The 55715-nt window shown below is 59.2% G+C and carries 57 protein-coding genes (1 of these 57 running past the window's edge); 22 read left to right on the top strand and 35 right to left on the bottom strand.

Annotated elements, in window-relative coordinates; all coding sequences use genetic code 11:
• Nucleotides 1-3104: SbcC/MukB-like Walker B domain-containing protein (locus FT726_RS07545; RefSeq protein WP_346302635.1), on the top strand; the 3104-nt coding region annotated here is incomplete at its 5' end.
• A gap of 45 nt (nucleotides 3105-3149) precedes the next feature.
• Here the strand turns inward: FT726_RS07545 and FT726_RS07550 are convergent.
• Genes FT726_RS07550 through FT726_RS07560 form a run of 3 tightly spaced genes read right to left on the bottom strand, consistent with a single transcriptional unit; the run spans nucleotide 3150 to nucleotide 4848 of the window.
• A complete protein-coding gene (locus FT726_RS07550; protein ID WP_262264350.1) occupies nucleotides 3150-3806 on the bottom strand; it encodes a DUF799 domain-containing protein in 657 nt (218 codons plus the stop codon).
• Nucleotides 3803-4159, bottom strand: coding sequence for a DUF4810 domain-containing protein (locus FT726_RS07555; RefSeq protein ID WP_021507139.1), 357 nt, complete (start codon nucleotides 4157-4159; stop codon nucleotides 3803-3805). The genes FT726_RS07550 and FT726_RS07555 overlap by 4 nt, the downstream gene beginning before the upstream one ends.
• Nucleotides 4160-4170: 11 nt before the next feature.
• Nucleotides 4171-4848 (bottom strand): CsgG/HfaB family protein, encoded by a 678-nt coding sequence (locus FT726_RS07560; RefSeq protein WP_021507138.1) that lies wholly within the window; start codon nucleotides 4846-4848, stop codon nucleotides 4171-4173.
• Nucleotides 4849-5048: 200 nt separating this feature from the next.
• Between FT726_RS07560 and FT726_RS07565 the strand changes: the two genes are divergently transcribed.
• Nucleotides 5049-5429: a cell envelope integrity TolA C-terminal domain-containing protein gene (locus FT726_RS07565; RefSeq protein WP_227746428.1), complete on the top strand. Its 381-nt coding sequence runs from the start codon at nucleotides 5049-5051 to the stop codon at nucleotides 5427-5429.
• On the opposite strand, the gene FT726_RS07570 is transcribed toward FT726_RS07565, so the two are convergent.
• Both FT726_RS07570 and FT726_RS07575 read right to left on the bottom strand, forming a co-directional pair.
• A complete protein-coding gene (locus tag FT726_RS07570) occupies nucleotides 5311-6450 on the bottom strand; it encodes an AraC family transcriptional regulator (protein ID WP_346302636.1) in 1140 nt (379 codons plus the stop codon). The two genes, FT726_RS07565 and FT726_RS07570, sit on opposite strands and share 119 nt — an antisense overlap.
• Nucleotides 6451-6614: 164 nt before the next feature.
• Entirely contained in the window at nucleotides 6615-7619 is a 1005-nt protein-coding gene (locus FT726_RS07575) for a phosphotransferase enzyme family protein (protein ID WP_058757981.1), read from the bottom strand.
• A gap of 267 nt (nucleotides 7620-7886) precedes the next feature.
• Between FT726_RS07575 and eat the strand changes: the two genes are divergently transcribed.
• The 3 genes from eat (at nucleotide 7887) to FT726_RS07590 (ending at nucleotide 11529) form a co-directional block, all read left to right on the top strand.
• Entirely contained in the window at nucleotides 7887-9251 is a 1365-nt protein-coding gene (gene eat, locus FT726_RS07580) for an ethanolamine permease (protein WP_058758051.1), read from the top strand.
• A 209-nt stretch (nucleotides 9252-9460) separates the two neighbouring features.
• Nucleotides 9461-10459, top strand: a complete 999-nt coding sequence (locus FT726_RS07585; RefSeq protein ID WP_346302637.1) for an aldo/keto reductase — start codon at nucleotides 9461-9463, stop codon at nucleotides 10457-10459.
• Between the two features lie 137 nt (nucleotides 10460-10596).
• The gene (locus FT726_RS07590) at nucleotides 10597-11529 is read left to right on the top strand and encodes a LysR family transcriptional regulator (protein WP_288421444.1); all 933 of its coding nucleotides are present in this window, start codon (nucleotides 10597-10599) and stop codon (nucleotides 11527-11529) included.
• A 60-nt stretch (nucleotides 11530-11589) separates the two neighbouring features.
• Here FT726_RS07590 and mak read toward each other — a convergent pair whose 3' ends face one another.
• Nucleotides 11590-12501 (bottom strand): fructokinase, encoded by a 912-nt coding sequence (gene mak, locus FT726_RS07595; protein ID WP_058781197.1) that lies wholly within the window; start codon nucleotides 12499-12501, stop codon nucleotides 11590-11592.
• Nucleotides 12502-12648: 147 nt separating this feature from the next.
• Here mak and rdgC point away from each other — a divergent pair, with 147 nt between their 5' ends.
• Nucleotides 12649-13560: a recombination-associated protein RdgC gene (gene rdgC, locus FT726_RS07600; RefSeq protein ID WP_021507129.1), complete on the top strand. Its 912-nt coding sequence runs from the start codon at nucleotides 12649-12651 to the stop codon at nucleotides 13558-13560.
• 198 nt (nucleotides 13561-13758) lie between these two features.
• Here rdgC and ppnP read toward each other — a convergent pair whose 3' ends face one another.
• The 5 genes from ppnP to FT726_RS07625 all read right to left on the bottom strand — a co-directional run bounded on the left by ppnP (nucleotide 13759) and on the right by FT726_RS07625 (nucleotide 18276).
• Complete coding sequence (ppnP, locus tag FT726_RS07605; protein ID WP_010616577.1) at nucleotides 13759-14043, bottom strand: pyrimidine/purine nucleoside phosphorylase; 285 nt, start codon at nucleotides 14041-14043, stop codon at nucleotides 13759-13761.
• Nucleotides 14044-14147: 104 nt separating this feature from the next.
• Nucleotides 14148-14825 (bottom strand): AroM family protein, encoded by a 678-nt coding sequence (locus FT726_RS07610; RefSeq protein ID WP_152391567.1) that lies wholly within the window; start codon nucleotides 14823-14825, stop codon nucleotides 14148-14150.
• A 2-nt stretch (nucleotides 14826-14827) separates the two neighbouring features.
• The gene (locus FT726_RS07615) at nucleotides 14828-15760 is read right to left on the bottom strand and encodes a DUF1177 domain-containing protein (protein ID WP_021507226.1); all 933 of its coding nucleotides are present in this window, start codon (nucleotides 15758-15760) and stop codon (nucleotides 14828-14830) included.
• Between the two features lie 15 nt (nucleotides 15761-15775).
• Complete coding sequence (locus FT726_RS07620; protein ID WP_288421439.1) at nucleotides 15776-17335, bottom strand: OPT/YSL family transporter; 1560 nt, start codon at nucleotides 17333-17335, stop codon at nucleotides 15776-15778.
• A 182-nt stretch (nucleotides 17336-17517) separates the two neighbouring features.
• Nucleotides 17518-18276 (bottom strand): IclR family transcriptional regulator, encoded by a 759-nt coding sequence (locus FT726_RS07625; protein ID WP_058757986.1) that lies wholly within the window; start codon nucleotides 18274-18276, stop codon nucleotides 17518-17520.
• A 17-nt stretch (nucleotides 18277-18293) separates the two neighbouring features.
• Between FT726_RS07625 and FT726_RS07630 the strand changes: the two genes are divergently transcribed.
• A complete protein-coding gene (locus FT726_RS07630) occupies nucleotides 18294-18488 on the top strand; it encodes a hypothetical protein (protein ID WP_346302638.1) in 195 nt (64 codons plus the stop codon).
• A gap of 76 nt (nucleotides 18489-18564) precedes the next feature.
• Here the strand turns inward: FT726_RS07630 and FT726_RS07635 are convergent, their stop codons facing one another.
• Nucleotides 18565-18756, bottom strand: coding sequence for a YaiA family protein (locus FT726_RS07635; RefSeq protein WP_021507229.1), 192 nt, complete (start codon nucleotides 18754-18756; stop codon nucleotides 18565-18567).
• Between the two features lie 110 nt (nucleotides 18757-18866).
• The gene (gene aroL / locus FT726_RS07640; RefSeq protein ID WP_346302639.1) at nucleotides 18867-19391 is read right to left on the bottom strand and encodes a shikimate kinase AroL; all 525 of its coding nucleotides are present in this window, start codon (nucleotides 19389-19391) and stop codon (nucleotides 18867-18869) included.
• A 332-nt stretch (nucleotides 19392-19723) separates the two neighbouring features.
• Here aroL and FT726_RS07645 point away from each other — a divergent pair, with 332 nt between their 5' ends.
• A complete protein-coding gene (locus tag FT726_RS07645) occupies nucleotides 19724-20410 on the top strand; it encodes a DUF2076 domain-containing protein (RefSeq protein ID WP_058775202.1) in 687 nt (228 codons plus the stop codon).
• Here FT726_RS07645 and FT726_RS07650 read toward each other — a convergent pair whose 3' ends face one another.
• The gene (locus FT726_RS07650; RefSeq protein WP_010616571.1) at nucleotides 20411-20854 is read right to left on the bottom strand and encodes a YaiI/YqxD family protein; all 444 of its coding nucleotides are present in this window, start codon (nucleotides 20852-20854) and stop codon (nucleotides 20411-20413) included.
• A gap of 144 nt (nucleotides 20855-20998) precedes the next feature.
• On the opposite strand from FT726_RS07650, the gene proC reads away from it, so the two are divergent.
• The gene (gene proC / locus FT726_RS07655) at nucleotides 20999-21811 is read left to right on the top strand and encodes a pyrroline-5-carboxylate reductase (protein WP_021507232.1); all 813 of its coding nucleotides are present in this window, start codon (nucleotides 20999-21001) and stop codon (nucleotides 21809-21811) included.
• A 73-nt stretch (nucleotides 21812-21884) separates the two neighbouring features.
• Here the strand turns inward: proC and FT726_RS07660 are convergent, their stop codons facing one another.
• The 4 genes from FT726_RS07660 to iraP form a co-directional block, all read right to left on the bottom strand.
• Nucleotides 21885-23411, bottom strand: a complete 1527-nt coding sequence (locus FT726_RS07660; protein WP_058757987.1) for an FAD-dependent oxidoreductase — start codon at nucleotides 23409-23411, stop codon at nucleotides 21885-21887.
• A gap of 146 nt (nucleotides 23412-23557) precedes the next feature.
• Nucleotides 23558-24469 (bottom strand): lipid A hydroxylase LpxO, encoded by a 912-nt coding sequence (lpxO, locus tag FT726_RS07665; protein ID WP_346302640.1) that lies wholly within the window; start codon nucleotides 24467-24469, stop codon nucleotides 23558-23560.
• A gap of 199 nt (nucleotides 24470-24668) precedes the next feature.
• Nucleotides 24669-24974, bottom strand: a complete 306-nt coding sequence (locus FT726_RS07670; RefSeq protein WP_058757988.1) for a PsiF family protein — start codon at nucleotides 24972-24974, stop codon at nucleotides 24669-24671.
• An 85-nt stretch (nucleotides 24975-25059) separates the two neighbouring features.
• Entirely contained in the window at nucleotides 25060-25314 is a 255-nt protein-coding gene (gene iraP, locus FT726_RS07675; RefSeq protein ID WP_021507236.1) for an anti-adapter protein IraP, read from the bottom strand.
• Nucleotides 25315-25332: 18 nt separating this feature from the next.
• Between iraP and FT726_RS07680 the strand changes: the two genes are divergently transcribed.
• Together FT726_RS07680 and FT726_RS07685 are read left to right on the top strand one after the other, a co-directional pair.
• Nucleotides 25333-25485 carry a hypothetical protein gene (locus FT726_RS07680; protein WP_193750246.1) on the top strand — a complete coding sequence of 51 codons (153 nt, stop codon included), beginning with the start codon at nucleotides 25333-25335 and terminating at the stop codon, nucleotides 25483-25485.
• 492 nt (nucleotides 25486-25977) lie between these two features.
• Nucleotides 25978-29064 (top strand): beta-galactosidase, encoded by a 3087-nt coding sequence (locus tag FT726_RS07685; protein WP_346302641.1) that lies wholly within the window; start codon nucleotides 25978-25980, stop codon nucleotides 29062-29064.
• Here the strand turns inward: FT726_RS07685 and FT726_RS07690 are convergent.
• Entirely contained in the window at nucleotides 28997-30295 is a 1299-nt protein-coding gene (locus FT726_RS07690; RefSeq protein WP_088516215.1) for a multidrug efflux MFS transporter, read from the bottom strand. The two genes, FT726_RS07685 and FT726_RS07690, sit on opposite strands and share 68 nt — an antisense overlap.
• 393 nt (nucleotides 30296-30688) lie before the next feature.
• On the opposite strand from FT726_RS07690, the gene FT726_RS07695 reads away from it, so the two are divergent.
• Nucleotides 30689-30940 (top strand): biofilm development regulator YmgB/AriR family protein, encoded by a 252-nt coding sequence (locus FT726_RS07695; protein ID WP_021313231.1) that lies wholly within the window; start codon nucleotides 30689-30691, stop codon nucleotides 30938-30940.
• 12 nt (nucleotides 30941-30952) lie between these two features.
• Here FT726_RS07695 and FT726_RS07700 read toward each other — a convergent pair whose 3' ends face one another.
• Nucleotides 30953-31270, bottom strand: a complete 318-nt coding sequence (locus tag FT726_RS07700; RefSeq protein WP_021507239.1) for a hypothetical protein — start codon at nucleotides 31268-31270, stop codon at nucleotides 30953-30955.
• A 250-nt stretch (nucleotides 31271-31520) separates the two neighbouring features.
• On the bottom strand, nucleotides 31521-31820 hold the full coding sequence (locus tag FT726_RS07705) for an I78 family peptidase inhibitor (protein WP_211726364.1): 300 nt from the start codon (nucleotides 31818-31820) through the stop codon (nucleotides 31521-31523).
• 532 nt (nucleotides 31821-32352) lie between these two features.
• On the opposite strand from FT726_RS07705, the gene FT726_RS07710 reads away from it, so the two are divergent.
• Both FT726_RS07710 and FT726_RS07715 read left to right on the top strand, forming a co-directional pair.
• On the top strand, nucleotides 32353-33000 hold the full coding sequence (locus FT726_RS07710) for a CPBP family intramembrane glutamic endopeptidase (RefSeq protein WP_021507241.1): 648 nt from the start codon (nucleotides 32353-32355) through the stop codon (nucleotides 32998-33000).
• A gap of 93 nt (nucleotides 33001-33093) precedes the next feature.
• Nucleotides 33094-34113, top strand: coding sequence for a LacI family DNA-binding transcriptional regulator (locus tag FT726_RS07715; protein ID WP_146068673.1), 1020 nt, complete (start codon nucleotides 33094-33096; stop codon nucleotides 34111-34113).
• Here the strand turns inward: FT726_RS07715 and FT726_RS07720 are convergent.
• Nucleotides 34108-34995 carry a LysR substrate-binding domain-containing protein gene (locus FT726_RS07720; RefSeq protein ID WP_288421415.1) on the bottom strand — a complete coding sequence of 296 codons (888 nt, stop codon included), beginning with the start codon at nucleotides 34993-34995 and terminating at the stop codon, nucleotides 34108-34110. The genes FT726_RS07715 and FT726_RS07720 overlap by 6 nt on opposite strands.
• Before the next feature lie 152 nt (nucleotides 34996-35147).
• Between FT726_RS07720 and FT726_RS07725 the strand changes: the two genes are divergently transcribed.
• Nucleotides 35148-36527, top strand: coding sequence for an NAD-dependent succinate-semialdehyde dehydrogenase (locus FT726_RS07725; protein ID WP_211726366.1), 1380 nt, complete (start codon nucleotides 35148-35150; stop codon nucleotides 36525-36527).
• Between the two features lie 56 nt (nucleotides 36528-36583).
• Here the strand turns inward: FT726_RS07725 and FT726_RS07730 are convergent, their stop codons facing one another.
• The 5 genes from FT726_RS07730 to FT726_RS07750 form a co-directional block, all read right to left on the bottom strand.
• Nucleotides 36584-38023: a glycoside hydrolase family 1 protein gene (locus FT726_RS07730; protein ID WP_346302642.1), complete on the bottom strand. Its 1440-nt coding sequence runs from the start codon at nucleotides 38021-38023 to the stop codon at nucleotides 36584-36586.
• 12 nt (nucleotides 38024-38035) lie between these two features.
• Nucleotides 38036-38350 (bottom strand): PTS lactose/cellobiose transporter subunit IIA, encoded by a 315-nt coding sequence (locus FT726_RS07735; protein ID WP_010618140.1) that lies wholly within the window; start codon nucleotides 38348-38350, stop codon nucleotides 38036-38038.
• Nucleotides 38350-39666, bottom strand: coding sequence for a PTS sugar transporter subunit IIC (locus FT726_RS07740; RefSeq protein WP_021507246.1), 1317 nt, complete (start codon nucleotides 39664-39666; stop codon nucleotides 38350-38352). The genes FT726_RS07735 and FT726_RS07740 overlap by 1 nt, the downstream gene beginning before the upstream one ends.
• Before the next feature lie 88 nt (nucleotides 39667-39754).
• Nucleotides 39755-40063 (bottom strand): PTS sugar transporter subunit IIB, encoded by a 309-nt coding sequence (locus tag FT726_RS07745; protein ID WP_031279665.1) that lies wholly within the window; start codon nucleotides 40061-40063, stop codon nucleotides 39755-39757.
• A gap of 207 nt (nucleotides 40064-40270) precedes the next feature.
• On the bottom strand, nucleotides 40271-40456 hold the full coding sequence (locus FT726_RS07750) for a hypothetical protein (protein WP_021507248.1): 186 nt from the start codon (nucleotides 40454-40456) through the stop codon (nucleotides 40271-40273).
• 58 nt (nucleotides 40457-40514) lie between these two features.
• Between FT726_RS07750 and FT726_RS07755 the strand changes: the two genes are divergently transcribed.
• Together FT726_RS07755 and FT726_RS07760 are read left to right on the top strand one after the other, a co-directional pair.
• Nucleotides 40515-40838 (top strand): hypothetical protein, encoded by a 324-nt coding sequence (locus FT726_RS07755; RefSeq protein WP_127833729.1) that lies wholly within the window; start codon nucleotides 40515-40517, stop codon nucleotides 40836-40838.
• A 111-nt stretch (nucleotides 40839-40949) separates the two neighbouring features.
• On the top strand, nucleotides 40950-41189 hold the full coding sequence (locus FT726_RS07760; RefSeq protein WP_021507249.1) for a hypothetical protein: 240 nt from the start codon (nucleotides 40950-40952) through the stop codon (nucleotides 41187-41189).
• Nucleotides 41190-41300: 111 nt separating this feature from the next.
• Here the strand turns inward: FT726_RS07760 and yniD are convergent, their stop codons facing one another.
• From yniD to FT726_RS07790, 6 genes are all read right to left on the bottom strand, one after another.
• Nucleotides 41301-41408, bottom strand: a complete 108-nt coding sequence (gene yniD / locus FT726_RS07765; protein WP_021507251.1) for a small membrane protein YniD — start codon at nucleotides 41406-41408, stop codon at nucleotides 41301-41303.
• Between the two features lie 79 nt (nucleotides 41409-41487).
• Complete coding sequence (locus tag FT726_RS07770) at nucleotides 41488-41916, bottom strand: OsmC family protein (RefSeq protein WP_141496676.1); 429 nt, start codon at nucleotides 41914-41916, stop codon at nucleotides 41488-41490.
• 62 nt (nucleotides 41917-41978) lie between these two features.
• Complete coding sequence (gene lldD, locus FT726_RS07775) at nucleotides 41979-43169, bottom strand: FMN-dependent L-lactate dehydrogenase LldD (protein ID WP_088516211.1); 1191 nt, start codon at nucleotides 43167-43169, stop codon at nucleotides 41979-41981.
• Entirely contained in the window at nucleotides 43169-43954 is a 786-nt protein-coding gene (gene lldR / locus FT726_RS07780; RefSeq protein WP_222951228.1) for a transcriptional regulator LldR, read from the bottom strand. The genes lldD and lldR overlap by 1 nt, the downstream gene beginning before the upstream one ends.
• On the bottom strand, nucleotides 43951-45600 hold the full coding sequence (gene lldP / locus FT726_RS07785) for an L-lactate permease (protein ID WP_288421400.1): 1650 nt from the start codon (nucleotides 45598-45600) through the stop codon (nucleotides 43951-43953). Before lldP ends, lldR begins: the two co-directional genes overlap by 4 nt.
• 227 nt (nucleotides 45601-45827) lie before the next feature.
• On the bottom strand, nucleotides 45828-47000 hold the full coding sequence (locus tag FT726_RS07790) for a cyanate transporter (RefSeq protein WP_346302643.1): 1173 nt from the start codon (nucleotides 46998-47000) through the stop codon (nucleotides 45828-45830).
• A gap of 87 nt (nucleotides 47001-47087) precedes the next feature.
• On the opposite strand from FT726_RS07790, the gene FT726_RS07795 reads away from it, so the two are divergent.
• Nucleotides 47088-47948, top strand: a complete 861-nt coding sequence (locus tag FT726_RS07795; RefSeq protein WP_241798726.1) for a LysR family transcriptional regulator — start codon at nucleotides 47088-47090, stop codon at nucleotides 47946-47948.
• An 89-nt stretch (nucleotides 47949-48037) separates the two neighbouring features.
• Nucleotides 48038-49399 carry an amidohydrolase family protein gene (locus FT726_RS07800; protein WP_166709656.1) on the top strand — a complete coding sequence of 454 codons (1362 nt, stop codon included), beginning with the start codon at nucleotides 48038-48040 and terminating at the stop codon, nucleotides 49397-49399.
• Between the two features lie 95 nt (nucleotides 49400-49494).
• On the opposite strand, the gene FT726_RS07805 is transcribed toward FT726_RS07800, so the two are convergent.
• Complete coding sequence (locus tag FT726_RS07805) at nucleotides 49495-49692, bottom strand: hypothetical protein (protein ID WP_010618157.1); 198 nt, start codon at nucleotides 49690-49692, stop codon at nucleotides 49495-49497.
• A 391-nt stretch (nucleotides 49693-50083) separates the two neighbouring features.
• Between FT726_RS07805 and dbpA the strand changes: the two genes are divergently transcribed.
• The 3 genes from dbpA (at nucleotide 50084) to FT726_RS07820 (ending at nucleotide 54841) form a co-directional block, all read left to right on the top strand.
• Complete coding sequence (gene dbpA / locus FT726_RS07810; protein WP_088516207.1) at nucleotides 50084-51463, top strand: ATP-dependent RNA helicase DbpA; 1380 nt, start codon at nucleotides 50084-50086, stop codon at nucleotides 51461-51463.
• 141 nt (nucleotides 51464-51604) lie between these two features.
• Entirely contained in the window at nucleotides 51605-52567 is a 963-nt protein-coding gene (locus FT726_RS07815) for a chemotaxis protein (protein WP_021507259.1), read from the top strand.
• 717 nt (nucleotides 52568-53284) lie between these two features.
• Nucleotides 53285-54841: a methyl-accepting chemotaxis protein gene (locus FT726_RS07820; protein WP_058758001.1), complete on the top strand. Its 1557-nt coding sequence runs from the start codon at nucleotides 53285-53287 to the stop codon at nucleotides 54839-54841.
• Between the two features lie 99 nt (nucleotides 54842-54940).
• Here the strand turns inward: FT726_RS07820 and FT726_RS07825 are convergent, their stop codons facing one another.
• Nucleotides 54941-55715, bottom strand: the 3' portion of a protein-coding gene (locus tag FT726_RS07825; protein ID WP_282995510.1) for an HAAAP family serine/threonine permease. Its footprint extends 515 nt past the window's final position; only the last 775 of its 1290 coding nucleotides appear in the window; its start codon lies off the right edge, out of view — the gene reads right to left on this strand; it ends in the stop codon at nucleotides 54941-54943.

Genomic DNA, 55715 nt, shown 5'->3' on the forward strand with positions numbered 1-55715 from the left:
GCTGGCGCACGGCGCGCGCGGCACTCGACACGCTGCGCGCCCGCGCCGGTGCGGTGCAGTTGCTCGACGACGCCCGCCGCGCCGAACTGGCGCAGCAGCTGGAGCAGCTGACCCGCACCGAACAGGATCTGAGCGAGCAGCTGGCGCAGGCCCAGCAGCAGCAGCAGTGGCTGACGCAGCAGCAGCAGCTCAACGCGGAGCAACAGCAGGCGCAGCAGGCGTTGCAGGCTGCCGCCACGGCCTGGCAGCAGGCGGAAGGCGATCGCCAGCGGCTGGCGCGTGCTGAACCGGCGGAGAAGCTGCGCGACAAACTGCAGCAGCGCGAACAGCTGCAGCGCGACCAGCAGACACTGAACCAGCAGGCGCAGCAGTTACAGCAGCAACAGCAACAGGCGCAAGCGGCGCTGCAGCAGGGTGAAAGCCACTATCAGGCCGCACAGCAGGCACGTGAACGCGCGCTGGCCGAACAGCAACAGCTGGAGACGCTGCTGAGCGAACAGGTGATCCCGCTCGATCAGCAGATCGCCAGCCGTGCACAGCAGCTTGAGCAGCAGCAGGCGCTGCTGAGCGAACAGCAAAAAACGCTGTTACTCAGCCAGCAGGCGCTGGATCAGCATCAGCAGGCAAGTGAACGCTTACAACAGCAGCTGGCGCAGCAGCAGGCGTTTCGCCTGAGTGAAGCCGCTGTCGCCCGCTGGGGCGGCGAACTGGCGCGCTGGCAGGCCGAACTCGCCCGGCTTGAAGAGCGTGAGCAAACGCTGACGCAGCTCAGCGCGCAGCAGCAACAACTGCAAAGCCAGCTGGAACAGCAGCAGCAGGCGCTACAGGCGCGCGAACAGGCGGCACAGCCGCTGCAACAGGCAGAAGCCGCGGCACAGCAGCAGCGCCAGCAGGCGGAGCAGGTGCTTACTTCGCTGGAAGCGGAGATCGCCAGCCCGGCGCTGCGGACGGCGCTGGCGCAGCATCAGCAGCAGCGCGGCGCACGTCAGCAGCTCAGCCTGCTGGCGGCACAGTGGCAAACGCTCCAGCCGCAGCGCCAGCAGCGTCAGCTTAAACTGCAGCAGTTACAGCAGCATGCTGAGCAGGAAGCGCTGGCGTTGCAGCAGCTGCGCGAGGAGTACAAGCGCGAGCATCAGACGCTGCTGGATGTGCGTCGCCTGTGCGAGCTGGAGCGCACCATTATTCAGCTGGCCGACGAGCGGGCCCGGCTGCAGCCGGAACAGCCCTGCCCGCTGTGCGGCTCCTGCCAGCATCCGGCCATCGACCGCTACCAGCAGTTACAGCCGGATGAAAGTCAGCAGCGCCTGGCCGCGCTGGAGAGCCGCGTGATGCAGCTCAGGGAAGCCGGCACCGCGCGGGGCGAGCAGCTCAAACTGTCGCAGCAGCAACAGCAGGCGCTGCAACAGGAAATCGCCGATCTCGACCAGCAGATCGCCGCCACCCGCGAGCGCTGGCAGGCGCTGTGCGGTGAGCTGGCGCTTACCTTCAGCGCTGAACAGCACGCAGAATTCAGCGCCTGGCAGCAGCAGCAGGACGCGCTCGAAGCCCGCCAGCAGCAGCAGTTGCAGGCGCGTGAACAGGCGGCCGTCGCGTTGCAGCAGGCCAAAGACGCGCATCTGCAACAGCAGCAGCGCTGGCAGCAACATCAGCAGCAGCAACAGCTGGCACAGCAGCAGCTGGCCAGCGCCCGGCAGCAGCGGGATGAGATCGATCAGCGCGTCAGCGGTGAACGGCAGGCATGGCAGCAGCAACAGCAGCAGCTGGAACAGCAGCTGGCTGCCCATCAACTTAGCCTGCCTGCAGCGCCCGAGCGCGCCGGCTGGCTGCAAACGCTGCAGCAGCGCTGGCAGCAGTGGCAGGAAAGTGAGCGGTTACTTGCTGAGCTACAGCCGCAGCTGGCGAAAAGCGAAACGGAAGGAAGCAGCCTGCAGCACGCTCTGGCGCGTGAACAGCAGCAGGTCGCCAGCCTGCAGCAAGCCCTTAACCACCTGCAACAGCAGCAGCAGGCCCAGCAGCAGCAGCGCCAGCAGCTGTTTGGCGACCGGCGCGTGGCGGACGCGCGTCAGCAGCAGCACGCCACGCTGCAACAGCATGACCAGGCGCTGGCGCAACAGCTGCAGCGCTGGCAGCAGGCGCAAAGCGAGCTGCACGGCCTGAAAGGTCAGTATGAACAGATTGTCAGCCAGCAGCAGACGCTGGCGCAGCGCACAGCGGACGCCGAAAGCGCCTTCCGGCAGGCATTGCTGCTCAGTGATTTCGCTGACGAAAGCGCCCTGCGCGCCGCGCTGCTGGCGGAAGATGAGGTGCAAACGCTGCGCCAGCGGCTGCAAACGCTGGAGCAGCAGCATCAGCAGCACGCCGCGCTGCATGCCAGACTGGCGCAGCGGCTGAGCGATCACCAGCAGCAGCGCCCGGCCGCGCTCAGCGATGCCGATGCTGGCACCATCGCCGCCCGGCTGGAGCAGCTGCGCGTGGCGCTGGGTGACAATGCACGCCAGCAGGGCGAAGCGCAGCAGCAGTTGCACAGCGATGCGCAGCAGCGTCAGCAGCAGCAAACGCTGCTGGCGCAGATCGCCGCTGACGAAGCGGAACTGGCACAGCTGAGCCGCCTCAACGATCTGATCGGGTCGGCCAAAGGCGACAAGTTCCGCCGCTTTGCTCAGGGCTTAACCCTCGATCATCTGGTGTGGCTGGCAAACCGCCAGCTCGATCGCCTGCACGGCCGCTATTTATTGCAGCGCCGCGTCAGCGATGAGCTGGAGCTGGAAGTGGTGGATACCTGGCAGGCCGATGCCACGCGCGACACGCGTACGCTGTCCGGCGGCGAGAGCTTCCTCGTCAGCCTCGCGCTGGCGCTGGCGCTGTCCGATTTGGTCAGCCATAAAACGCGCATTGAATCGCTGTTTCTCGACGAAGGCTTCGGCACGCTGGATGCCGAAACGCTGGACACCGCGCTGGATGCGCTCGATGCGCTTAACGCCAGCGGGAAAACCATCGGCGTGATCAGTCATGTGGAAGCGATGAAAGAGCGCATCCCGGTGCAGATCCGGGTGCGTAAAATGAACGGGCTCGGCTACAGTAAACTGGAGCTGCCGGGCGAGTGATGCGTGAAGTGGCGCGGCGATCAGCCGATCGCCGCGCCAGGTAGATTAACGCGTAACCGGCGCTTTGTAGCGCGGACCGGCCAGCAGACCACCCTGCTCGTTCTGCGCTAACAGACGTGCGCTGGTGACACCCGCAATGGTGTGCGCTTTGTCGCCCGCGTTGCTGGCAATCTGTTTGATCGCCGCCGACACCAGCATGCCAATGATGCCGCCGTTGCTGTTGTTGCTGTTCTCAGAATCATTGGCGGTGGCAATGCCCTGCCACAGCTCTTTACCGCTGCGCAGATCGACCAGACGGGCAGTGGCCGAGACCGTGGTCACCGAATCAACCACCAGATAGCTGCTGCCGTAATCGGTAATCGAAATGTACAGTGCGCTGTCTGCGTTGAAGATGTCATGCAAACGCTTCGTGCTCACCGCCTGAATTTCATGCCCGTTGCTCAGGCCGTTTTGCTGGAAGGTCTCTTCCACCACCGCCACCGGGAACACGTAGTAACCCGCTTCCGCCAGCGGCTGGGTCACCAGCGAGGTGAAGCTGTGCGACGCGTTGATATCCGGCGCACGGTTATCGGCAGGCAGCACCAGAATAGACGCAGGCTTACTGGCACGGAAGGCGCTGTAGTCATACGGTTTCTTATTCTGGGCACAGCCGGTCAGCAGCAGCGCCGCGAATACGCCGCACACGGCAATCAGTTTTTTCATTGGTTCACTCCTTTTTTCTTCATCAGAAAGTCCATGTACGGGGCCGATTCCGGAAACAGCTGCTTCTCAAGGGCGAACTGGCTGAAAGCTTTATCCGTATTGCCGTTTTTGGCGTACAGCAGGCCCAGCTGGGCGTGCAGACCCGGTGCTACCGGCTTGTTCACTGCTTTGGCCTTTTCGATATCCAGATTCAGCGCATCAATCTGCTTCTGCGGATCGCTGTCTTTCTGGTAATAGCTGTAGACCTGCTGCTGGTAATCACCCCAGTAGTAGATCGGCTCCGGTCCTTTTGGCGCACAGCCGGCCAGCACGCCTGCCGCGATCAGCGCGGCGCTCAGTTGCAGTAATTTCATCGTCAATATCCTTATTTCACCGGGCGCCATGCGCCGTTATTGATGCCATCCACCAGGTGGTCGACCGCTTCACGGATCGCCAGATCCATCACTTTGCCGTTCAGGGTAGAGTCATAGCTGGCGGTACCGCCAAAGCCGATCACCTCACGCGCTGACAGCTGGTATTCACCCGCGCCCTGCACGCTATACACCACTTCTGAAGTGGTCACATCCACCACATTCAGGTTCACTTTGGCGTAAGCGATCTGGCTTTTACCGCGGCCGAGGATGCCCCACAGCTGCTGGTCGCCCACTTCTTTGCGCCCGAACTCGGTGATGTCACCGGTGATGATGTAGTTAGCGCCCTTGATGTTCTGCTGGCTGTGTTTGAAGTCGGCTTCCTGCTGCAACTCTTTCAGGTTGCTGCGATCCAGCACGTTGAAGCGATTGGTCTGCTGCAGATGCGTAATCAGAATGGTTTTGGATTGGTTGCCCAGACGATCAACGCCGTCGGAGAAAATCCCATTCATGTATGACGAACGGTTATCAAACTGTCCCACCGCGATTGGGCTGCGCACGCCCTGATAAGCCGGCTGGCTTGCGGCGCGAACCTGAGGTGCGTCGATGGCGCGCGACGACTCGGTGGCACAGCCACTGAGCAGCGCGGCGCTTAACAAGGAGAGTGCCGCAAAGGCATATTTCTTCTGCATTTCTGGTCCATGAATAAAGGAAGGGATAACACCGCCACCAGGCGGCAAATTCTGGTTATGCCGACAGTCAGAGTAATGCCATAGCATTCCCTGCTGCGGTCTGTAGACTGTCGGCAGCAGCGCCAGGAATCTTTAGCGAAAATGCAGGCTTATTAATGAATTTAATTAATCGATTAGCGAGACTATCAGGTGGGTTAGTGATGATGGTGGGGCTCAGCGCCTGCCAGCAGGTGTCCGCGCCAGCCCCCAGCCTGGCCAATCAGTGCCAGCCGCAGGACAATGCTGACAGCGCCGCCTGCCACTGGAGTGAAGCACTGCAGCAGCAGCTCAATAAACAGTTTCACGATGCGGCGCGCTATGCCGGACAGCAGTGCTGGGTGCGCCTGGAGTGGCAGAACAGTGGGCGCTACGCGGTGACGCAAACCCAGGGCGACGAAGCGCTGTGTTTGCGTGCGTGGCAACTTATTGGTCAGTCGCGCGGCTTACCGCCTCCGCCGCAGCGCGACCAGCCAGCGTGGTTTGGCTTTGCGCCACACCGGCCTGACTTACCAGCCCATCCTGGCGCCACTGGCGCGGGCTGATGCCGAACCAGCGGCGGAAGGCGCGGGAAAACGCGCTGACCTCGGAATAACCGAGCAGCAGCGCCATCTCCGAGATGGGCAGCTGTCTTTGCTGCAGATAGTGCGTGGCCATTTCGCAGCGCACCTTATCCACCAGCGCGCTAAAGCTGATGCCCTCTTCGCGCAGGCGTCGCTGCAGCGACCAGCTCGACAACCCCATTTTGCCGGCGATCTCCTCCAGTACCGGTTCGCCCTGAATCAGCGTCAGGCTGACCTGTGAACGCGCCTGTTCGACCATGCTCTGCACGCTGGCGCTGCTGTTGAGGCGGCGAATGGCATCCTGCATCACCATCAGCAGCATCGCATCCTGCTCCGGCATGGCGCGCTGCAGGTCGCGTTTGGCGATCAGCAGCGAGTTAAACGGCTGATCGAACCAGACCGGCGCATCAAACACTTTGCAGTGCTCGTGCCACTGCTCCGGACGCGGATGTTCAAAGTGCACCTCGCGCGGCGCCCAGTTTTTGCCCGCCACGTGGCGAATCAGGTTGAGGAACATGCCGAGCGTCAGCTCCGCATCCTGACGGCGTGCCAGGATCGCCCCGTGGCGCACCTGATAATCGAGCCGCCAGCAGTCGCCCTTGTCCACCAGCCGCGTCAGCGTATCGTGCTGGTGCCAGGGAAACGCGTTCACCACATTGTGCAGCGCCTGCTCCAGCGTCGGCGAGCACAGTCCGATGTAGCCAATTAACCCTAATGACTGCGGTTTGAACTGCCTGCCGTAATGCAAACCGAAGTTATCAAAGCCGGAGTGGCGCGCCGCTTCTTCCATCACGCGGCAATAGTTCACCAGCCCGAGGCTCAGTGTCGGGCTGGCCAGCAGTTCGGAATCGATACCGCTGATGCCAAAGATGCGATCGACATCGCCGCCTTTATCCGTGATGAAGGCGCTCAGACCGGTCGCCGCCGCGGCCAGAACGCCACGGTTGCTGGCGGGTGTGGCAAACGCGCTGAAGGCATCAGCAGCAGAGATGAGTGATTGCATGGGAACCTCTCAGGGATCGCGCGGATAACAGAATGAAGGGATCCAGCAATTTTCATACCAGCGTCACCGCGCCTGCGTCAGCGCGCCTGTAAACGCCAGCGCGCGCTATCCGCAGGCACCCGATCAGCACATCAGCGCGCGCCGCTGCCCTCTGCTGGTGCAGGTCACGCGCCTACCGGCAGCTGGCTGCTCTCAAGATAGCGACGGCACAGCCGCACCGAATGGCTGGCCCAGTGCGGCCCGAGGCTGAGCGCCATCTCGGTATCGGCGTGCGTGCCCATCCACGCCGTCATCTGAATACGACGCTGAATCAGCAGCGTCGGCACCAGCGCCATCTCAGCATCACTGATGTGCGCCACGCGTTCATAGCCGAGGATCCAGTTATCCACCCACTCCGCCGCACGCGGATGGTGCTCGACGAAACTGATCGCGGCCGCCAGATCGTGCAGATACCAGCCCATGCCGCAGTCGTCGAAGTCGATCACGCGGGTTTCGCCTTTGTGCAGCAGCAGATTGGTCAGACGCAGATCGGCGTGGATCAGGCCGTAGCGATCGCGCTCTTTACCAAATTCCGCCAGCGCCTGCCCGGCGCGCTCCACCGCCGCTGCGATAATGCCGTGATCGGCCGGATCGAGATGCGGCGCATCCTGCCAGCGCCCCCAGTGGCTGTGCTCGCTGACCATGGTGTGATGATCCCAGATAATGCGCTGAAAACCTTCGGGTTTCTGCCAGCTGCGGCTGTGCTGATGCAGGCGCGCGGTGATGGTACCGAGCTGCTGAAAGGCTTTGGGATCGACGTCGGTGGTCGGCATCTCGCCGTCAATCCAGTGGAACAGCACCGCATGACGCGTGCTGCCGTCCGCCAGCGTCAGCGTCAGCACGCTTTCACCGTCGCGCGCCGGAATCGCCTGCGGCACCATGATGCCGGTCTCGCGCAGCGCATCAAGCCACATCAGTTCACTGAGAATATCCGCTTTGCTGTGGTAATCCGGCCGGTGCAGGCGCAGCGCGTAGCGTTTGCCGCCGGCACGCAGCAAAAAGGTGGCGTTCTCCGAACGGCACAGTAATTGCAGCTCACCGTGCAGCGCGGCGGGATAGCAGGCCAGCGCACGTTGCGCCAGCAGGGTGATCTCGGCATCGGTCAGGGATTCGGCTTGTTTGGCGCTCATTCATCACTCTCCAGCATCAGTCTCTATAAACCAGTGTTATCAGCATGGGATGAGGTCGTCCTGACTGCCTGACCGCAGAACAGCAAAAGTTGACCGCAGCGTACAGCCCGCGCTTTTTCTGGCAGCGAGTTGACCGCAGAGGACAAAACTCACTGCGCCGGCGTCAAGTTTTCCCGTCCCGGGCAGCGGCATTATCACTTCACTGTAGCGCAAACCCACAATAGCGCGGTGCCAACGCCGCACAACAAGCATGACGGGGAGATGAAGATGACAGGCAAACTAAAACCCACGCTGGGCACCCTGCATTTATGGGGTATTGCGGTTGGACTGGTGATTTCCGGTGAGTATTTCGGCTGGAGCTATGGCTGGGGCGTGGCCGGGACGCTGGGATTCCTGATCACCACCGCGCTGATCGCCACACTTTATACCTGCTTTATTTTTAGCTTTACCGAACTGACCACGGCGATTCCGCACGCTGGCGGGCCGTTCGCTTACAGCCGTCGGGCATTTGGCGAAACCGGTGGTCTGATTGCCGGTCTGGCGACGCTGATTGAGTTCGTGTTCGCCCCGCCGGCCATCGCCATGGCGATTGGCGCCTACCTCAACGTGCAGTATCCCGATCTCAACCCCAAAACGGCGGCAGTCGGGGCTTATTTATTGTTTATGGCACTGAATATTCTCGGCGTGAAGCTGGCCGCGATGTTCGAACTGGTGGTGACGGTGCTGGCAGTGCTGGAGCTGCTGGTGTTCATGGGCGTGGTATCGCCGGGTTTCAGCGTCGCTAACTTCGCCGCCAACGGCTGGGCTGGCAGCGATCATTTTGGCATGCCAGCGCTGTCCGGCATCTTTGCCGCCATCCCGTTCGCTATCTGGTTTTTCCTCGCCATTGAAGGCGCGGCCATGGCGGCCGAAGAAGCCAAAGATCCGAAGCGCACTATCCCGAAAGCCTACATCAGCGGCATTCTTACCCTGGTGGTGCTGGCGATTGGCGTGATGCTGCTGGCCGGCGGCGCGGGCGACTGGCGCAAGCTGTCGGACATCAACGATCCGCTGCCGCAGGCGATGAAGATGATCGTCGGGGAGCACTCTAACTGGATGCATATGCTGGTGTGGATCGGCCTGTTTGGCCTGGTCGCCAGTTTCCACGGCATTATCCTTGGCTACTCGCGTCAGTTCTTTGCCCTGGCGCGCGCGGGCTATCTGCCGCCCAGCCTGGCGAAGCTGTCGCGCTTCCAGACGCCGCACCGTGCCATCATCGCCGGCGGTGTCATCGGTATCGCCGCCATTTACAGCGACGGACTGATCAATCTGCAGGGCATGACGCTGACGGCGGCGATGATCACCATGGCAGTGTTCGGCGCGATCGTGATGTACCTGATGAGTATGCTGAGCCTGTTTAAGCTGCGCCGCAGCGCACCGGACCTGGAGCGCAGCTTCCGTGCGCCGGGCTATCCGTTGGTTCCGGGCATCGCACTGGTGCTGTCGCTGGTGTGTCTGGTGGCGATGCTGTGGTTTAACCCGGTAATCGGCGGATTGTTTGTGGCGATTATGGTGCTCGGCTACCTTTACTTCCTCGCCACCAAAGCCCAGCGCGAGCGCGCACCGCAGGATTCCATGCTGGTCGGCGAGTAAGCAACGCATTGCCCCTGCCCTTCAGGCAACGGAGACGGGTACACAGAGCCCTTTGTGTACCCGTCTCTTTCTGCCCCACGTGATAAATCCATCCCACCACAGCACCGCTCCGGTCTTGCTGCTGTGATACCTTTTTTGCATGACGAAAATGACAATTCATTACGCGTAATCGGGGTGCAACAATCAAAAAAACCACAAAAGGAGCCACTATGCACACCCGACATTTATCGCAAACCCTGACTGTCAGTTCGATCAGCTATGGTGCCATGGGACTGAGCGAATTTTATGGCCAGACAGACGACCACGCTTCACTGCAGCTGTTACACACGCTTATCGACCTGAATATCACGTTTATCGACACCGCGGATATGTACGGGCGGGGCCATAATGAGCGGCTGATTGGCCACTTTCTTGCCGGTCTGGATAACGCGACGCGTGAGCAGTTTAACATTGCCACCAAGTGCGGAATCGTTCGCCCTGCGGACCAGGCTTATGCCCGGACGATTAACAACCAACCTGACTACATCACCCGCTGCTGTAATGAATCGCTTAAAAGGCTTGGCGTTGAGCGCATCGATCTGTTCTATCTTCACCGCGTGAGCCAGGTTACGCCGATTGAAGAGAGCATGGAATGCCTGAGCCGCCTCGTTAAAGCGGGTAAGATCAACCACATTGGCCTGTGTGAAGTTTCTGCTTCAACCCTGCGCCGGGCCCATGCCATTCACCCGCTCACTGCCCTGCAAACCGAATATTCACTGTGGACGCGCGATATCGAAGCTGAGATTCTGCCGGTGGTGAAAGAGCTGGGTATAGGTTTAGTTCCCTACTCTCCGCTGGGCAGAGGGTTTCTGACCGGAAAGTATCGTCATAACAGCGACTTCGCTGAGGGTGATTTCCGCAAAAATAATGAACGCTTCAGCCAGTCCAGCCTCGACCATAATGCCCAGCTTCTTGACGCGGTGCACCCGCTTGCTGAAAAGTACAGCTGCACGCCAGGGCAGATTGCGCTGGCCTGGCTGCTGGCGCAGTACGACAAGCTGATCCCCATTCCGGGAACGAAACAGACCCGCTATCTGGCGGAAAATGCGCAGGCCGCCGATATCGTGCTGGAGCAGGCAGATATCGCCTTACTGAACGCTATCCACCAGCATATTGAGATCAGGGGCGAGCGCTATTCTCAGGAAGGGATGAAAAGCATTAATGCCTGAAGCCATAACCGGGTAACGCCCGGTTATTTTTTCTGACGTCGCGCCGCCAGCCTGCTGCGCGTCCAGACCGATTAACCCCATATCCTGCTGATCTTTAGCGGGGTAGAATAACGTCTTTGATTACCCGGATGGACTCTATGGCGACGGCAGAGCACCTGATCAGCAACCATCTCCCCAGCGTGAAACAGCTTCAATGCTTTCTTGCGGTTGCGCACGAGCTGAACTTTCGCCGGGCCGCCGAACGGCTCAGAATGACTCAGCCTCCGCTAACCCGACAGATTAAGCGCCTTGAGGCCGTGCTGGAGCAGCCGTTGTTTAGCCGCAGCACCCATGACGTCAGTCTGACGGACGCTGGCCGGGCGCTGGTAATCAAAGCGGAGAAGATCCTTCAGGCGCTGAATGAACTCAAGCCTGGCTCGCTTTCTTCAGAAAAGCGCCTGCGTATCGGCCTCACCCGCACGCTGAATTTTGCACTGATTGCGCCCATTCACCAGCAACTGCTGAAACTGGACGCCGCCGACGATGTGGAAACGCCCGATCTGACGTCTGCGCAGTTGCTGCAGTGTCTGGCAAAAAACCGCCTGGACCTGGTACTGACGGGCGAAAAAGCAACCGGCCACGAAGATACCGTTCAGTACCAGTGGATCGGTCGTGAGCCTTTGCTGGTAGCAATGCCGGCCAGACATCCGGCCAGCCTGAAAGAAAAAGTCTCGCTGGAAGCGATCGGTGATTTACCGCTGTTCTGGTTTGCCAGAAGCGCCAATCCGTCGTTCTACGATAAATGTGAACGCTTGTTTTCACAGCTCCACACCCCGCTTAAAAGAGTTAAAGAGCCGGATGATTCACTGGTTATGCTGACACACATTGCCAGAGGAAAAGGCTTTGCCCTGATGCCGCAGTCGAAATGTACCTTTCATCAGGAAGGGTTGTGTTATCGCGCACTGGCTGACGATGAAGCGCAAAATCTGCATATCGATATTTATGCCGCCATCCGACTGAATGAAAACCGGCCAGCCGTGCTGCATGCGCACGATATCGTGTGTCACGCCGGTCAGTTAAGCCAACACTGACCCGCTTCGGCCCCCTCTTCCGCTGGAAGAGGGGTTAAGCACGCATAAAGCGTCGTTACGCTACCCTTTCACCGGCCACAGCCAGGCGGCACCGCGTACGCCGCTGGAGTCACCGTGCACCGCTTTCAGCACCGGCGTTTCGCACTCGCGGCCAAACACCCACTGCTTCATCAGCGTCGGCACCGTCTGGTACAGCCGATCGTTGTTGCTCATGCCGCCGCCGAGCACAATCACATCCGGATCGAGCAGGTTAACCACCTGCGCCAGCGATTTGGCCAGCCGCGTTTCATAACGGCTCATCGCCAGCTCGGCCACCGGATCCTGCTGTTCGATCAGCCGGATGATCTCCGCGCCCTTCAGCGCCTGTCCGCTGAGACGCTGATAATCAATGGCGAAGCCAGTGCCGGAGACAAACGTCTCAATACAGCCCTGCAGCCCGCAGTAGCACGGCACTTCCGCGCGATAGCGCAGTTCGTCTTCGTCCATCCACGGCAGCGGATTATGCCCCCACTCGCCTGCGTTACCGTTACCGCCAATGCGTGATTCACCGTTGATGGCCACGCCTGCGCCGGAACCGGTGCCAATGATCACCGCAAACACCAGCGGCTGGCCTGCGCCTGCGCCATCCACCGCTTCGGAAACTGCCAGGCAATTCGCGTCGTTGGCGATGCGCACGTCACGATTCAGCGCACGCGCCAAATCTTTGTCCAGCGGCTGGCCGTTGAGCCACGTCGAGTTAGCATTTTTTACCCGCTGGGTATAAGGAGAAATCGTGCCGGGAATGCCGATGCCGACCGTCCCCTGCTGCCCGGTCTGCGCTTCCGCCAGCAGGACTAAATCGACAATCGCCTGCACCGTGGCGGTGTAGTCGTCACGCGGGGTATTCACGCGGTGGCGAAACAGCTCCTCGCCCTGGTCAGACAGCGCAATCACTTCAATCTTGGTGCCGCCTAAATCAATACCAATACGCACGATTTATTCCTCATTATTCGTTCAGGTGACAGATACAGTAGAAGGCTGAATCGGGAAAGGCAATGAAACCACTCCGATGTTTCGCTATCATGCGCGCTGACTGTTTTAGACTTGTGCGCCCGATCGCACCCACGGTAAGGAATCCTGATGTTGTGGTTTAAAAATATGATGGTTTATCGTCTGAATCGGGACATCCCGCTGTCCGCAGACGATCTGGAAAAACAGCTCGACGCCTTCACCTTCACGCCGTGCGGCAGCCAGGACATGGCCAAAACCGGCTGGGTCTCGCCGATGGGCAACCGCAGCGAAGCGCTGACGCATGTGATTAACGGTCAGATAGTGATCTGCGCCCGCACCGAGCAGAAAATTCTGCCGTCGCCGGTGGTGAAGCAGGCGCTGGAAGCCAAAATTGAGAAGCTGGAAGCGGAACAGAGCCGCAAGCTGAAAAAGACCGAAAAGGATTCGCTGAAAGATGAAGTGCTGCACAGCCTGCTGCCGCGCGCCTTCAGCCGTTTCAGTCAGACCTTTATGTGGATCGACACCGTCAACAATCTGATCATCGTCGACTGCGCCAGCGCGAAGAAAGCGGAAGATACGCTGGCGTTACTGCGTAAGAGCCTCGGCTCGCTGCCGGTGGTGCCGCTGACGCTGGAAAATCCGATCGAGCTGACGCTGACCGAATGGGTGCGCTCCGGTGAATTGCCGGCGGGTTTCACCCTGATGGACGAGGCTGAGCTGAAGGCGATACTGGAAGATGGCGGCGTGATCCGCTGTAAAAAGCAGGATCTGGTTTCCGACGAGATCGCCACCCACATCGAAGCCGGTAAAGTGGTCACCAAACTGGCGCTCGACTGGCAGGAGCGTATTCAGCTGGTGATCGCCGATGACGCCTCGGTGAAGCGTCTGAAGTTCAGCGACACGCTGCGCGAGCAGAATGACGATATCGATCGCGATGATTTCGCCCAGCGTTTTGATGCCGATTTCATTCTGATGACCAGTGAGCTGGCGGCATTGATCAGCAATCTGGTGGAAGCGTTAGGCGGCGAAGCGCAGCGTTAAGCGGGCATCGCCGGCTGGAAGGATAGTACGGGTGTGTTTAACGGTCGCCATGAATGGCGCCCCTGCAAATATGCTGATTCATACCTGTAGGGTCAGCATTTATGCTGACCGCAGCCCACACACCTCATGCTGGCGCATAAAAAAAACCGGTAACGCCGCACAGGCATTACCGGTTGATCATGGATGCTGCTTTAACGCTTAAAGATAGCGGCACAGGTAAGACGTTGGCTCCGCCACCTGCAGGTGGAATTCGCTGTGGCCCGGCACGTTAAATACCGATCCGGCTTCGTACCATTTCCACTCGGCTTCGCCCGGCAGCAGCACTTTCAGCGCGCCGCTCACTACCGTCATCTCTTCCGGCTGGCCGGTACCAAAGGTGTATTCGCCTTCCGCCATCACGCCAACGCTGGCCCGGCCAATGGTGACGCTGTCGAAACCAATGGATTTCACTTTTCCGTCGAAATACTCACTTACGTTGAGCATGTTACTTCCTCACAGCACATTAGGGTTACCGGCAGATTACAAGGGAACTCGCTGATCTGTCACGCGAATTAGCGCCGCCCGTCGCAAGTTGTGATCGGCCTCGATCAGACGATCAGTTCAGCCGCCAGTTTCGCCACCAGCACATTCGACAGCAGCACCGGAATGCCCAGCATGTTCTGCAGGAAATCGCGGTGTTTCTGGTGATAACCGATACAGTCGAGCACCACCACATCAGCGCCCTGCTCCTGCAGGGTCAGTCCGGCTTCCATCAGTTCGCTCTGCTGCGCCAGGTATGGACTGGCGACGGCAAAACAGGGCGTGCTTTGCAGGTTACGCCATTTGCTGGCCTGCTCAGCGATCTGCTCCTCAACCGGCACCACGATGCCGATTTTGTGCGCCTGTACGATGGCGCTGACCAGCGGCGGAATGATGCGATCCGGCTCCAGCAGCAGCGCCGACGTGGTTTTTAGCGCGCCGAACTCACCGGTACACAGCAGCAGAATGGTGTCGTAACCCTGCTGCTCCAGCGCGGTAATTTTACGCTGCAGTCCCTGTTCGACAGTGGCCGCCGCCAGCCGTACCTGTTCGCCGCTGCTCATGCGCGAAACCAGCACTTTATCGCCCGGCGCGGGAGCGTATAACTGCTCCACTTCAGCCAGCGTCAGGCCATCCAGCAGACCGGCATGCGCGACGGCGTCGGCGGGCAAATGCTCCTGCAGCAGCGGCAAAATATCGCTACGCGGTGACTGGCCAATGGTTAAGGTTACTAGCGACGGTTTCATCATCAGGCTTTCCGGCTGCGCAGGTGGCTGAGGCTACCATACAAAGATAGCAGCAGCGCGTACTCCTGCGGGTCATAAAACTGGCAGGTCTCACGGCCAAACTCTTTGGCCACTTCCACCGCAAAGCGCACGGTCGCCGCGATGTCCACTTCATGGCTGGCGCCGGTGCCGCAGCCAGGCACCACGGATTGCGCACAAATCGCGACGCCCACCACTGGCACATCGGTGGCGGTGGACGGTTGCAGGATGCTGTTGAGGTGATACACGCCGTTGCCGTAAGGGGTGATGTCCTGCGTAGTGATCGGGAACGTCACCGCAGGCTGACCGCTGGTCATCTCCATGATGCGCAGCAGATCTTCCGACACGCGCAGGATGTAGCCCTCTTTCACCGTGGGAGACAGCGCATAGCCCTTATGGTTGAGGATGCGGTTTCCTTTAGTGGTATCGATAGAGAGAATCGCGTCGACGCCCGCAACCACTTCGTTGTCATTCATGGTGATGTCGTCGCACGGCGAATCCATGAAGTCCACCGGCTCGTGCGGCCGGGTCGGCGCATCCGGACAAATATGCGTGGTTACGATCACGTCGCCGGCCAGCACGTCGCCTTTGGTCTGCATCTGTGCCAGCTTCAGCGCGCTGCTCACCGCAGCAACCGCACCGTCGGCGTCGGACACCATGCCGATGCGCGTCGGGCGCGCACCGATGCCGCCGAGACGGCCAATGATCCCCAGCGTCGGCGCGCTGCCGCCCCGGCTTTTGCCCTGGGCGCCCGGAATGTCGATGCGCACAAAATCGGTGCGCCCTTTAGGCCCGCTGACGCGCTTAAAGCTGGCTTGCACGCCCGGATAGGCGGCGAACAGATCGACCACCTGCTGGCCATCCACGTAGGCGCTGTCGAGTAACTCAAAAACCTGTAGTGTCTGCTGTAAACTCATCGCTAAATCCCTGGATTATTTCTTACTGCTACTGGCAAAAAGTGAGTGGAAGAAGCTGTACAGCGCGTCGCCCGCAATGAATCCAGCGGCCATCACCTCCATCGGTGAACGTCCACGCTCGCCCCACACGCGCAGGATCAGGACACGTAACGCAATCCCGACCAGCACCGCCCAGCCTGCGGCGGCATTGTTGATTAACAGACCGGTGGCTAACAGCACGCCGAGCTGGCGCTTAGGCCCGCCGATCAGCTGAATAATCGCTCCCGGAATCGCCCACATCAGCAGGCTACCGGCAATGCCCGGCTCCGCGCCGGCCTGAATGGTTTTGGCGTAAACGCGCGCCACCGGCGGCAGCAGATTATCGACAAAGAACAGGTTATGCGCATACCACACCACCGGGATTGCGATGACGAAAGCGATCATCGCGGCGATCAGCTGGATGCGGCGGCCCCACAGCTCCTGCTGCACATCGGCCCCGTTACCGCGCAGAATAAAGCCGGCCTTCAGGTCATAGCCCATATCAGCAAAGGCCGGACCGGTGGCCGCGGTGAAACCGCACAGCAGGCACAGCGCCAGCGGCGGGAAACCGAGCAGAATGCCGAGGATCAGGGTAATCAGCGCTACCGCGAAGGCCGGGAACCAGCCCGAGTGCATGGCGGCGATGCCGACAATCAGCTCATGCACAAAGGCGGCAAAGGCCGCGTAGATAATAAACAGCAGCAGCATCGGCAGGCTCATTTCGCTCCACAGCCCGCCGCCCAGCGCCAGCAGTGCCGAGATCACGATATAGCCGACAGTCCCCAGGCCGAGCGCGCGTTTAACTTCGGTGTCGCTGCGGCTGACGTTGAGGTTGTCGTGACGGCGGCTGCGAATCACCTGCACCACCTGAATCAGCGCCACCAGACCGGCTCCAACCATTACGCCGTGCGGAATGTACAGCGCATTAATATCAATACCGGCAACCGGTTGCGCATAGGCACGCAGCAGGAAGCCGATGCCGAGCATGGTCAGCGCCCAGATATTGCCAATGAATGCCGTACCAAAGGCGGACATCGGGATTTTCAGCATCGAGCCCGCGACGCCGCCCACGATTCCAGCCACCAGCAGCCAGGCCTGGCGACCGCCTTTATCACCGGCTTTGATCGCTTCTGCCGCTGCCACGCCCGGTGGCCATGCATTGCTGGCCGGGAATACGCGCGTGTCGAACAGACGATACAGCAGCCACGCATCCAGCAGCATTGCCGCGCTGACGCCGACAAACAGCGGCAGCACCAGCTGCGGCTCACCCAGCGCCCACGGCACGGCAATCGGCATCAGCAGGCTATTGGCAGCGCCGAAGGTGGCGGAAGAGATGGCGGTCTGTGCAAGGTTTTGCACTTCAACCGAACGGTAGCGGCGAAACCACTGCAGTGGAATGCGCGCCAGCAGCATGGCAAATAGCGCGCCGATAATGGAAGTATTGGGCGTTACCCCAATAGTTGTGATCAGCTGTACCCCAATGATGGCCCCTGCAACTGACAGCAGAACCAGCATCAGGCCCACGCCAATATTTTTTATTGGATTATCCAGACGCATATTATCCCCGTATTTTCACCCTGTAGAAAACGCGCAATGACATTGTGCCCGACACGCGGAACCTCAACGTTTTATTCATCGTTCCCTGATTATTGAAATAAGCAGGTCCGAAGACCTGCTATTTCCCCGGTGTGGCGCGAAGTATTACGCCTTGAAATCAAATTAGGGTTGTCCTGTTTTATTCAGGACGCTGCGCCGTATTTTTCGGCCATCAGTGCAGCCGTTGCGCGCAATTCGCTGAGCAGCGCTTCCGGATAACCCGGGGCCGCTTCCTGCGAAAGAAATGAGAGACACAGTGCGGCACTTTCACCGCGGTGTTTATTGGTTACCGCTACGGCAAGCGAGCTAATGCCAGGCAGCGTTTCATTGCGGGCCAGTGCCCAGCCCTGCTGACGAATCAGCGCCAGCTCTTTGCACAGTGCATCGATATTCAGCGGTGAATTGATCGACGCGGTTTGCCAGTTATCGCTGAAGCGCGCGCGCACCTCGTCATCGCTCAGCTGCGCTAACAGCACGCGGCCGGTCGACGTGCCGGTAACCGACACCCGTGTACCAGGCGGCGTCACCAGCTGGGTAAAGAAGCGACCGTGGTACATGCGCATCACCAGCACATCGTCACCGTCCAGCACCGAGATATAGCCCATGCAGCCGCTGCTGGCCGCCAGGCGCGCCATCGGCGCCGATGCGCTGTCAATCAGCGGTGTCGAAAGATAATGCCCGGCAACGGACAACAGCACGCGGCCAATCTGAAAACAGCGGCTGTCGGGATCGCGCTCCAGTAAGCCTTCGCTTTCCATGGTCGCCAGCAGGCGCGACACGGTACTTTTCGGCAGCCCCAGCGCCTCCACCACCTCGGTAAAGGTCAGGCCGGGATGGCCCTGCGCCACGCCAAAGCGCTGAAACAGCTTAAGCACGGCGGCGGCATTTTCGAGTGTGGTCATGGCGCTGGTTTCACTATATGGAACTGAGTTCCTGTATCGATAACCCGAAAATAAAACGCGACGGTTTATCGGTCAAGCGCAAATTTTGCACCGGACAAAACGCAGGCTATTTAAGGCAGCAGAAAATAAGGGCTAAAGGCAAAATAAAAAGACGTTATCAGGCAGGAGAGCGATTAAACAGAAAAGACGGCAGCTTTTATCGCCGTAATTAGCGCATCAGGGAAAATAAAAAATCTATTTAGCGACCGGACGTAATTACGCTAAAGCGGGCATCCCTGCCCACCGGGATTATTCTTTTTCCACATCTTCATAGCGGTCTTTGGCATCCTGCGCTTCCGCTTCCGATTTATGTTCGCTAATTAAGGTATCCGGACGTGGATGGTCAGCCCGTAATTCATACCAGGTGACGGTATTGCCCGCCTGCCCTTTTTCAACGGCAACAATGCGCGCTTCTCGCGGATAGGGTGGTCTGGTTGGCATCGTTTTCCCTCTTATGTCAGGTTTCCACACAGACAGCGGTGATCCTCTGCCTGCTATTCAGTATAGACAATCGAGGATCGCTGTAAAAAAGAGGGAGAATTCTTAGACAGTTAGCTGGCGCGGGCGAGAGACAGCGATTGCAGAATATGTTCCACCACCTGCTCCGCCGCCTGCATCGCGTTGACTTCATGGTGCGCGGCCTGACGATAGAGCTGCGCGCGTTCACGCAGGATATCTTCCATCTCTTCCGCGATAGGCCGGCCGGTCAGGGTCGGACGCTGTGCCGCTTCCGGCTGACGCTCCAGCCGATCGGCCAGCACGCCAGAGGGCGCGTTGAGCCAGATGACCTGGCCATGCTCGCGCATGAAGTGGCGATTGACGTCAGCCAGCACCATGCCGCCGCCGGTGGCGATTACGCTGGCAGGCGCGGTAACCGCTCGCAGCGATTCACTTTCACGCGCGCGAAAGCTGTCCCAGCCTTCCGTTGCCACAATCTCTGCCACGCTACGCTGTGTGGTGAGCTGCAGGTGGTGGTCGGTGTCACGAAAGGCATAGCCCAGCGCTTGCGACAGCGCCTGGCCAATGGTGGTTTTACCGCAACCGCGTGCGCCGATCAGATAGATGGGTAATGACATCCGGGCTCATCCTCCGCCGTAGTCTGCCGCGCGGGCAACGTCATCAGGTCAATAATGCGTCGCATGATACCTGGATTTTATTTTATCAGCCAGCCGCGAAGCACGAATTACGCGTATTTCAGCGATAGCCAGTGCCATTTTCATGATTTTAAAAGGAAAAACGATGCGCATTTCGTGCATCAGGTGATTTGTAAGCGCGGGGCAACATTTGCTTACCAGGCCGCTGATTTACTTTCTGTCACGCAGCCCGCATATACGCTTTATAGTTCAGGCAACGGACGTCCTGTTGGTCGCCTGAAGAACAACACGCTATGCCTAACCGGAGGTTCACCATGCAGAGCCAGGAACAACAACTTATTGAAAGCCTGTTCAGCCGTCTGAAACAGGCAGAAAGCCAGAGCGGCCCGCGTGATGCCGGTGCCGAACAGTTAATCAATCAGCATTTACAGAGCCAGCCCGGTGCGCCCTACTACATGGCGCAGGCGATCCTGATTCAGGAAGCGGCGATGAAAAAGCTCAACGCGCAGGTGTCTGAGCTGGAGAGCCGTCTGGCGCAGGCGCAGCAGCAGGCCCCGCAGCAAAGCAGCGGCGGTTTCCTGTCGAGCCTGTTTGGCGGCGGTTCACGCCCGGCGCAGCCGCAACAGCCTGCATGGAACAGCGCACCGCAACAGCCACAATATGCCGCACCGCCTCAGCAGCAGTATGCTGCACCGGCGCGCGGTACCGGTTTCCTGGGTGGCGCACTGCAAACGGCTGTCGGCGTAGCCGGCGGTGTGGTGATGGCGGACATGCTTACCAGCCTGTTCCACCATTCGCAGCCGGAAGAGATCGTCAATATCATCAACGAACCGGCGCTGCCGCAGGTGGATGATAATCTGGACACCTTCAACGGCAATGACAGCAACAATGCCTTCCTGAATGACAATTCAGGCTGGGACAACAACAGCTTTGCCGATAACAATGATTTCAACGATTTCGGCAGCGGCGGTGATTTTGACGACGACGACAGCTTCGTCTGATTAACGCTGACGTAACCATTTATCCAGTTCGTTAGCAAACTGCTGGCGGTCTCGTGGGCTTAATGCCGACGGGCCGCCGCTCTGAATGCCGCTGGCGCGCATCGTTTCCATAAAATCGCGCATGGTCAGACGCTGGCGAATGGTATCGCTGCTGTAACGCTCCCCGCGCGGATTCAGCGCTGCCGCCCCTTTCTCCAGCACTTCTGCTGCCAGCGGAATATCGCCGGTAATCACCAGCTCGCCCGGCTGCACGCGTTTCACAATCTCGTTATCGGCCACGTCAAAGCCGGCAGCTACCTGCAGCGTTTTCAGAAACGGCGACGGCGGTACGCGCAGCGGTTGGTTAGCGACGAAGGTCACGGTGACTTTGGTGCGCTCAGCGGCGCGATACAGCACCTCTTTGATGACATTGGGACACGCATCGGCATCCACCCAAATCGACATGTTTAATCCTTATTAACGGGCAATGCCTGCGATCTTGCCGCGCTGGCCGCGAATGGCAAATGTTATTTGTGCGCGACTTGTTATTCACCGCCGCTGACGTAAGCTAACCCACTGAGAAAACCGAACCACGTTAAGGATAAAGCGATGCTGGAGAAGAAAATCGGGTTTGTCGGCTGCGGCAATATGGCGAAAGCCATCATCAGCGGCCTGGTGAACAGCGGGCAGATCGCCCCGGCCAATATCTGGGTGCACGATCGAAAACCCGACACCAACCAGGCGATGGCGCAGCAGTATGGCGTGACGGCGGCGGAAAGCGTCGAGAGTCTGGCCCGTGAAGTGGACATTCTGTTTGGCGCGGTGAAACCCAACGTGATTCTCAAAGTGCTCAAGGATCTGGCTGGCCAGCTGAAGAAAGATGCGCTGGTAGTGTCGATTGCTGCAGGTGTGACGCTGGATTCGCTGGCGGCGGTGCTCGGCCACGACCGTAAAATCATCCGCGTGATGCCGAATACCCCGTCGCTGGTCAACGAAGGCATGACCTCTATTACGCCGAACGTGCTGGTGGAACCGCAGGAAGTGGACGAGGTGGTGACCATTTTTGAGAGCTTCGGCAAAGCGGCGGTGGTGAACGAGTATCTGATTCATGCCGTGGTGGGTGTCAGCGGCTCGGCACCGGCTTACGTGTTTATGTTTATCGAAGCGATGGCTGATGCCGCCGTGCTGGGCGGCATGCCGCGGGCGCAGGCTTATCAGTTTGCGGCGCAGGCGGTAAAAGGTTCCGCCCAGATGGTGCTGGAGACCGGCAAACATCCTGGCGAACTGAAAGATATGGTGTGCTCACCGGGCGGCACCACCATTGAAGCGGTGAAGGTGCTGGAAGAAAAAGGCTTCCGCGCTGCGGTGATGGGCGCGATGCAGCAGTGCATGGCGAAGTCCGAGGCGCTGAGTAAGCAGTGATGGTGCGGATTTCCCCTCACCCTAACCCTCTCCCGCAGGCGGGAGAGGGGACTGTTGGGTGCGGACTTGAACCTTAACCCTGATACGCTTCAAACAGCGCCAGGCCTTGTTCCAGCGTCATTGGCTGCTGCATCTCATGCACCAGCGCGGCGGTGAGCGTATACATGCCGGCTGAACACACTGCCGCAATCATGCCCTGCTGGCAGTAAAAAGCGATGAAGCGTTTGTCCTGCAGCGATCCCAGCAGGCGATAATCATCCCACTCCTCTGCATGCCCCAGATACTCATAGCGGGTGCCGTAATGCGCAGTCCAGAAGAACGGCACGCGATCGTACATGATGCGTTTGCCCAGCATATTCAGCGCGGCAATGCGCCCCTGCTGATGCGCCACGCGATAGTGCTCAATGCGCTGCACGCCACGCGGCGTGAGATAGCTGGCAATATCCCCCGCGACCCAGATGTTTTCACTGACCCGCAGCTGACTGTCGGCCAGCAGGCTGCCATCCTTCTGTAAGGGCAGGTCGTGAATAAAATGGGTGGCCGGCACAATGCCGGTGGCAAACAGCACCTGGCTGGCTGGCACGGTTTTGCCACCTTTGAGCCGCACGCCACTCACTGCGCCTTCACCGGTCAGCGCTTCCGGTTCACCCTCGACAAACTTCACGCCGTTGCTGCGGTGCAGCTCATAAAAATGACGGCCAATCTCTTCGCCGAACTGGCTGGCAAACGGCAGCGGATGACGCGCCACCACCGTGACATCTATGTCGCGGTTACGCAGCGCACCGGCCACTTCCATACCGATAAAACTGTTGCCGATAATCACCAGCTGCTGCGCCTCATCCACCTGCGAAATCAGCGTGTCGGCCTGGCGCAGTGAACGCAGCAGGTGCACGCCATCCAGATCCTTGCCCGGGATATCAAGCGGCTGCGGCACGCCGCCGGTCGCGATCAGCAACTGGTCAAACTTCACCTGCTGCCCGTCTTTCAGCACCAGCGTCTGCTCCTGCGCTTTCAGCTGCACCACCTCCCCCTGCAGCCACACCACCGGGCCCAGCACATCCTGTTTCAGCAGCTTTGGTACCTCATCGATGGCCATCTTGCCGGAAGGGACAAATTTACTCAGCGTGGTGCGATCGTAAGGTGCGTCGCTTTCACGCTCGATACGCACAATACGGCCGCTAAAGCCTTCATCGCGCAGCGTCCAGATCGCAGCACTGCCCGCCGCGCCAGAGCCGAGAATCACGCACACCGGCGCTTCACCCTGAGCTACCGGCGCACTGGCCGGCGACATCGCCTGCGGATTGATCAGCACCTGCCCCTGTTCAATGCGCACCGGATAGCGTTTGAGATTGGCCAGCGCCAGCGGCTCGCACATTTTGCCATCGCGCAGCTCAAACACCGCCTTATGCCACGGACACACCAGTTTGTCGCCGCACACTGCGCCCTGCTCCAGCGGCGCGCCCGCGTGCGGACATTTTGCCTGCAGCGCCTGCACGCGGTCGCCGTCGCGAATCAGCACCATATCCGTTTCACCGACGGTCACTTTAGTGGGTTTACGCTGCGCCAGCGCCTTGAGTTCCACGACAGATTGATAGCTCACGGTTCGCCTCCTTCGGGGTTATTCGTCTGATACGACAATTCCTTACAAAGAGTAAGTGTGGCAAAGCGTGAGGATTTAGCAGGAGAAACAAAGCGAAACGGCGGTTAACTGACTGTTAAACCGCCGTTTTAAGCGGCACGAAAGGATCACAAGAAGACGCTGGGCACGATGATCAGCGCGAAAATCGCCACAATCAGTCCATGTTTGACCCAGTAATACAACCGGCGATTACGTTTCTTCAGGTTCTGACCGGCATCGCGCAGCGCATAAACGTATTTGAAGATGCGGTTGAGAAAGCCGGTACGATCGTTTTCGTCGTTGGGCGATGCCGCTGCTGACATTAGCGTCGAGCCCACCCAGTGGTTGACCGCCTGCGCCCAGCGCCATTTCATTGGCCGCTCGATATCGCAAAACAGGATGATACGCGTCTGCTCGCTTTCATTCTGCGCCCAGTGCACGTAAGTTTCGTCGAAGATCACCGCCTGACCGTCGCGCCAGCTGTGGCGCTGACGATCCACTTCAATAAAGCAGCGATCGTCGTTGGGCGTTTGCAGCCCGAGGTGATAGCGCACCGAACCGGCATAAGGATCGCGGTGTTTGCCCAGATGGCTGCCCGGCGGCAGTTCAGCAAACATGGCCGCTTTAACGCCGGGAATGTTGCTCACCAGTTCGGTGGTTACCGGACAGAGTTCGCGCGCTGACGGATGCGCATCGCTATACCATTTTAAATAGAAACGCTTCCAGCCACGCCTGAAGAAGGTATTAAATCCGGCATCGTTATGCGTCTGCGCCGCTTTAATGTGATCCTGCAGGCGAATGGCTTCATCGCGAATCACCTGCCAGTTATCGGTCAGCTGACGCAGCTCAGGAAAATCCTCAACCGGAAAATAGGGCTGTTTAGCCGGCAGTCGCGACAGCCCGGTCATAAACATATTGATCGGCGCCATAAAAGTGGAGTGATCAAATAACTGACGGGAAAACTTTTGCTTTTCCACGCCGCGTGAGTGGGCGTAAAGCACACTAATAATAAATACACCAATAATGATCGCAGCGACCATACAACAGGTTCCTTATGTTGCACGTAAAGCCGCTCTGGCCACGGTTAAGCGTCAGAGAGACTGGATGGGGAGAAATGGAATTTTATGTAAGGATTTTGTAAAGTTTTGGCAACGCGTGCCGTTTATGACAGAAAAAATACGTCGAGCATTAACCCTGCGAGTGCGGACACAAAAAAGCGGCCCGCAGGCCGCCAGAGGTTTAAGCACTCTTCTTCAGACAGCTGCTCATAAAGGTTTTACGCGCATCGCCGCTGAGTTTTTTCTCTCCTGCTTCGCTATTACAGCTTTTCATTTTCATCTGCTGCGGCGTCATATTGCCCATTTTGCTGTCTTTCTTCAGGCATTCGCTCATAAAGCTTTTACGCGCATCGCCTTTCAGATTTTGTGCGCCTGCATGCTGATTACACAGCGTCATTTTTTCCTGCTGCGCGGTTTTCTCCGCCGCGCCCGCACCGCCAGCCAGCAGCAGGCCTGCTGCCATTATTGCCACAAGACACGATTTCATTGCCGGTTTCTCCGTGTGATTATTGCCTGTTAAGCATGGCACGGAATAAGCAAAGCGGAAAAAAATCTATGCGCGTACGGCGGGATTATTCGCGCGGGTGGTTGAGCAACTTTTCGACGTAATTGCGCAGCATCAGCGCGTCCGGATTTTCCTGCACGGAAGCGGCGGGCGGCATCGCGCGATCAATACCCGCCGCGATGTCGCTAACCTGGGCGGCATCCAGTCTGCGCAGCATGGCGGTGAGCACGATTTCCAGCGCCTCAACCTGGACCACTAATTCTTTAGACTCTTCTTCTTTTTCTGCCAGCTTGAGCAGGAGTTCCGCAATCAGGTTTTTCATGCGATGGACTCAGTCAGAATGGGAAAACAAAAATTAGCATTGGCAGGATTAAAACAACAAGAATTTTTGCCGGGCAAAGGAAAAATAATGGTTAGCCGAAGCGTAAAAAAAGTGGCTGAAATTCAATATATAACGGCGAAACGTTTCACTGACAAAATACGCCGCAGATAAAACGTTTCGCATCGCTGCATTAATTATGCACTGGTGCTAAATTAACGCGGTCCCTGATACCCATGGCCGGGACCGCCACCGCCAGGACCACCCCAACCTCCTCCTCCTCCGCCGCCCGGCGGGGGAAAAAGACAACCGCTTAACGCGGACACCAGCGCCACAACGGCAGCGAGCTTAACGATACGGATCATATTGACCTCAGGTTGCTGAAATTGCGCTGAGTGTATGAAGCGGCGGTTAACACGACAATACAGAATGGTCCGCAACCCGGCGCTATTCATGCCTGCTCACCACGCTTAACGTTTTAGTGGCAAGAAACCGCTAAAAAAGCCTCACAGACCGCTCAATACGCCAGCTTAAGTTACAGCGAACGCTGTGCCGCAAACGTCAGTGCTGCTCGCTGTGCGCGCAGTAACAAAATTGCGCGCTGCGTCTTTACAGCTAACGCCATTTCACGCAATGTGAGCGCAATACAATTAATGAGATCTCACTATGACCTTAGCGGCTGTTTCTCTGAGTGAAGTGCTGGCGCGCCGTGACTGGGAAAACCCGGTTATCACCAGCCTGCATCGCCTGGACGCGCATCCACCGTTTGCCAGCTGGCGCGATGAAGTCAGCGCGCGCGATGGCCATCCCTCACCTGCGCAGCAGCGGCTGAATGGTCAGTGGGCCTTCAGCTATTTTACCGCGCCGGAAGCGGTGCCGCACAACTGGCTGCTACAGGATTTACCGGACGCCGCAACGCTGCCGGTGCCTGCCAACTGGCAGTTGCACGGCTACGACGCGCCCATTTATACCAACGTGCAGTATCCCATTCCGGTCAATCCCCCTTTAGTGCCACGCGAGAACCCCACCGGATGTTACTCGCTCACATTTAAAGTTGATGACGGCTGGTTAAGCCAGGGGCAGACGCGCATCATCTTCGATGGTGTCAGCTCGGCCTTTTATTTGTGGTGCAACGGACAGTGGATGGGCTATTCGCAGGATAGCCGCTTACCCGCCGAGTTTGATCTCAGCCACGTGCTGCAGCCGGGAAACAATCGTCTGGCGGTCATGGTGCTGCGCTGGAGCGACGGCAGCTATCTGGAAGATCAGGATATGTGGCGCATGAGCGGTATTTTCCGCGACGTGACGCTGCTGCACAAACCGGACACCCGCCTGAGCGATGTGCAGATCGAAACCGCGCTCAGCCCGGAATATCTGCGCGGCGATTTACGGGTGAGTGTCAAAATCCATGCCGGCGCGCGCCCGCTCAGTCAGTGTCGGGTGCGCGTCACGCTATGGCGCAACGGCGACTGCATCGCACAACACCAACAGCCGCCGGGCAGCGCCATCATTGATGAACGTGGCCACTATCCGGAACGCACCCTGATGGTGTTGCCGGTGCTGCAACCGCTATTGTGGAGCGCCGAAACGCCTCATCTCTACCGCGCGGTCGTCACGCTGCTTGATGATGCCGACGAGGTGATCGAAGCCGAAGCTTATGATGTAGGTTTTCGTCGCGTCAGCATTGAGCACGGCCAGCTGTGCCTCAACGGTAAGCCGCTGCTGATACGCGGCGTAAATCGTCATGAGCACCATCCCGAACGCGGTCAGGTGGTGGATGAAGCTGGCATGCGTCAGGACATTGAACTGATGAAGCGCCACAACTTTAACGCGGTGCGCTGCGCTCACTATCCTAACCATCCGCTGTGGTATCGGCTGTGCGATGAGTACGGCCTGTACGTGGTTGACGAAGCCAATATCGAAACGCACGGCATGCAGCCGATGAACCGCCTCTCCGACGACCCGCGCTGGTTTGCCGCCTATAGCGAACGCGTAACGCGCATGGTGCAGCGCGATCGTAATCATGCCTGCATCATCATCTGGTCGCTGGGCAATGAGTCCGGCCACGGCAGCACGCACGATGCGCTGTACCGCTGGGTGAAAAGCAGCGATAGCACGCGCCCGGTACAGTATGAGGGCGGCGGCGCCAACACGGCGGCCACCGATATTCTATGCCCGATGTATGCGCGCGTCGATCAGGACCAGCCCTTCCCGGCGGTGCCGAAGTGGTCACTGAAAAAATGGATCAGCCTGCCGGACGAAGCGCGTCCGCTGATCCTGTGTGAATACGCCCATGCGATGGGAAACAGCTTTGGCGGCTTTGCCAAATACTGGCAGGCATTTCGCCAGTTTCCGCGGCTGCAGGGTGGCTTCGTCTGGGACTGGGTCGATCAAAGCCTGACGCGCTATGACGAACACGGCCAGCCGTGGCAGGCGTACGGCGGCGATTTCGGTGACACGCCCAACGATCGCCAGTTCTGCATGAACGGGCTGGTGTTTGCCGATCGCACGCCGCATCCGGCGCTGTTTGAAGCACAGCGCGCCCAGCAGTTTTTCCGGTTTACGCGCGATCCCGGCGATGCGTATCGCGTGACCGTCACCAGCGAATATTTATTCCGCCGCAGCGACAACGAACGGCTGCGCTGGTGGATTGAGCAGGACGGTGTACCCCTCGCGCGCGGTGAATGGGTGCTGGATCTCGATGCCGAAGGCAGCCACACCTTTACCGTGCCCGCGCCTGAAGCGCTGCAGGGTGAAGCGTGGCTCAACCTCGCGGTGCATCAGATCGCCGCCACGCCCTGGTCTGAGGCGGATCATCGCGTGGCCTGGGATCAGTGGGCGCTGCCGGCCGCACTGCCGGTTACGTTGCCGCCGCTCAGCGCCTGCGCGCCCCAGCTGGAAACCAATCACAATCTGGTGGCGGTGGTGCTGCCCACGCAGCGCTGGCACTTCTGTCGCCGCAGCGGCGCGCTGCTGCAGTGGTGGGTGAACGATCGTGAAACCATGCTGACACCGCTGGAGGAGTGCTTTATTCGCGCACCGATCGATAATGATATCGGCACCAGCGAAGCTGCCAATATCGACCCCAACGCCTGGGTCGAGCGCTGGAAACGCGCGGGCTATGATCGGCTGCAAACAGAGTTGCTGGCGATGCAGGTCGACAGCCTGCAGCACGGCGTGCAGATTGAAACCTGGCATCGCGTACTGGGTGAGGGCCAGCATCTGTTTACCAGCCATAAGCGTTATGGCATCAGCGGCGATGGCGAACTGACTATCAGCGTCGATGTACAACAGGCCGCCGGTCTGCCGCCGCCCGCGCGCATCGGCCTGCGCTGCCAGCTGGCTCAGGTCCCGCACCAGGTGAGCTGGCTGGGACTGGGGCCTCATGAAAACTATCCGGATCGCCAGCTGGCGGCGCAGTTTTCACGCTGGCAGCTGCCGCTGGCGGCGCTCAGCACCGGCTACGTCTTTCCGGGTGAGAATGGCTTGCGCTGCGGCACGCGCCAGCTGGATAGCGGCAGCTGGCAGATCAGCGGCGACTTTGCCTTCTCGCTCAGCCGCCACAGCCTTGAGCAGCTGCGCGCCACCTCGCACCGCCATTTGCTGCAGGACGAACCCGGCTGCTGGCTGCATCTCGACGGCTTCCATATGGGCGTCGGCGGCGACGATTCGTGGAGCCCGAGCGTCAGCCCGGAGTTTTTGCTTTCTCAGCGGCGCTGGCACTATGCGCTGACGCTGCGTCAGCCGGCTTAGTGGCGGCCGCCGGGCTAAGGGGTTTCAGCTCGGTTTTTGGCCGGCGATAGAAGCGCCGCAGCAACAGCACGTTGAGCAGGACGACGACCGCGGTAGCGAAGAATACCCAGCGGTAACCGGTGGCGGCTGAGACCGCTGCGCCCAGCAGCGGTCCGGCGACGTTACCGAGGTACATGAACGACTGGTTATAACCAAAAATACGGCCGGTGACGTTATCGCGTGAATGACGCACCAGCAGCGTTTGCACCGCCGGCATCATCGCGCCATCGGCAAAGCCGAGCAGAAAGCGCAGGACGCCCAGCTGCGTGGCGCTGGTGACAAACGACATGGCAATCAGCAGCAGCAGCGAGGCGATCATGGTCGCCAGCAAAATACGCTGGGTACCGATGCGATCGCCGAGTTTGCCGAGACGCGGTGCGGCGATGAGTGCCGACACGCCGGGCAGCGCGGCAATCACACCACTGAGAAACGCGATATTCTGCGCATCCGGCGCCAGCTCACGCACGAACAGCGTCAGGATAGGATTCACCGAGCCGTTACACATCTGAATCACCATGGTGGTGACGAACAGGCAGAACATCAGGCGTGGATTATCGAGGCTGCGCATCACCTCGCGCCCGCTCAGTTTGTCCTGCTTGCTCACCGGCGTGTAGCCGGTCTCCTTAATCAGAAACAGCGTCACCAGAAAGCTGACCATCAGCAGCACCGCGGTAACGATAAACACCATGCGCAGGCCCAGCCAGTCGGCCAGCAGACCACCAATCATCGGCCCGAGGATCACGCCGCCAATTTGTCCGGTCGACACGCAGCTCAGCGCCCAGCCGCTGCGCTCACGCGGCACCTGCGCGGCCACCAGCGCCATGGCGTTGGGAATATAACCGGACGTCAGTCCCATCAGCGCGCGCAGCAGCAACAGCTGCCACGCCTGAGTGACAAACGCCTGCAGCAGAATCACCGCGCCCATGCCAAACGAAGCGCGCAATAGCATCAGCTTGCGCCCTTTGCGATCGGCAAGGCTGCCCCACAGCGGCGCCACGGCGGCAGAAACAATAAAGGTGACACTGAAGGTCAGGCCTGACCAGATACTGAGCGCATTGCCGCCACGGATACCCAGCTCTTCCACGTAAAGCGGCAGGAAAGGAATGATCTGACTGATGGCCAGGCCGGTAAAAAAGCAGCCAAACCAGACGGATATCAGATTGATCTTCCAGGATTCGATGGAGCGTAACATGAGCGCAGATGTCGGAAAAAATGAAACGAGGGTTCAGTCTAACAACCTCGCAACATTACCGGACGGCAAAACATGGCATGCGTATGAAAACGCAGTTTTTCGCTGCCGGGCGTGATTCTGCTCACAGCAAATAGGGCGATGCCTCACTTTTGTAGTGTCTTTATGTGCGGTTACCTGGCATAAGGCCCGATAAGCGCATCGCGAAAGACGGCAAACGTGAAAAAATATGACGATTCGTTACTGACAATATTCCACACCGCATCTATGTTTAAAAAATCACCAGTCATCACTGGCGAGGCGCTGCCCGTCCTGGACAGTCCGCATGCTTAATTCAGGTTTTCAGTTGCTGCCCGTCGTGGGTGGCAGGCTTCGTTGTCTCTGCGGAGGTCGGCTATGAGAACGCACCATGACAGCGCCAGTCGGGCGATTACCGACTATTTCAACAGCCCCGCCTGGCACGCGCCGCACGAGAGCGATTTGCTGGCCGCCATCATGCGCGAGCTGATGGATGATGGCCAGCCCGCCACCAATAAAGCGGTGATTGCCCGCGTGATTACCCGGCTGGAAGTGGAAGGCGATGAACAGCGCCTGCAGAGTTACCGCAACCTGCTGGCGCAGCTGTTAGAAGCAGGACCGCAAAAATAGCGGCCCCGGAGATTATTTCACCACCCGCAGCTGGTCGGCTTCGCTGACCACTGCTTTACCGCTCTGACGCTGATACAGGCACAGTTCCCGCCCCAGCTGATTTTTCATATGCTTTTGCGGATAGCGGCCTTCGAGCAACAGCGCATCGTAGCCAACGCTGTCGTCGTACATGATCGGCTTGCCCACCACTTTCACCGCTTTCAGACCGCTGGCCTGCACACATGCCTGCTGCAGGTTTTTATCGTGTTGCTGCCATGCCGCCTCGCTTGAGGCCTGCGCCAGCGGGCTGAGCAGCAGCGTCAAACACAGCGTTCGGGTCAGGTATTTCATCGTCACTCCTGTAAGGTCAGTCTGTTATTGCTGCCTGTACGCCAGGCGCCGCAAAACCGCGATTCATCGCGCGCTATGGCGGAGGCAATATGGCGCAGCAGGCAGGTTATAGCGAAAAAAATTCCCGCCGTAGCGGGAAGAAACAAGACGAGCATTGCATATTCGAGAGTGACGAGGAAATCTCCGTAATGCGCAGCTATCCTCGCCCGCCGCCGTGACAGCCCGATGACAATGCCGTGTCCGTTTGGTGTTACCCGCAGTAAACCCGGGAAATTTTCCCGTTCTGATCGCCGAGGAAATTCAGGCGGCGCAGATTGAAGTCCATGGTGGCGGCGCCGTTCCACGGAATCGCGCGCACCGGTACGGCAAAGCGCTGGGTATCAAGCGCGCTCAGCGGCTGACCGAGGTAGTTCTGATACTGCGAGGCACCGCACTGGTCGGTTTCCGGATCGTGGCTGACGGCGTTACTGCTGTCAGTTTTACTGGCTGACTGACAGGCCGTTAAGGCGAGCATCGCCGTCAGCAGCAGCGCTTTTCCATAATGGTTCACAATTTTCTCCTCCTGGATAATGAACAAGCGGGTTCCTGAGAGTAACAAAGCGTGCCGCCGATGCGAAAATTTTTCCAGCAGACTGGTCGCATTGCGTGACAAAAGGCGCGATTTTCTGCTCACATTTTCGGATTAATCGCACGCTGTGTCTAAAAATCACCCGCGCAGACGCTACAATTATCTAAGACTTTTCTGAGGAGATAATGATGGAACTGGCTATTTTTATCGGCTTCGCCATCGTGATGACCTTCGTGGCCGTCCGGGTGCGTTAAGCCTCGTTAATTTTCTCTCTGCCGTTGTGCACCAGACGGTGCCAGCGGCATCCTCCGCGCCAGATAAGTGATTCGGTTCCCTCTCCAACTGCTCGCCAGATGAAAGCGCAAGCCGTCATGCCGCGCATTGCCTGCGATGAGGCGGTCGGTTAGCGCCGAGATTGTGGCGTATCTGAACCGGCGAAAATCTCCGCAAACGCACCTCGACAGCACCGATCGCCGTTGCTACTATGCGTCTTCCTCTGCCCGCTGAGTCGCCTATGGACACCCAATCCGACAAAGTTACGTTGACCCTGTTTTACGTCGGTAGCTTTGTGGTTTATTACCTCGTGACCATGCTGATTACGCTGTTTCCCAATTACGGGACGCTGCGCAATAACGGCTTGCTGGTGCCGGTGCTGTGCCTGTTTGAATTTGCCGTGATCTATCCCCTGTACCGTTTCTACTGCCAGCGCCGCAGCGACATTCCTCTGGGCTTTCTGCGCCCCGGCCAGGCACTGCTATTTATCGGCGCGCTGTTTGTGCTGATGGTGGCGCAAACGCAGTTCCTGCAGCCGGAAGGCTGGCTGATTGAACAGAGCCAGCAGGGACGCAGCTCAATGCTGATTCTGCTGCTCACCGCCGTGCTGCTGGCGCCGGTGTTTGAAGAGGTGCTGTTCCGCGGCTTTCTGCTGCAGGCGTTTTTGCTGTGGGCGCCCAAAAGCCGTTTTGCCTGCATGTTGCTCACATCGCTGCTGTTCGCCGCGTTGCACACGCAGTACGTGCACTGGGAAACCATCGTTGCGCTGACGCTGTTCTCGCTGCTGCTGTGCTACGCGCGTCTGCGCAGCAACAGCCTGGCGTTGCCGATTTTTCTGCATACGCTGAATAACCTGATCGCCATCCTGCCCGCCTGGTTCTACGCCTGATCCCCCTCACTGTTTGCTAACGATGCCATTAATTTCCCTGCATTTTCAGGTACTATCGCTTTTTAGCCTGCAGGAATGATGGTCGAAGCGCTGATGATTACTATGCTGGATGTGGCCCGCAAAGCGGGCGTTTCTAAAGCCACCGTGTCGCGCGTGCTGGCGGGTAACCGCTATGTCAGCAAATCCACGCAGCAGAAAGTGTTTCAGGCGATAGAGGAAACCGGCTACCGCCCGAATCTGCTGGCGCGCAGTCTGGCGACGCAAAAATCGCAGAATATCGGCCTGATCGTCACCCATTCGCTGTTTAACGGTCCCTATTTCAGCGAGCTGCTATACCAGACGGCCACGCTGACCAACAACTATGGCCGCCAGCTGATCCTCGCCGATGGCAAAACCAGCGCTGACGATGAGCGCGCGGCAATCGAGTTTCTGCTCGATCTGCGCTGCGACGCCATCATTATCTACCCGCGTTTTCTCGACACCGCCGCGCTGGAAGCGATCATCGACCAGCACGATATTCCGATCATGGTGGTTAACCGCCGTCTGACGCAGCACGCGGCGAACTGCGTGTGGGCTTCGCACCAGCAAAATACCCGTGATGCGGTGAACTACCTGATTGCGCGCGGTCACCATGACATCGCGTTTATCACCGGACTGGCGGGATCGCCCACCGCCGACGCGCGTCTGGCTGGCTATCAGCAGGCGCTGGCCGATCATCAGTTGCCGTATGAAGCGGCGCGCGTACTGCCGGGCGCGTGGACACCGGAGAGTGGTCAGGCGGCGGCACGCCAGCTGCTGAGTGCCGGCGTACCCTTCAGTGCGCTGATGGCCAGCAATGACGATATGGCGATTGGTGCCGCGCTGGCGCTGAATGCGGCGGGCAAACGGCTGCCGCAGGATGTATCGCTGATGGGCTTTGATGATATTCGCATGGCCGAATTTTTCCTGCCGCCGCTCACGACGGTTCACGTGCCGGTGGCGGAGATGATTCAGCACACGCTGGCGCAGCTGGTGGCGATGCTCGAGGGCGAAGCAATCGCGCCCCTGCCGCCGTTCAGCGGACGGCTGATTGAGCGCGCCTCCGTGGCAGATGGACCATTTCGCCGTTCATAACGCCTGATCGCCGTCATCCTGCGTGACCAGCCACTGCTCCAGCTGCTGTAGCGTAGCAGCCTTAACGCTCTCCTGCGGGCGCACCAGGTAATAGGTGTGCCGGCCACAGTCCAGCTGGTAATCCTCCATGGCGATCAGCGTGCCCGCCTTCAGCTCCGCTTCCACCAGCACGCGCTGCGCCAGCGCAATCCCCTGCCCTTCAAGGGCGGCCTGATAGGCCAGCGCCGAACTTTCCATCTGCCGCCGGTGCGGCAGCGCGTCCATTTCCACGCCAAATGCTTCGCACCAGCGCTGCCAGTCATCAGGACGTCCGCGCACCAGCAGCAGGGTATGCTGCGCCAGCCCGGCCAGATACATGCTGGCGCGCCGGTCAGCCGTCGGACGGCACACCGGCACCAGCACGTTTTTCACCAGCGGCGTGGCGTGCTGCTGCGGCCACGTACCGTCACCAAGCCGAATCGCCGCGTCGCAATCCACCGTATCGTCCCATTCCGACGCGGTCGTCAGGCGCACGTCAATCGCCGGATGCGCCAGCTGAAACTGTGCCAGCCGCGGAATCAGCCAGCGGGTGGCGAACGTGGTGAAGGAGTGCAGCCGGATGACCGTGCGGCCGGCATTGCGCTGCAGCGTGGCGCTCGCCTGGCGAATACCGTCGAGGTGCTGGCTGATTTGCAGAAAATAGGCATTGCCGGGCAGCGTCAGTACCAGCCCGCGCCCCTGACGCTGAAACAGCGCCGTGCCAAAGTACTCTTCCAGCAGACGAATCTGACGACTCACCGCGCCTGGCGTCACCGACAGGCCATCAGCCGCTGCCCGCACGCTGCCACTACGGGCGACATATTCAAACGCCAGCAAGGCATTCAGGGGTGGCAAATCACGCATCAGTTAACCGTTCAGTTTTTCTCAATGATGGAGCAATTTTAATCGATTGTGGCGAAAAGGCCAGACGCGCATCATTTCTGCACAGCGGCAGCCAGCCCGATAACGCTGACTGCCAGGTTGTCACATTGATTCTGACACTGGAGCACACTGGAATGATTAAAGTCACCAATCCTGCCGACGGCAGCCTCGTCGGCGAAGCACCGTTCATGCGCCACGACGAGGTCGCGGCCGCTATCGATCGCACCTGTGCCGCGTTTCCGGCATGGGCGGCAAAAAGCGCGAAACAGCGCAGCGACCTGCTGCGTGGCTGGTACGATCTGGTACGCGCCGATAAGCACCTGTTTGCTGAATTGATGGTCAGGGAGAACGGCAAATGCCTGAGCGAAGCGCTGGGCGAAATCGAGTACGGTCTCGGCTTTATTGAGTGGTATGCGGAAGAGGCCAAACGCGTCAACGGTGATACCCTGCCGTCGCACGATGCTAACGCCTCCGTGCTGGTGGTAAAAGAGCCGGTCGGCCCGACCGCAGCCATCACACCGTGGAACTTCCCGTTTATGATGATCACCCGCAAAATTGCTACCGCGCTGGCCGCAGGCTGCACCATGATCATCAAACCGGCAGAAGAGACGCCGCTTACCGCGTATAAACTGCTGGAGTATGCCCGTCAGGCCGGTATTCCCGCTGGCGTGTTTGAGATGGTGACCGGCGATCCGCAAGCCATCGGCGAAGCTTTTACCAGCGATACGCGCATCCACAAAATCTCCTTCACGGGATCTACCCGCGTCGGCAAACTGCTGGCGCAGCAGTGCGGGGCCACGCTGAAAAAGATGACCATGGAGCTGGGCGGCAACGCGCCGTTTATCGTGTTCGCCGACAGCCCGCTGGAAGAGAGCGTGGCCGGGCTGGTCAGCGCCAAACTGCGTAACTCCGGCCAGGTGTGTATTTCGCCTAACCGCATCTTTGTGCATGACGCGATTTACGATGCCTTTGTGCAGCAACTGGTGAAAACAGTCAGTGAGATCCGTGTCGATCAGGGTATGCAGCAGGAATTTGTAGTTGGCCCGCTGATTAACCGCATGGCGCTCGATAAAGTCACCGCGCTGGTGGATGATGCGGTTGCACAGGGGGCGACGCTGCGCCTTGGCGGCAAGCCACACGCGAAGGGCGGGTTGTTCTATGAGCCGACCATCCTGTGCGATCTGGACGCCTCTTTTGCCGTGCACAACACCGAGATTTTCGGACCGGTGTTTGCCCTGTACCGTTTCAGTGATGAAGAGCAGGTGATTCGCTGCGCTAACGACACCGAATACGGTCTGGTGTCCTATGCGTGGACGCGTGACGTTGGCCGCGCTTTCCGCCTGTCGAAAAAACTGGAAGCCGGCATGGTGATCCTCAATTCCGGCTCAGTCGGTACGGCGTCAGTGCCGTTTGGCGGTATCAAGCACTCCGGCTACGGCCGCGAGGGCGGCCATTACGGTATTGAAGAGTATGTGCAGGTAAAATATGTGCTGATGGCGGGACAACACCGCTAATCACGCGGCTGGCGCGGCGGCGATCCAGCCGGGATGCCGCCGCGCCGCGCCGCGCGTTAGTATTCCACCTCCGCATCAGGCTGTGCACCGTTATTGCGGATCAACTGCTGATACCAGAAAAAGCTCTTCTTGCGATAGCGCGCCAGATCGCGCAGATCGTGTTCATCGCGGTTAACGTAGATAAAGCCGTAGCGTTTGCTGATGCCCTGATGGGTGCTGACCAGATCGATGGCCGACCACGGACAGTAGCCAAACAGCTCGACGCCATCGGCAATTGCCAGTCGTAGCTGAGCGATATGCTCGCGCAGATAGGCAATGCGGTAGTCGTCATACACCTTATTGCCCGCCTCCAGCGTGTCGAACGCGCCGAGACCGTTTTCTGTCACAATCAGCGGCAGCCGATAGCGCGCATAGATCTCCCGCGCGGTAATGCGGAAACCGACCGGATCGATATACCAGCCAAACTGATTCTGCTGCAGATGCGGATTGTTACAGCCGACGTACACCGATTTGTCGATGCCGGCCATCTGCTGGTCGGCCTGCTGCTTGCTGTTCAGCTCACCACGCGCGACCTCAGGCATGTCAGCACTGACTGTGGCCGATGCATAATAGTTGAAGGCGATAAAGTCCGGCTGACCGGCGGCGATGGTCGCCATATCCTCCGCCTCAATGTGCGGCAGCCAGCCGCGCTGCTGCAGAAACGCCCACACCACGTTGTTGTAATGGCCGTGTACCGCCAGGTCGAGGTAGAGCCAGTTGCGGATCGCTGAAAAGTTATCAGCGGCCAGCACATCTTCCGGTCTGGCGCTGGCGGCATAGATACAGGAGATGTTCGGTGCCGGGCCAATTTTGGCCTGCGGCAAGCGCTGGTGACAGGCAATCATCGCTTTGGCCTGCGCCAGCATCATATGGTGGTTGTGCTGATACAGCGTCTTCTGCGCATCCACCGTGCCGGCCGGCAGCGTGCCAATCACCTCGCCTTTGAGGATCATCATGTTCTGTTCATTGATGGTCAGCCAGTATTTCACCCGGTCGCCATAGTGCTCGAAACAGGTGATGGCGAAGCGCTCAAAGGCGGCCACGGTGCGCCGGTTTGACCAGCCGCCATCCTGCTGCAGCGCCCACGGCAGGTCGAAGTGATAGAGCGTGACCAGCGGCTCAATGCCGTGGCGGCAAATTTCATCAATCAGCTGCTGATAAAACGCAATGCCCGCCGGATTCAGCTCGCCGTCACCCTGCGGATAGATGCGGCTCCAGGCGATGGAGAATCGATAGGTTTTCAGGCCCAGCTCCGCCAGCAGCGCGATATCTTCCCGGAAGCGATGATAGTGATCGCTGGTTACGGTGAAATCCGTCATCCCCTCAGGAAAATGGCCTTTATCGATCACCGACGGCCCTTTGCCGTCTACGTTCCAGGCGCCCTCAACCTGATACGCCGAGGTTGAAGCGCCCCACAGAAAGCCGTGCGGAAACGCACCGGGGTTAGGATGTTGCATACTGCCTCCTTGTTAGTCTGCAGCCAGCTCGCGCCGCAGCTGGATGATCTCTTCCGCCAGTTCACGGCACAGCATGGCGTTCATCAGGTGATCCTGCGCATGCACCATGATCAGATTGACCGGAATTTTGCCGCAGCCTTCGTCAGCACCGATCAATTCGGTCTGGATACGGTGCGCGGCTCTGGCCGCCTCGCTGGCTTCGCTCAGCAACGCATCGGCGCGTGGCCACTCTTTGCGCCGCGCCGCGCGCAGCGCCTCCATCGAGCAGGAGCGCGCTTCTCCCGCCTGAATAATCAGTTCCATGACCGTGCTCTCATCAATTTCCATCATGCCTCCTTAACCGGTTGCGCTGCGGCGGCCTGCTCAAGCTCCTGCTGCAGCAGTTGCCGCTCATAAATTTTGAAAAACGGGTAGTAAATCAGCGTGGCGATGGTTACCAGCACGGCAATCAGCACGATGACGCGCCAGTCCCAGCCGGTCGACCAGGCCGCCCCGATCGGTGCCGGCGTGGTCCAGGGGGCCAGCGACACCACGTGGTTAATCAGGTGGGTTTTGGTGGCTGTCCAGGCGAGCGTGGCGTTGACTAACGGCGCGCAGATAAACGGAATGAACAGAATCGGATTCATCACCACCGGCGAACCGAAGATGACCGGCTCGTTGATGTTGAACATGCTGGGCACAATGCTCAGCTTGCCAATCGAGCGCAGATGCGCCGAGCGGCTGCGCAGGTAGAGCAGCACCAGTCCCATGGTGGAACCGGAGCCGCCAATAACGATGAAAAACTGCCAGAACGGCTCGATAAACACGTGCGTGATCGGCTCACCGGCGTTGAGCGCCTGCTGGTTGAGGCCAAGGTTAGTCAGCCAGAACGCCTGCAGAATGCCGCCGACAATCACCGCACCGTGAATGCCAGCGAACCACAGCATGTGGCACAGCAGCACCGCCACCAGCACCGCCGGTAACGAATCCGAGGCGGAGATAATCGGTGCGAACAGCGCCATGATCGCCTGCGGCAGCAGCAGGCCAAACTGCGCCTGCACCCACAGGCTGAGCGGAAACAGCGTGATGAAGATGGCGATGATCGGGATCAGCAGATCGAACGACTGACGAATTTTGGGCGGCACCTGCTCCGGCAGCTTAAAGCCGATGTTGTGCTTTTGCAGGAAGTGCATCAGCTCAGTGGCGAACAGCGCCACCAGAATCGCGGTGAAAATGCCCTCGCCGCCGAGTGAGCCAACCGGCAGTGTGCCGTTGCTCTGTGGCGCGGCCACCACCAGAAACGCCATCAGCGCCAGGCTGGCCGCCATAAAGCCGTTCATCTTGTAGCTGTTCGCCAGGTTATAGGCGATGGCGCTGGCGATATACAGCGCCATGATGCCCATGGTCATGTTATACGGCATCATGATTTGCGCTTCATGCGCGCGCACCATACCGAGCCACCACTGGGCAAACGCCCATGAGCTGTCAGCTGAGAACGGCGGATGGGCAAACAGCAGCATAAACGAGCCCACAATCAGAAACGGCATCGAGGCAATAAATCCATCGCGGATGGCAATCACATGGCGCTGGCTGGAGAGGCGTCCGGCCAGCGGGCTGATGCGGTTTTCAATCACACCAAATAACGATTCGCTTATGCTGCTCATCGGCGAGCTCCTTGCATCAGGCAACAACAGAATAAGCCTGTGCATTGGCGCACAGGCGTAAACAATTATTTTATTTTCGGAACAATCGTCAGGCGTGAATCAGCTTTAGCGAATCATCCAATATTTTCGCGCCATTCATCATGCCGTAATCCATGCTATTAATCACAGTGATAGGCTTATTTAGCTGCTGCGCCAGCGGCTGGAAGTCCGCCAGTTTGTATTTAATCTGCGGCCCGAGCAGGCAACAGTCAAAGTTCGCGATCTGATCGTTAAACTCTTCAATGCCAACGGCTTTTATCTCAACCTCGACGCCCTTCTCTTTGGCGGCCTTCTCCATTTTCTGCACCACCATGCTGGTGGACATCCCGGCGGCGCAGCAGAGTAGAATCTTTGGCATCATTCATTCCTCAGTGTGGGGTTTAATTAACGAATACCCGCGCTAAAGATTTTCTGCAACCGGTTTCAGATTTGCGTTACGGATCTGTGAGAAATATCAAAAAGCGCGCTGCAAATTTAATCGGGATGCAATAATAAACGGAAGAGATTATGTGAAAGTCGGGAAACAGTGGCGCGGCCAGACACAGCGCGCCACCGGGGCAGAACGTCAGGAGATGGCGGAATCTTTTTGCTTGTCGGCTTCGAAGTGTGCCTTGAACTGTTCGTAGATGGAGATCATATTGGAGGCATCGCCGTGCAGCGGGCTCAGTTTACCGGCGCGTACCAGTTCGATGACCAGTTGCAGGGCGGCCTGTTTTGGGCTGCTGGCCGGATGGGCAATTTCATGAGACATCAGATATCACTCCTTATTGTTGTCAGTGCCGCACAGTTTAGCCCAGATTGTGCTGCTAATGGGCGCGGCGCTGGTTATCATCATCCTGTTCGGACAAAAAAGCCGCTCAGGCTGTTCATTGACGCCTGAGGCGTTTAGCTATACTGGATCAAAAAAAGGAACACACAGCCACGCATTCCGTACCACGGGAATGGTGCAGAAGGAGGCGGTTATGTTGATTGGTTTTGTCTTGTTAGTGAGCGCCTGCGGCCACGATGCCTGTGATGCCCTGCCGGTGTCGGAGCGGATTTACCCCACGAAAGTGGCCTGCGAACAGATGGCCGATCGCATCCATAAAGTCCGGCCGAACGTGGTGCTGCTTTGTGGGGAAGTGCACCGTTAATTCGGTGCCAGTACGTCATCAATTGCATAAAAAACAGCCAGACGGCATTGCAACCTGGGCCCGCAGCGTTCAAAATATAAGCTGCTTTACACTATTACAGTTGTGAATCCCATGAAAAAAACTCGCCCCCGTCGTCCCAACGGACGCTGGGTTTATTACATTTTGTATGACGGCATTCTCTGGCCCTGTCCGGTGCGCTGGGAGTGGGAGAGCGGCTTCGGCGGCTGGCTGCCGTTTTACTATTCGCCCACCTTTGAATTTGTCGCGGGCGATCCGCGCAAGGCCTACCGCATTGCGCGCAGCAGCGTGCGCAATCTGCGCCAGCATGAGCATGACGGCGAATATGCCTGAGGCGTCAGAACTGCCACGGCAGCCACGAGGCCGTCAGCAGGTAGTGCACCAGTTCCAGCACCAGAATAATCATCACCAGCACCCCGAGCTTGTGGCGGCATACCCAATCCTTTAGCCCCATATCATCGCCGCCCAGCGAATCAGCATCAGCGCGCCGCAGATGCACAGCAACACCACAATCATCTTCCAGTGTTTTGTCGCAGCCAGTTTTTTTGCCACGTCTCCTCCAGACAGCAGAAAGCAACGATGCGCCCGCAGGCGCATCGCATAGTCTACCGCTGGTCACCCGTGAGGGCGATTAATTATTCAGCGTATAGTCGAGGGTGATTTCGGCATTCAGCACCTGAGACACCGGGCAGCCGGCTTTGGCTTTCTGAATGATTTCATCAAATTTGGCATTATCGATGCCCGGCAGCGCAATGGTGCTGTTGAGGGCAATTTTGGTGATGGCGAAGCCGTCGCCCTTTTTGTCCAGTGAAACATCGGCGGTGGTGTCGATGCTTTTCGGTGGATGACCGGCCTGGCCCAGCATCAGCGACAGCGCCATGGAGAAGCAGGCGGCGTGTGCCGCGCCAATCAGCTCTTCCGGATTGGTGCCCTTCTCGCCTTCAAAACGGGTGTTAAAACCGTATGGCTGGTTGCTGAGCACGCCGCTTTCAGTGCTAACCGTGCCTTTGCCTTTGATGTCGCCTTCCCAATGGGCCGATCCTTTCTTATGAATGGTCATGTCATTCCTCCTGTTAGTCAGACAGCTATTCAGTATAGACAAGAGCCGGCGCTTTGCCTGGCTTAGCGCACCGCGTGCGGGCGCGCCGGGCTGAGCCCGGCTTCGCTCAGCAGCGCATTCGCCTGCACCAGCGAATCCTGCGTGATGTCCGCAATGGTTTTCGCGCCGGTCAGCGTCATCGCCACCCTCATCTCTTTCTCAACCAGGCTCAGCAGATTCTCCACGCCGCGCTGGCCGTGCGTCGCCAGCGCATAGATAAACGCGCGTCCCAGCAGCACGCTGTCAGCCCCCAGCGCAATCATGCGCACCACATCCAGCCCGTTACGAATGCCGCTGTCGGCCAGAATGGTGATGTCGCCCTTTACCGCGTCGGCGATGGCCGGCAGCGCGCGCGCCGACGACAGCACGCCATCCAGCTGACGTCCGCCGTGGTTGGAGACCACGATGCCATCGGCGCCAAAACGCACCGCATCGCGCGCATCTTCCGGGTCGAGAATGCCTTTGATCACCATCGGCCCTTCCCAGAATTCGCGAATCCACTCCAGATCCTGCCACGAGATCGACGGGTCGAAATTTTTCGCCAGCCAGCCGATATAATCTTCCAGTCCGGTAGGGTTACCGAGGTACGTGGAGATATTGCCGAGATCGTGCGGACGCCCGTGCAGCCCGACGTCCCACGCCCACTGCGGATGGGTGACCGCCTGCCAGTAACGGCGCAGCGCGGCATGCGGGCCGCTCATGCCAGAGTGCGCATCGCGGTAGCGCGCGCCCGGCGTCGGCATATCGACGGTGAACACCAGCGTCGAACAGCCTGCCGCTTTGGCCCGCTCCAGCGCGTTGCGCATAAAGCCGCGATCGCGCAGCACATACAGCTGAAACCACATCGGGCGGTTAATCGCCGGTGCCACCTCTTCTATCGGGCACAGCGACACGGTCGACAGGGTAAATGGAATGCCGCGATTGGCTGCCGCACGCGCCGCCTGCACTTCACCGCGTCGCGCGTACATGCCGCACAGGCCGACCGGCGCCAGCGCCACCGGCATCGACAGCGTTTCGTTGAACAGCCGCGTTTCCAGGCTCAGCTCAGCCATGTTTTTCAGCACGCGCTGACGCAGCGCCACGTCAGAGAGATCGGCCACGTTGCGCTTCAGGGTATGTTCTGCGTAGGCTCCGCCGTCCAGATAGTGAAACAGGAATGGCGGCAGGATACGTTGCGCCGCGGCGCGATAGTCACTGGCAGCAGAAATAATCATCAGTTGTCTTCCTTACGGGTAGCCTGCGTGGCGCCCGGTAACCGCGTGATGCGGGCCTGGCGCGCTTCGTCTTCATGCAGCGTTTTCATGGTGGTGTGAACAAAGCCGAGGTGATCCATCGCCGCCTGACGCGCCGCGTCGGCGTCGCCCGCCATCACCGCATCGAACATCGCCTGATGCTGGGCGTTGAGCTGGTTGAAGATCACCGGCTGGGTGTACATACGCTGGCGGCTGTGCAGCACGGAGGATTGCAGCAGATCAAAAAATCCGCGCATGGTCTGCAGTAGCACCAGATTATGCGAGGCTTCGGCAATGGCGAGGTGGAAGCGCAGATCCGCCTGCGCGGCCAGTTCGGGATCGTCGCAGTCGTTCATTTGTATCAGCGCGTCAAAGGCATAGCGCAGCCGCTCTTTATCCGCCTCGGTGGCGCGTTGCGCGGCGTGCCAGGCGGTGCTGGCCTCAATCGCGTGGCGCGCCTCAAGAATATCCCAGCGGTAGTCAGGATCGGCGGCCAGCAACTGACGAATCGGCTCGACGATGCGCTGTTCTGACCACGGCTCCTGCGGCTCGCACAGCCAGGTACCGCCGCCGCGTTTACTGATCAGCACGCCACTGCTGATCAGCTGCTGGATGGCCTCACGCACCGACGAGCGCGACACGCCGAAGCGGGCGGCCAGCGCACGCTCCGAAGGTAAACGCATGCCGGGTTTCAGCTGATGCTCTTCAATCCAGGCGCCAAGACGCGCGCGCAGCGTATCCGCCAGCCGCGGTGTGGGTTCAGTCATGGAATCATCCAGGTAAAGACATACGCCTGCAGCGTGGTGATCACGCCGACCATACAGGTAAAAATCAGGCTGTGTTTAACGGTAAACCGGAACAGATCGGACTCGCGCCCCACCAGCCCCACGGCGGCGCAGGCGATGGCGATCGACTGCGGCGAAATCATTTTACCGGTGACGCCACCGGTGGTATTGGCGGCCACCAGCAGCACATCCGACACACCAATCTGCTGCGCGGTGGTCGCCTGCAGCGCGGCGAACAGCGCGTTAGAAGAGGTATCGGAGCCGGTCAGAAAGACGCCCAGCCAGCCGAGGAACGGCGAGAAGAAGGTGAAGGCCTGGCCGGTGTGCGCCAGCGCCAGGGCCAGCGTGGCCGACAGCCCGGAGTAGTTTGAGATGAACGCAAAGGCCAGCACCATGCCGATGGAATAGATCGGCAGCGCCAGTTCCTTCAGGGTTTCGCCAAAGGTGCGCAGCGCCGCCGCCGGCTTCATACGCAGGAAAATCACCGAAATCACCGCCGCCAGCAGAATCGCAGTGCCGGTGGCGGAGACCACGTCAAATTTGAACAGCGCCGCATACGGCGTTGCTGCGCTCACTACCGGCGGCATGCGTGCCACCAGCTCGTGCAGCAGCGGCACTGGCACGCTAAACACCCACTCATACAGCGCGCCGCCTTTAGCGAACAGCGCTTTAAACGGCGGAATACTCCACAGCGTTACGGTCGCGGTAAGGAACAGGAACGGCATCCAGGCACGCACAATCTGCCCCAGCGTGTAGCGTTGCGTCCCTGAGGGCGCAGCCTCTGGCGCGGGCTCTTTAAAGCGGAAGATGCGCACCGGCTGCCAGCGGCGCAGAAACAGCGTCAGGCAGATCAGCGAAACCAGCGACGAAATGATATCCGGCAGCTCCGGGCCAAGGAAGTTAGAGCTGAGGTACTGGGCGATGGCAAACGAACCGCCGGCCACCATCACCGCCGGCCAGGTCTCTTTGATGCCGCGCCAGCCATCCATGATCGCCATGATCCAGAACAGCACGATGAGGGTGAGAAACGGCAACTGGCGTCCCGCCATCTGGCCAATCTGGAAGCTGTCCAGCCCGGTGACCTGACCGGCGACGATGATCGGAATCCCCATCGCGCCGAACGCCACCGGCGCGGTGTTGACGATCAGGCACAGTCCGGCGGCATAGAGCGGATTAAAGCCCAGCCCGACCAGCAGTGCGGCGGTGATCGCCACCGGTGCCCCAAAGCCTGCCGCGCCCTCTAAAAACGCGCCAAACGAAAAGCCGACGATCAGCATCTGCAAACGCTGGTCTGGCGTGATGGAGAGAATCGAGGCGCGAATGATATCGAACTGGCCGGTTTTCACCGAGATCTTGTAGACAAACACCGCCGCCACGATGATCCAGGCAATCGGCCACAGGCCGTATAAAAAACCATACGCCACCGACGCCAGCGCCTGGGGCACCGGCATGCCGTACAGCAGCAGCGCCACCAGCAGCGCCAGCACCACGGTGATCGTACCGGCCTGATAGCCCTTCAGCTTGAGCTTAATCAGCGCGAAGAAGAAAAAAACAATCGGGATCACCGCCACCAGGCTGGATAGCCACAAATTGTTGAGCGGATCGTAGTTTTGTTGCCACACCTGCATGCCGTTTCTCCAGAGGTCACCAGAGGGATGCGGCGCATCGGCAAAAGCAGGCGTGCGCCGCAGATTGTTGCCCGGTTCCGCACCACAATTGGTAGGACCACATTGCGGCTGACGGGCTTTCTGGCTCCAGATAGTTAATGCATTGTTAACCCAAAGCAACGCGGCAGGCGTGATTTTTCGTGTTATGTGACCATGTGGCTACATTTTTATAACATTGGTAGGACCAATCAGCGCGCTGCCGCACCAAAGGCGCGCGCATAGCTGCGCGGATGAAAACGCAGATTGAGTCCGATCAGCCCCAGCGTCACGATGCCCTGCATCAGCCATACGCTGGCAAAGCTATGGGTGAGCACCTGCAACTGACCGGCAATAAACGGCATGCAGCCGGCGATGATGAATCCTGCGCCCTGCATGAAGGCCACCAGCCGCGCGCCTGCCTGCGGCTGCGGCAGATGATCGAGCGCCAGCACCATCGCCAGCGGGAACGCGGCACCGAGACCGAAGCCGGCGATGGCGGCCCACAGCCACGGCGCCAGCAGTGGCGCAAAAAGAAACCCGCTCATCCCGGCCAGCTGGCACAGCAGACTGACAATCAGCTGCGGACGGCGATCGGCACCGCGCGCCAGCAGCGGCATCAGCAGCGCGCCGGCAACCTGGCTCAGAATCATCACGCCCAGCAGCGAGCCGCCGGCCTGCGCCGACCAGCCCAGCCGGTGATACGCATCCGGCAGCCAGGCCACGCAGGTGGCATAGCCGCCATTGACCAGGCCAAAGCTCAGCGCCAGCGACCAGGCGCGCGGCTTACGCCACAGCGGCGGCAGCGTTACCTGCGCGGCATCCGGCGCGACAGGCACGCGCACCAGTAGCCACAGCAGGATAGCCAGCAGCACCGGCAGCGCCCAGCCGCTGAGCGCCAGCGGTACGCCAAGCTGCGCGCTGAGCCATGGCGACAGCGTCGCGCCCAGTCCGCCGCCGCCCATCAGCGCGCCCGCCCACAGCCCGGTGACCGCCGCGCTGCGCCGGCTAAAACGCTGACGAATCAGTCCCGGCATCGCCATCTGCACCACGCCGACGCCGATGCCAGCAAACAGCGCGCTGAGCACCAGCCCGCTGCCGCTGTCGATCACGCCGCGCGCCGCCAGCGCCAGCAGCAATAGCGTCAACCCGGCCAGCAGCAAGGGCTTTAAGGCCACACGCTGCATCAGCCTGGCGCTGAACAGCGCCACCGCGCCCATCATCACCATCGGCACCGCCGGCAGCAGCGAGGCGGCCAGCCCTGACAAATGCAGGCTGTGGCGCAGCTGGCCCAGCAGTGGACTGATCGAGGTCAGCAGCGGGCGCATGTTCAGCCCGGCCAGCACCAGCGCAGCCAGCGTTAACGTATTGGCATGTCGGTTCATAACCCATCCTGCAGTGAAAAGGTTGTCAGCATCGCAGCAGACAGTACTATTTGGAAATGAAATAACACCATGATGGGCAGTGGATAAATGAATCGTCAGCCAATGTTTACGCCGCAGCAGCTATTGAGCTTTGTGGCGGTGTGCGAGACCGCCAGCTTTACCCGCGCCGCCGAGCGTGTGCACCTGTCGCAGTCGACGGTCAGTCAGCAGGTGCGGCGGCTGGAAGAGATGGTGGGTAAAGCGCTGTTACAGCGCACCTCACATCAGGTGGCGCTGACCGAAGAGGGAGAAAAATTGCTCGGCTACGCGCGGCGCATCATCGCGCTTAACGGCGAAGCGCACGATGTGCTGAGCGATAAGTGGCGCGACGGCATTGTGCGCATTGGCGTGCCGGAGGATTTTGCCGCCCCGACCGCCAGCCTGCTGGCCGGATTCAGCCGACAGCATCCGCAGCTGCGTCTTGACGTGATGAGCGGCATGTACGTCGATTTGCATCGCGCATGGCAGCGCGAAGAGCTGGATCTGATGCTGATCAAGCAGCCGGGCGGCGATCGCCCGCTGGCCGCCCGGCCCGAGCCACTGCTGTGGCTGGACAGTGCCGAACACCCCTGCTTTGACCAGACGCCGCTGCCGCTGGTGGTGTTTCCGCAGCAGGGGCTGTATCGCGAAGAGATGTGTCAGACGCTGGATGCGCTCGGCCGCAGCTGGCGCATCAGCTACAGCAGCGCCAGCCTGGTGGCCCTCGCCAGCGCCAGCGCCGCCGGTCTCGGCCTGACGCTGCTGCCCGCCAGCTGCCGCCTGCCCGGTCACCGCGTGCTGGGCAGCGCTGAGGGTTTACAAGTAATCAGCCATTTCGAGCTGGCGCTGTTCTGCCGTAAGCCGCAGGATGCGCTGCAGCAGGCACTGGCCGCTGCGCTGGTGCAATTCTGCCAGCTACAGTGGCAGTGATTTTTCCACTGCCAGGCAGTGGGAAATATCGCAGCGCGGCGGCGTCGGTTTTGCCAGATTAGGTTTTTTCCTTTTGCCTGGAGTTTCCGATGCCTCTGACCGCTTCCAGCCGACGTGATTTTCTCAGCCACGGCGTGCGCCTTACTGCCGCAGGCAGCCTGATGATGGCTGGCATGAGCAGCGCCGCCCGCCCCGACACACCGCCGGTCTCGTCCACCCCGCCGCCTGCCGTGGCGCACTATCAGCTGCTGAATGTGCGCCTCGAAGAGGGATTTGAGCGCGACGGCGCGGAGATAGTCGCCACCCGCACCGCGCTGTACGACATCACCATTAAAGAAGGCAAGTTCAGCGCCATTAGCGCCGCCGGCCAGGCGCGCCAGCCTGCCGTGCCGCAGTGGGATGCTGGCGGTGCGCTGCTGCTGCCGCGCACGCGGGACATGCATATCCATCTGGATAAAACCTTCTACGGCGGACCGTGGCAGGCACCGCGTCCGCGGCAGGGCAAGACCATCATGGATATGATTGCGCGCGAGCAGGTGCTGATTCCCCAGCTGCTGCCAACCTCGCAGGCGCGCGCCGAAGCGCTGATTGGCCTGCTGCAAAGTAAAGGCAGCACCGAAGCGCGCAGCCACTGCAACATCGATCCAGTCAGTGGCCTGAAAAGTCTCGAACATCTGCAGCTGGCGCTGGCCAACCATCCGGCGTTTCGCTGTGAGATCGTCGCCTTTCCGCAGCATGGTTTGCTGCATTCGCAGGTCGATGGTCTGATGCGTGAGGCGATGCAGCTCGGCGTGCAGTATGTCGGTGGGCTGGATCCCACTAACGTGGACGGTGCCATGCAGGCTTCACTTGATGCGATGTTCCGCATCGCGCTGGATTACGATCGCGGCGTGGATATTCACCTGCATGAGACCAGCGCCGCCGGCGTGGCAGCCATTCAGTACATGATCGCCACTATCGCCCGTAACCCGCAGCTGAAAGGCAAAGTGACGCTGAGCCACGGTTTCGCGCTCGCCACGCTGGAAGGTAAGGCGCTGGATGAGATTATCGCCGGCATGGCCGAACAGCAGATGAGCGTGGCGTCAACGATTCCGATTGGCAAGCTGACGATGCCATTGCCGCAGTTGCAGGCAGCGGGCGTGACGGTAATGACCGGCACCGACAGCGTGATTGATCACTGGTCGCCGTTCGGTACCGGCAGCATGCTGGAGAAAGCCAATCTGTATGCCCAGCTGTATCGCGGATCGGATGAATTTGGCCTGAGCCGCGCGCTGCATATCGCCACCGGCGGCATTCTGCCGCTCGCCAATAGCGGTGAGCGCCAGTGGCCGCAGCTGCAGGATGAAGCCAGTATGATGCTGGTCGACGCCAGCTGCTCGGCGGAAGCCGTGGCGCGCATCGCGCCGGTGCGCGCTACGTTCCAGCGCGGCACGCCGGTATTCAGCGCCTGAAGGCGCATCGCAGCCAGGCCCGGCCACAAAAAAGCCTCCCGCAGGAGGCTTTGGAAGGTGACACCGGCGCGGCAAGCCCGATGATAATGCTGGATTTAAGACAACATCTGAATCGCCAGCGCATACAGGCGCTGGTGCTCATCGTCATTAACAGGCTCTTCTTCCGCATAACAGGCAATCATGGAGCTGACTTTATCGGAGGATAACGTCTCTCCATGCAGATGCAGCGTTAGCACGGCGCGGCCGACGATTTTCAGAACGTCTTCGTTTTGTCCCTGGACATAGTGACTCAATGAGGTGACCTCTGAAGTAATTATTAATTGCCAAATGGCGCGCTAAATATAAAGCAAAGCGGTTAGGATTTTTACTCAGATTTTCCGCATAACAGGTAACATATAAGCGAAATCTTACTGAAAATAGCCGTAACATGCCGCGATATTGCCGCTTACCTGCCGCTAATATCATTTTTTCCCTCGAAAAAGCGTTTTTACCGTTCGTGCTGCCTCGTGTGAAATTCGGAACATTCATTAAAACTTTGCGATAGTTGCACCTCATCATTGACCTGACAAAGCGCAACGGCTGACTAATTTCTCTGCGTGATTATTACCGCAATTGCCGTTGCCGATAGCCCGCCTTTCTGCCAGACTGGCCGCCGCTATTCCTGCTACTACCTGAGATGCTCCTGTGACTGCTTTTTCTACCCTGACGCAACTGCCTGCCAGCCAGCTCGACAACCTGCGCGAGATGGGCTTCGACGCCATGACGCCGATTCAGGCCGCTTCCCTGCCGGCCATCCTTAGCGGACGCGATGTGCGGGCGCAGGCGCAAACCGGCAGCGGCAAAACCGCCGCCTTCGGTATTGGCGTGCTGAACCGCATCGACAGCGGGCGTTTTCATACCCAGGCGCTGGTGCTGTGCCCGACGCGTGAACTGGCCGACCAGGTCAGCAACGTGCTGCGTCAGCTGGCGCGCTTTACCCGCAACATCAAGATCCTGACGCTGTGCGGCGGCCAGCCAATGAGCGCGCAGCGCGACTCGCTGGTGCACGCGCCGCATATTGTGGTCGGCACGCCGGGGCGCATCCTCGATCATCTCAAGCGTGACAATCTCGATTTAAGTCAGTTGCAGAGCCTGGTGCTGGATGAAGCTGATCGCATGCTGGAGATGGGTTTCCGCGACGATATGGAAGCCATCATTGGCTTTACGCCGGATTCGCGTCAGACGCTGCTATTCTCCGCCACCTGGCCCGATACCATTGCCAGCCTGAGTCAGCGCTTTCAGCGCGATGCGCTGGCAGTAGCGACCGAAGCGAAGTCGGAACTGCCAGCGATTGAGCAGCAGTTTATTGAAACCAGCGCCAGCGAGCGTATCAACCTGCTCAGCGCCCTGCTCAGCCAGCAGCAACCGGCTTCCTGCGTGGTGTTCTGTAACACCAAACGGGAATGCGATGAGATTGCGGCCGCGCTCAACGATCGCCAGATCAGCGCGCTGGCGCTGCACGGCGATCTGGAACAGCGCGATCGCGAACGCGTGCTGATTCGCTTTGCCAACGGCAGCATCCGCGTGCTGATCGCCACCGACGTCGCCGCGCGCGGCCTCGACATTAAATCGCTGGCGCTGGTGGTTAACTTCCAGCTGGCGTGGGATCCGGAAGTGCACATCCACCGTATTGGCCGTACCGGCCGCGCCGGCGAACAGGGGCTGGCGGTCAGCTTTGTGGCGGCTGACGAAATGGTGCGCGCCCATGCGCTGGAAGATTACCTGCAGCAGAAGCTCAACTGGCAGCCGGCCAGCACGCTGAAAGGCAAAGGCGCACAGCCGCTGCCGGCGGCGATGATGACGCTGTGCATTGACGGTGGGCGTAAAGCCAAGATGCGTCCCGGCGATATTCTGGGCGCCCTGACCGGTGAAGCCGGCTTCAGCGGCGATCAGATCGGTAAAATCGATCTTACGCCGACCCATGCGTATGTCGCCATTGACGCCGCACAGGCGAAGAAAGCGCTGATCAAGCTGAAAGAGGGCAAGATCAAAGGCAAAAGCGTGCGCGCGATTCTGCTGAAGTAACTGTCGTGAGCGTGAGGGCGATCGCCCTTACGCTAAATTTTCATCGCCCTTCCCTTCATTTTTTTCCTCCGCTGCCGATAAGTTAATCATGGCGCTATTGCCCTGCCCTTTACTCCGCCCAGATTCTGCCCCGAGGCCACAATGGATAATTTTCAGAAAGAGATCGATGAACGCGCCAACCTTGCGCTTTCTAACAAATTCGAACTGCTGCTGTTCCGGCTGGGTTCCGATCGGCTGAAAGGCAAGTCTGAGCTGTACGGCATCAACGTATTTAAACTGCGTGAAATTGTGCCGATGCCGACGATTACCCGCGCCGCCGGCATGAATTCACCGCTGCTCGGCATGGCCAGTATTCGCGGCCAGTTTATTCCGGTGATCGACCTGCCGGCAGTAACTGGCTGCAAACCGGAAACCGGCCTCAACCTGCTGCTGGTGACCGAGTACGCGCGCAGCACCCAGGCATTTGCTGTGGAATCGGTGGAGAACATTGTGCGTCTCGACTGGAATCAGGTGCACACGGCGGAAGCGGGCATCGGCAGCCGTAACATCACCAGCATCGCCTGTCTGGACACCGACGGTCAGAGCAACAATCTGGCACTGGTGCTCGACGTCGAGCAGATTCTGTATGACATCATTCCGTCGGTGCGTGGTGTTGAGCCGAGCGAAGAGACGGCGAAGAATTTCAACCTTAAACCCGGCCAGGTAGCGATTGTTGCTGAAGACTCTAAAGTGGCGCGTCAGCTGCTGGAACAGGGGCTGAAAAGCATGGGCATTCCGGCCATCATGCACAATACCGGGCTTGAAGCGTGGATAAAAATCAGCGAGATGCAGAAAGAAGCACAGGCTAACGGCGAGTCGATTCACGACAAAATCGCGCTGGTGCTGACCGACCTCGAAATGCCGGAGATGGACGGCTTTACCCTGACGCGCAACATCAAGCGCGACGACGCGCTGCGGCAGATTCCGGTGGTGATTCACTCGTCGCTTTCCGGCAGCGCCAACGAAGATCACGTGCGCAAAGTGGGCGCTGACGGTTACGTCGCTAAGTTTGAAATCAACGAGCTTTCCAGCGTGATTTATCGCGTGCTGGAGAAGAAGCGCTAAGCGCTTGCCCCGATTATCCCCTCAGGCGCGATGTTCGCGCCTTTTTTATGCCCGCTCGCCAGCCTTCAGCAGCGTTACCGTAACGGCGTATTTATCCTGTCTTACTGATCTATTAATCGTCTGAGGTCACCATGAATGGTGACCCTACAGGGCCTCTGCGCGTTTTTTGCAGGGTGCAGTTTATTGCGCATTCCGCCACGGTGCGGGAAATGAAATGCGCGATGAATCGCGCCGCTACGGTTTGTGCGACGGGATAATGCAGATATCCCATCCGCAATGAATCATGATGGCGCGACGTGTCACGCAGATATTCCTTTCATGTGATGCCGCTGATAACCGCACGAGTGGTAGCGGCGCAATTTATTGCGCGATGCCTTTCAATTGCGCGTCTCAGGTCACCATGAATGGTGACCCTGCAGTCTCTGCGCGTTTTTGTAGGGTGCGCAATTTTGCGCACCGACATAGGCCGTGACGCCACCTAATTACGACCAGTGATTAATCAACCTTAAGCCCTCTTAACCGTTTTGTGACGAATCCCTAAAAAATTAAAGTTAAAACATTAGCAACCGATAACTTTAGCGCCTGCGCTGGTGGCGCCAGACCCGTCTCGTCGCAACGGCAAAAAATCTTTCCTTTACACATCATTGACATATTGCAGGCCCATCGTCTGCGTTTCCGTTTTAATACAACAGCATTCTGGCATTGCGGGGAGATCCAATGTTGAGCTTAAAGAATATGAAGGTCGGCGTCCGCCTGGGCATCGCCTTTGGTTTAGTGGTGGCACTACTGGTGGTGATTGGTATTACCTCAATCATGAAGATCAACAACATCAAGAGCGGCATTACCTCGATTGTGGAAGATCGCTATGTAAAAGTGCGGCTCGGCTTTGACGTGCGCGATGGCGTCAACGATCAGATCAAATACCTGCGCGGCATCGTCATCGATACCACCCGACCGCAGTTCAACGTGCAGCGCTTTCAGCAGCTGGCAGACGCCACCGCCCGTACCAACGCGGCGATGAAGAAGATCGAAGCAATTCAGATTACCGCCGTAGGCAAGAAGAAAATTGCCAGCCTGCTGGCTGCCAGTCAGCAGTTTGAACAGCAGAAAAATGAGGTGCTGGATCTGGTGCGGGCCGGTAAAGCCGATGACGCCAGCTACTACGTGCTGAAAAAAATTACCGCCGTGCAGAATGCCTACCTCGACCTGGCGGTGGCGTTTGCTGATTCCCAGTCCTCACAGCTCCAGCAGGAAGGCGCCGGCATTATCGACGATGGCACCACGGCGATTGAAGTCACGCTGGTGTTCTCCGCGCTCGCCATTCTCGCTGCCGTGGTGATGGGCTGGCTGCTGACCCGTTCGATTGTGCATCCACTGAATGAAGCGGTGACCATCGCCAGCAAAGTGGCTGCCGGCGATCTCAGCTCGCGCATTGAAATACGCAGCAAAGATGAAACGGGCGCGCTGATGCAGGCTCTGCAGGCGATGAACGATAACCTGCTGACCATTGTTTCCGATGTACGCGCCGGATCCGACACCATCGCCGTGGCGTCCAACCAGATCTCCAGCGGTAACATCGATCTCTCTTCGCGCACTGAACAGCAGGCCAGCTCGCTGGAAGAGACGGCGTCCGCGATGGAGCAGATGACCGCTACCGTGAAGCACAACGCCGACAATGCGCGCGAAGCCAACTCGCTGGTGGCGAAAACCTCCGGCGTCGCCAAAGAAGGCGGTGAAGTGATGGAGCAGGTGATTGTGAAGATGGAGGCGATTGCCCTCTCCTCGAAGAAGATTGTCGACATCATCAGCGTGATCGACTCTATCGCCTTCCAGACCAACATCCTGTCGCTCAACGCGGCGGTCGAAGCGGCGCGCGCCGGTGAACAGGGTCGCGGATTTGCCGTTGTCGCCACCGAAGTGCGTAACCTGGCGCAGCGTTCTGCCTCCGCGGCGAAAGAGATCAAAGTGCTGATTGAAGACTCGGTGGCGAAGGTGGATGAAGGCAGCCGTCTGGTGACGCACGCCGGTTCGACCATTGGTGAAGTGGTCAACAGCGTAAGCAGCGTGGCGGAGATCATGAGCGAAATCACCATCGCCAGCAGCGAACAGAGCAGCGGCATCAGTGAAATCAATCAGGCCATTACGCAGATGGAAGCGGTGACGCAGCAGAACGCCGCGCTGGTGCAGGAAGCGTCCGCTGCGTCTCAGGCGCTGCAGGAGCAGGCCGATCGTCTGGCGCAGTCGATGAGCGTGTTTAAAACCGCTGCGGTTTAAAACAGACAGCCCCGATCTGCATGCGTCAGACGGGGCCGTTCAGTGTCGCAGGCGTTGTCTTGGCGGTGCGCATCGGGTCCGGCGCACCGCGCCCTGCTGTTAATTCATCAGCGAATAAGCGATGGACGAAATCGCCAGAATCCCCACCAGCACCACAAACAGGTTGCTGATTTTGCCGCTGTACTGGCGCATCGCCGGGACTTTATGAATAGCGTACATCGGCATCAGGAACAGAATCATCGCAATCACCGGCCCGCCCAGCGTCTCAATCATGCCGAGAATGCTCGGGTTCAGAGTGGCAACCAGCCAGGTGGTCAGCAGCATAAACAGCGTGGTCAGGCGATTCATTTTCTGCGGTGTGATGGTTTTGCCGCGGCTGCGCAGCGACTTCGCCACCATGCCGTTAAAGCCTTCACGCGCGCCCAGATAGTGGCCGAGGAACGATTTGGTGATCGCCACGATGGCGACAATCGGCCCCATCCAGGCAATCATCGGCACGTTAAAGTGGTTCGCCAGATAGGAGAGAATGGTGATGTTCTGCGCCTTTGCTGCCTGTAAATCGGCGGGCGACAGGCTCAGCACGCAGCTGAACACAAAGAACATCACGGTCACCACCATCATCAGATGGGCGCTGGCGAGAATGCGTGAACACTTCTTCTCCGCGCCGGCACCGTACTCGGCGCGTTTCGCCACGGCAAAAGACGAGATAATCGGCGAATGGTTGAAGGAGAACACCATCACCGGAATCGCCAGCCACAGCGTCATCCAGATACTGCTGTCGCTACCGCTTTGCGCAAACGATAAGGTCTCCAGCGCCGCACCGTGCCAGTGCGGCACCAGATACGCAGCCAGCAACATCAGCACTGCCACAAAC

Source organism: Pantoea sp. Morm (genome assembly GCF_016643525.1).
GTDB lineage: Bacteria > Pseudomonadota > Gammaproteobacteria > Enterobacterales > Enterobacteriaceae > Pantoea > Pantoea dispersa.

What these genes read in the sequence shown, in the direction of transcription:
- FT726_RS07550 (WP_262264350.1), bottom strand. Translation starts at nt 3,806, where the DNA reads ATGAAAAAACTGATTGCCGTGTGCGGCGTATTCGCGGCGCTGCTGCTG.
- FT726_RS07555 (WP_021507139.1), bottom strand. Translation starts at nt 4,159, where the DNA reads ATGAAATTACTGCAACTGAGCGCCGCGCTGATCGCGGCAGGCGTGCTG.
- FT726_RS07560 (WP_021507138.1), bottom strand. Translation starts at nt 4,848, where the DNA reads ATGCAGAAGAAATATGCCTTTGCGGCACTCTCCTTGTTAAGCGCCGCG.
- FT726_RS07565 (WP_227746428.1), top strand. Translation starts at nt 5,049, where the DNA reads ATGATGGTGGGGCTCAGCGCCTGCCAGCAGGTGTCCGCGCCAGCCCCC.
- FT726_RS07570 (WP_346302636.1), bottom strand. Translation starts at nt 6,450, where the DNA reads ATGCAATCACTCATCTCTGCTGCTGATGCCTTCAGCGCGTTTGCCACA.
- FT726_RS07575 (WP_058757981.1), bottom strand. Translation starts at nt 7,619, where the DNA reads ATGAGCGCCAAACAAGCCGAATCCCTGACCGATGCCGAGATCACCCTG.
- eat (WP_058758051.1), top strand. Translation starts at nt 7,887, where the DNA reads ATGACAGGCAAACTAAAACCCACGCTGGGCACCCTGCATTTATGGGGT.
- FT726_RS07585 (WP_346302637.1), top strand. Translation starts at nt 9,461, where the DNA reads ATGCACACCCGACATTTATCGCAAACCCTGACTGTCAGTTCGATCAGC.
- FT726_RS07590 (WP_288421444.1), top strand. Translation starts at nt 10,597, where the DNA reads ATGGCGACGGCAGAGCACCTGATCAGCAACCATCTCCCCAGCGTGAAA.
- rdgC (WP_021507129.1), top strand. Translation starts at nt 12,649, where the DNA reads ATGTTGTGGTTTAAAAATATGATGGTTTATCGTCTGAATCGGGACATC.
- ppnP (WP_010616577.1), bottom strand. Translation starts at nt 14,043, where the DNA reads ATGCTCAACGTAAGTGAGTATTTCGACGGAAAAGTGAAATCCATTGGT.
- FT726_RS07610 (WP_152391567.1), bottom strand. Translation starts at nt 14,825, where the DNA reads ATGAAACCGTCGCTAGTAACCTTAACCATTGGCCAGTCACCGCGTAGC.
- FT726_RS07615 (WP_021507226.1), bottom strand. Translation starts at nt 15,760, where the DNA reads ATGAGTTTACAGCAGACACTACAGGTTTTTGAGTTACTCGACAGCGCC.
- FT726_RS07620 (WP_288421439.1), bottom strand. Translation starts at nt 17,335, where the DNA reads ATGCGTCTGGATAATCCAATAAAAAATATTGGCGTGGGCCTGATGCTG.
- FT726_RS07625 (WP_058757986.1), bottom strand. Translation starts at nt 18,276, where the DNA reads ATGACCACACTCGAAAATGCCGCCGCCGTGCTTAAGCTGTTTCAGCGC.
- FT726_RS07630 (WP_346302638.1), top strand. Translation starts at nt 18,294, where the DNA reads ATGGAACTGAGTTCCTGTATCGATAACCCGAAAATAAAACGCGACGGT.
- FT726_RS07635 (WP_021507229.1), bottom strand. Translation starts at nt 18,756, where the DNA reads ATGCCAACCAGACCACCCTATCCGCGAGAAGCGCGCATTGTTGCCGTT.
- aroL (WP_346302639.1), bottom strand. Translation starts at nt 19,391, where the DNA reads ATGTCATTACCCATCTATCTGATCGGCGCACGCGGTTGCGGTAAAACC.
- FT726_RS07645 (WP_058775202.1), top strand. Translation starts at nt 19,724, where the DNA reads ATGCAGAGCCAGGAACAACAACTTATTGAAAGCCTGTTCAGCCGTCTG.
- FT726_RS07650 (WP_010616571.1), bottom strand. Translation starts at nt 20,854, where the DNA reads ATGTCGATTTGGGTGGATGCCGATGCGTGTCCCAATGTCATCAAAGAG.
- proC (WP_021507232.1), top strand. Translation starts at nt 20,999, where the DNA reads ATGCTGGAGAAGAAAATCGGGTTTGTCGGCTGCGGCAATATGGCGAAA.
- lpxO (WP_346302640.1), bottom strand. Translation starts at nt 24,469, where the DNA reads ATGGTCGCTGCGATCATTATTGGTGTATTTATTATTAGTGTGCTTTAC.
- FT726_RS07670 (WP_058757988.1), bottom strand. Translation starts at nt 24,974, where the DNA reads ATGAAATCGTGTCTTGTGGCAATAATGGCAGCAGGCCTGCTGCTGGCT.
- iraP (WP_021507236.1), bottom strand. Translation starts at nt 25,314, where the DNA reads ATGAAAAACCTGATTGCGGAACTCCTGCTCAAGCTGGCAGAAAAAGAA.
- FT726_RS07680 (WP_193750246.1), top strand. Translation starts at nt 25,333, where the DNA reads ATGGGAAAACAAAAATTAGCATTGGCAGGATTAAAACAACAAGAATTT.
- FT726_RS07685 (WP_346302641.1), top strand. Translation starts at nt 25,978, where the DNA reads ATGACCTTAGCGGCTGTTTCTCTGAGTGAAGTGCTGGCGCGCCGTGAC.
- FT726_RS07690 (WP_088516215.1), bottom strand. Translation starts at nt 30,295, where the DNA reads ATGTTACGCTCCATCGAATCCTGGAAGATCAATCTGATATCCGTCTGG.
- FT726_RS07695 (WP_021313231.1), top strand. Translation starts at nt 30,689, where the DNA reads ATGAGAACGCACCATGACAGCGCCAGTCGGGCGATTACCGACTATTTC.
- FT726_RS07700 (WP_021507239.1), bottom strand. Translation starts at nt 31,270, where the DNA reads ATGAAATACCTGACCCGAACGCTGTGTTTGACGCTGCTGCTCAGCCCG.
- FT726_RS07710 (WP_021507241.1), top strand. Translation starts at nt 32,353, where the DNA reads ATGGACACCCAATCCGACAAAGTTACGTTGACCCTGTTTTACGTCGGT.
- FT726_RS07715 (WP_146068673.1), top strand. Translation starts at nt 33,094, where the DNA reads ATGATTACTATGCTGGATGTGGCCCGCAAAGCGGGCGTTTCTAAAGCC.
- FT726_RS07720 (WP_288421415.1), bottom strand. Translation starts at nt 34,995, where the DNA reads ATGCGTGATTTGCCACCCCTGAATGCCTTGCTGGCGTTTGAATATGTC.
- FT726_RS07725 (WP_211726366.1), top strand. Translation starts at nt 35,148, where the DNA reads ATGATTAAAGTCACCAATCCTGCCGACGGCAGCCTCGTCGGCGAAGCA.
- FT726_RS07730 (WP_346302642.1), bottom strand. Translation starts at nt 38,023, where the DNA reads ATGCAACATCCTAACCCCGGTGCGTTTCCGCACGGCTTTCTGTGGGGC.
- FT726_RS07735 (WP_010618140.1), bottom strand. Translation starts at nt 38,350, where the DNA reads ATGGAAATTGATGAGAGCACGGTCATGGAACTGATTATTCAGGCGGGA.
- FT726_RS07740 (WP_021507246.1), bottom strand. Translation starts at nt 39,666, where the DNA reads ATGAGCAGCATAAGCGAATCGTTATTTGGTGTGATTGAAAACCGCATC.
- FT726_RS07745 (WP_031279665.1), bottom strand. Translation starts at nt 40,063, where the DNA reads ATGCCAAAGATTCTACTCTGCTGCGCCGCCGGGATGTCCACCAGCATG.
- FT726_RS07750 (WP_021507248.1), bottom strand. Translation starts at nt 40,456, where the DNA reads ATGTCTCATGAAATTGCCCATCCGGCCAGCAGCCCAAAACAGGCCGCC.
- FT726_RS07755 (WP_127833729.1), top strand. Translation starts at nt 40,515, where the DNA reads ATGGGCGCGGCGCTGGTTATCATCATCCTGTTCGGACAAAAAAGCCGC.
- FT726_RS07760 (WP_021507249.1), top strand. Translation starts at nt 40,950, where the DNA reads ATGAAAAAAACTCGCCCCCGTCGTCCCAACGGACGCTGGGTTTATTAC.
- FT726_RS07770 (WP_141496676.1), bottom strand. Translation starts at nt 41,916, where the DNA reads ATGACCATTCATAAGAAAGGATCGGCCCATTGGGAAGGCGACATCAAA.
- lldD (WP_088516211.1), bottom strand. Translation starts at nt 43,169, where the DNA reads ATGATTATTTCTGCTGCCAGTGACTATCGCGCCGCGGCGCAACGTATC.
- lldR (WP_222951228.1), bottom strand. Translation starts at nt 43,954, where the DNA reads ATGACTGAACCCACACCGCGGCTGGCGGATACGCTGCGCGCGCGTCTT.
- lldP (WP_288421400.1), bottom strand. Translation starts at nt 45,600, where the DNA reads ATGCAGGTGTGGCAACAAAACTACGATCCGCTCAACAATTTGTGGCTA.
- FT726_RS07790 (WP_346302643.1), bottom strand. Translation starts at nt 47,000, where the DNA reads ATGAACCGACATGCCAATACGTTAACGCTGGCTGCGCTGGTGCTGGCC.
- FT726_RS07795 (WP_241798726.1), top strand. Translation starts at nt 47,088, where the DNA reads ATGAATCGTCAGCCAATGTTTACGCCGCAGCAGCTATTGAGCTTTGTG.
- FT726_RS07800 (WP_166709656.1), top strand. Translation starts at nt 48,038, where the DNA reads ATGCCTCTGACCGCTTCCAGCCGACGTGATTTTCTCAGCCACGGCGTG.
- FT726_RS07815 (WP_021507259.1), top strand. Translation starts at nt 51,605, where the DNA reads ATGGATAATTTTCAGAAAGAGATCGATGAACGCGCCAACCTTGCGCTT.
- FT726_RS07820 (WP_058758001.1), top strand. Translation starts at nt 53,285, where the DNA reads ATGTTGAGCTTAAAGAATATGAAGGTCGGCGTCCGCCTGGGCATCGCC.